The sequence below is a fragment of the Pseudomonas sp. 7SR1 genome, assembly GCF_900156465.1.
Classification (GTDB): Bacteria; Pseudomonadota; Gammaproteobacteria; order Pseudomonadales; family Pseudomonadaceae; genus Aquipseudomonas.
On record NZ_LT707064.1, the window covers coordinates 1 to 57,671 of the forward strand.

Sequence of the window (57,671 nt, forward strand, 5' to 3'; positions counted from 1 at the left end):
GGCGCAACCAGAAGGTCATCGAAGAAACCCCGGCGCCCAACCTGCCCGAGGGAATGGCCGAAGAACTCTGCGCGGCGGCGACCAAGCTGGCCCGGGCGGTGAACTACCGCAGCGCCGGCACTGTGGAGTTCGTGTTCGACAGTGACGCGGGGCGCTTTTATTTCCTGGAGGTCAATACCCGTCTGCAAGTGGAGCACGGCGTCACCGAGCAAGTATGGGGCGTGGACCTGGTGCGCTGGATGGTGGAACTGGCCGCCGGCGAGCTGCCGCCCTTGAGCGAACTGAGCCTGGGCTTGAAAGCCGAGGGGCATGCGATCCAGGCGCGCCTGTATGCCGAAGATCCAGGCCGGGATTTCCAGCCAAGCCCCGGTTTGCTGACGTCCGTGCAATTCCCGCCAACCGATGGCAAACGCCTGCGCATCGACACCTGGGTCGAGGCCGGTTGCCAGGTCCCGCCCTACTTCGACCCGATGATCGCCAAGGTCATTCATTGGGCGCCCACACGTGAACAGGCGCGCCTGGGCCTGCACCAGGCGCTGGGAGACAGCCTGCTGTACGGCGTCGAAACCAACCGCGAATACCTGCAACAGATTCTTCTCGACGCGCCCTTCGCCAACGGCCAGCCCTGGACCCGCTGCCTGGAAACCCTGGTCTATCGCGCCAACACGTTCGAAGTGCTCAGCCCAGGCACCCTGACCAGCGTCCAGGATTATCCAGGTCGCCTCGGCTATTGGGCGGTGGGGGTGCCGCCATCGGGACCGATGGACAGCCGCTCGCTGCGCCTGGGCAATCGCCTGCTGGGGAATGAAGAAGGCGCGGCTGCACTGGAAATCACCATGAGTGGCCCGCTGCTGCGCTTCAACTGCGATGCCCGGGTTGCCGTGACGGGCGCGACGATCGCGTTGAGCCTCAACGATGAACCTGTGCCGATGAACACCCCATTGGCCATCGCCGCCGGCTCCACCCTCGCCATCGGAACCCTTTGCGGCGCCGGGGCGCGCAGCTATCTGTGCCTGCAGGGCGGCCTGCAGGTACCGGACTACCTGGGCAGCAAAAGTACGTTCACCCTCGGCCAGTTCGGCGGCCACGCCGGGCGCGCATTGTGCACCGGCGATGTACTGCACCTGGCTGCGCTGGACGGGCGCCTCGAGTTGCCGTCGATCAGCGAAACGCCCATCGAGTTGCCGCCCGTGCGGCAGATCCGTGTGATCTACGGTCCGCACGGCGCGCCCGAATATTTCACCGAGCGCTACATCCAGACCTTCTTCGATACCTCATGGGAAGTGCATTTCAACTCCAGCCGAACCGGCATCCGACTGATCGGGCCGAAACCCGAATGGGTACGCGCCGATGGCGGCGAGGCCGGACTTCACCCCTCCAATATCCACGACAACCCCTACGCCATCGGCGCCGTGGATTTTACCGGCGACATGCCGGTTATCCTCGGCCCCGACGGACCGAGCCTGGGCGGCTTCGTTTGCCCGGTGACCGTGATCGAGGCGGACCTCTGGCAACTGGGGCAGCTCAAGGCAGGGGACCAGGTGCGCTTCGTGCCGGTGGACCTGAAGACCGCCCGCTCACTGGCCCTGAAATGGGCTTGCTGTGGAAGCGAGCTTGCTCGCGATAGCGATCTGTCAGTCCCCTCGATGTTGGATGTCCCGCCGCTGTCGCGAGCAAGCTCGCTCCCACAGGGGATCGCGTCGCCTGTGGTGTTGGATATCGGCCAGGACGATACCCACCTGGTGGCAAGATTGTCCGGCGATACCCACCTGCTGCTGGAAATCGGCGCGCCCGAACTGGACCTGGTGCTGCGCTTTCGCGCCCATGCCCTGATGCAGGCCCTGGAACAGAAACGACTGGATGGCGTGGTCGACCTGACGCCCGGCATCCGCTCGCTCCAGGTGCACTACCAGCCCGAGCGATTGCCCCTGGCCGATCTGCTGGCCATCGTCGCCGGAGAATGGGATGCGGTATGCGCCGCGCAAGACCTGCAGGTGCCGTCGCGCATCGTCCATCTGCCGCTGTCCTGGGACGACCCGGCCTGCCAGCTGGCGATTGAAAAATACATGACCACCGTGCGCAAGGACGCACCCTGGTGCCCGAGCAACCTGGAGTTCATCCGCCGGATCAACGACCTGCCCAACCTGGACGAAGTGCAACGCACGGTGTTCGAGGCCAGCTACCTGGTGATGGGGCTGGGCGATGTCTACCTCGGCGCGCCGGTCGCTACCCCGCTGGACCCGCGCCATCGGCTGGTGACCACGAAATACAACCCGGCCCGCACCTGGACCGCGGAAAACTCGGTGGGCATCGGCGGTGCCTATCTGTGCGTGTACGGCATGGAAGGGCCTGGCGGCTATCAGTTCGTCGGCCGCACGTTGCAGATGTGGAATCGCTATCGGGATGTCGCCGCGTTCGAAGGAAAGCCCTGGCTGCTGCGCTTTTTCGACCAGATCCGTTTCTACCCGGTCAGTGCCGATGAGCTGTTGCGCATCCGTCGGGATTTCCCCCTGGACCGCTTCGACCTTGCCATCGAACACAGCCAGCTCAACCTGGCCGACTACCAGCGTTTCCTGGCGCGGGAAGCCGACAGCATCGCCGCGTTTCGCCAGCAGCAACAACACGCGTTCAATGCCGAACGCGAGCGCTGGATCGCCAGCGGCCAGGCCCACTTCGACAGCGAGGAACCGACGCCCGCGCCCACTGAGGACGCAAGGCTGGACGCGGATCAAGTAAGCGTCGACAGCCATATCGCCGGCAACCTCTGGCAGGTCCAGGTGGCCGCCGGCGCACGGGTCGCCGCCGGAGACGTGCTGGTGATCCTGGAGTCGATGAAAATGGAGATCCCGGTACTGGCTCCGGTGGCCGGCGTGGTGCGCCAGGTGCATGTCCAGCCAGGCTCGGCGGTGCGTGCCGGACAGCGCGTCGTGGTGCTGCAACGTGACTGAACTCAATCGAAGGATCAATGCCATGAGCCCATCCCTACAGCTGGACGACCTGCGTAACGCCTACCGCAGCGGCGAACTGACGCCTCGCCAACTGATACTGGCCCTGCGGGAAAAAGCCGCCGCGCTCAACCCGGACTACCACCTGTTCATCCACCTGTTGTCGCCCGAAGAACTGGAACCCTACCTGGCGGCCCTGGAAAGCCAAGACCTGGAAAACCTGCCCTTGTATGGCGTACCGTTCGCCATCAAGGACAACATCGACCTGGCCGGCATTCCCACCACCGCCGCCTGCCCGGCGTTCGCCTACGTGCCGCACCGTTCAGCAAGCATCGTCGAACAGTTGCTGGCGCTGGGCGCGATTCCCCTTGGCAAGACCAACCTCGACCAGTTCGCCACCGGGCTCAACGGCACCCGCACGCCCTATGGTGCTTGCCGCAACAGTGTCCTGCCCGATTATCCGGCGGGTGGCTCCAGCGCCGGATCGCCGCTGGCGGTGGCACTGGGAGTCGCCAGCTTCGCCTTGGGCACCGACACTGCGGGCTCCGGCCGAGTACCCGCAGCGTTGAACAACCTGGTGGGGTTGAAAGCCACCAAGGGTTTGATTTCCACGGCAGGCGTGATCCCTGCCTGCCGTACGCTGGACTGCGTGACGACATTCACCGCAACGGCCCGGGAAGCCAGCCAGCTGCTGGCGCTGACGGCCCGTCTCGACCCGGGGGACGAATACAGCCGTTGCAATCGGCAATGGAACGACAGCTCGGCTTTCGGCGTGCCGCAACGCTTTCGCTTCGGCGTTGCGCGCCAGCAGGACCTGGAGTTTTTCGGCTGCGATGAAGGACCCAGCTTGTTTCAGGAGGCCATCGAGCGCCTCGAACGCCTGGGCGGCGAGGCGGTGGAGCTGGACCTGTCGCCCTTCCTCGAAGCTGCGCGCCTGCTTTATGAAGGCCCCTGGGTGGCCGAGCGCTACAGCGTGGTCGGTGAGTTGATGGAGCGTCAGCCCGATGCGGTCCTGCCGGTCATCCGCGCAGTACTGGCGAAAGCGCCCGGCGTGGATGGCGTGCAGACCTTCCGCGCCCAGTATCGCCTGCAAGCACTCAAGGCCCGATGCGACCGTGCCCTGCAAAGCCTCGACTGCGTACTCACCCCCACCATCGGTCGCCCGGTGACCCTCGCCGAGCTCGCCGCCGAACCGGTACTGCGCAATTCGGAGCTGGGTTACTACACCAACTTCATGAACCTGCTGGACTACGCCGCCGTGGCCGTCCCCAGCGCATTCATGGCCAATGGTCTGCCCTGGGGCGTGACGTTGTTCGGTCGGGCCTTCACCGATCAATACCTGCTGAGCGTCGCCGACGCCTTGCAGCGCCAGCAGATGCCGGCACTGCCAGTTCCTGTCAACCCGGCGCGTCATGATCGGGCACGGCTGGTGGTCTGTGGCGCGCATCTCGATGGGCTGGCCTTGAACTGGCAGCTCCAGCGACGCGGCGCCCGCCTGGTCGAAGCCACCCACAGCTCGCCGGATTACCGCCTCTACGCCCTGGCCGGCGGCCCGCCGCTGCGCCCTGGCATGCTGCGCGTCAATGAGGGCGGCGTGGCGATCGAAGTGGAGGTCTGGGAGTTGCCCAGCAGCGAACTGGGCTCGTTCCTGACCGGTATTCCCGCGCCGCTGGGGCTGGGCAAGGTGCAGCTCGCCGACGGCCGTTGGGAAAGCGGGTTCATTTGCGAGCCCTATGGCCTGGAAGGCGCGCGGGACATCAGCGAACTGGGTGGATGGCGGGCTTACCTTCGAAGCCTGCGATAGCGGTCAGTCGTGGCGAGGCTGCAACCTCGCCACGGTTCTGCAAATCCGGACACCTTTTCCTGCAAGGCCACTAAACTGATTCCATCGGGTCACGCCAAGGGAATCGCCATGTCGCTTCGTCCGTCGTTGTATTCCCAGCGCTCGCCGGTGCTGATGTTGGCCATCCTGGTCGGTGCCGGCTTCCTGGTGACCTCGCTGCTGGGGTATTACGCGGCCGGTACATCGCTGCGAGACAACGTCCTCAAGGCGCTGTACATCAACCTGCTGATCGGTCTGCTGGTCACAGTGGCCGTGGTTGTGGTGCTCTATCGGTTGATCGCCAGTTATCAACAAAGGATCGACGCTCAGTCCATCCTTGACGGCCTGACCGAGCTGCCCAATCGCCGGGGCTTCGACCTGTTGGCGGTGCAGGCCCTGCATGAAGCCCAGCGCGAGCCCAAGCCCTTGAGCGCGTTGTTGCTGGAAGTGGACAACTTCAGGCAACTCGACAGCACCCATGGCCACATCGCCAGCGATCAGTTGCTGACCGCCCTGGCCCGCGACCTGACCGACTCACTGCGGCACTCGGACATCGTATGCCGCTGGAGCGCCGACGCTTTCGTCCTGTTGCTCAAGGACACCGATGGGCAGAACGCTTTGAGGATCGCGGAGAAAACCCGCCAGCACATCCAGCAGCAGCGCTATTTCTGCAGCGGAAAGCAATTGCAGGCCACCATCAGCATCGGCCTGACCACCGTGCAGGACGAAGACACCTTGCATAGCCTGCTGTCCCGGGCCGATCATGCGCTGCAACGCGCCCGACAGACCGGAAGCAACCGAACCTGCGTGGAAATGCCCCATTCGAGCTATGAATAAACCTGACCTCTGCCCCGCCTGCGGCGCCACCAATGACTGCACCCTCGCCGACCCGAAGACCGCCGACCGGGCCTGCTGGTGCTACGGCGTGAGTATCGATCAGTCCGTGCTCGAAGCCTTGCCCGCCGAGCTGCGCGACAAGTCCTGCCTGTGCCCGCGATGCGCCCGGGTGGACGACCAGTTGCGCGCCAATGCCCGACCGATCGCGTAAGATGCCCGCCCTCCGCCTCCTTGCCTGAACTGCCCATGCGCGTCGACCGTTTCCTCAGCAACCTGCCACGTTTCAATCGCCAACAGGCCCGACTGTTGCTGGTCGAACGCCGGGTGCGGATCGATGGCCAGGTGGTCAATGACCCTCATGCCCAGGTTCGTGAGTTCAGCCGCGTCGAGGTGGACGACGAACTGTTGCAGGCCGGTCGACCGGCGCGCTATTTCATGCTGCACAAGCCCACCGGTTGCGTCAGCGCCACCCGTGATCCGCAACACCCCACCGTGCTGGACTGGCTGGACGAACCGGACAAGGACGACCTGCACATCGCCGGACGCCTGGACTTCAATACCACCGGGCTGATGCTGATCACCAATGACGGCAACTGGTCGCGGCGCCTGACCCAACCGCAGACCCGGTTGCCCAAGGTCTATTACGTCGAGACCGAGCGAACCATCACGGACGAGTACGCCACCACCTTCGCCCGTGGCCTGTACTTCGCCTTCGAAGGCCTCACCACCCAACCGGCGGAGCTGACGTTGCTGGGGCCTAATTCCGCGCGGCTGAGCATCGTGGAAGGCCGCTACCATCAGGTCAAACGCATGTTCGGCCACTTCGACAACAAAGTGTTGCGCCTGCACCGGGAACGCATGGGTCCATTGGTGCTGGACGCCGACCTGGAGCCGGGCCGATACCGCGCACTGCGCCCTGACGAGATCCGCCTGATCTGAACCGATGACCGTCGGGCAGAAAGTGTCGAACAATTTTTCGAAGGGTACTTGCGCAACGGTCGCCCCCCTGCTTGAATCAAACCGTCGGCCGAAATGTGACCGACGAGTCATATCATACTTCCAAGAAACTTTTTGCCGGCCGGGGTCCCCCAGCCCTCGCGTTATCCACCGGCAATCTGCCCGCCTATAACAACACCCGTCGACCAGTCCTGCCGGATCGACATGGGCCTTATCTTCCAGGCGTATGCCTACCTGTCACATTGCCCGTGCAATCTCATTGCGCGCATACCCGCTTGCCAGGAGTCTGATGACATGAGGCCAGAAATCGCTGTGCTGGATATACAAGGTCAGTATCGGGTTTACACGGAGTTCTATCGCGCAGACGCCGCGCAAAAGACCATCATCCTGGTCAACGGCTCGCTGGCCACCACCGCGTCGTTTGCCCAGACCGTCAAGAACCTGCATCCGCAATTCAACGTCGTCCTGTACGACCAGCCCTACGCAGGCAAGTCCAAACCCCACAACCGGCACGAAAAAATGCTGACGAAGGAGGATGAAGGGCAGATTCTCCTGGAACTGATCGACCACTTCGCCGCCGAGCATGTGCTGTCGTTTTCCTGGGGAGGAACCGCCGCGCTGAACGCCTTGGCCCAGCGCCCACGGCGCATCGAAAAGGCCGTGATCAGCTCGTTCTCTCCCGTGCTCAACGCACCGATGCGCGATTACCTGGAACGTGGCGTCGACTACCTCAGCCACCTGGACGGCGACCGTGTGGGCCATCTGGTGAACAACACCATCGGCAAGCATCTACCGCCATTGTTCAAGCGCTTCAACTATCGCCATGTCAGCAGCCTGGCCGAGCATGAATACACCCAGATGCATTTTCATATCAACGAAGTGCTCCACAGCGATCTGGCGTGCTACGTCGATGCGGCGAAGAAAATCAACGTGCCGGTGCTTTTTCTCAATGGAGAATGGGACGAATACACCACCGCCAACGACGCGAGGCTGTTCGCTCGACATGTGCAGGACAGCACCTTCAGCACGGTACAAGCCACGGGGCACTTCCTGGACATGGAACACAAGGCCGCCTGCCGCGACAGCCGCGACGCCTTGCTGAACTTCCTCCAGCCCAGCCGCTATGAAATCCGGTCGCGCTACAACTACGTGCAGGACCACCATGCGCTGGCCATTTGAAACCGAGTCTTGGCGGGCAAGCCCCTCGATAGCGGGGCCTGCTCGCCAACGACCGCACTGGCCGAAGGCCTGCGCAGGCAAGCGACGTCACCGCCGGTAAAGAAAAACTTCAAATCCACGCCCACTTCTGGTACAAAGTCAGCCGCTCTGAGCGGGTGTCGTATAATGGCATTACTCCAGCTTCCCAAGCTGATAACGAGGGTTCGATTCCCTTCACCCGCTCCAATCAGATTCCGATCTCACGTCATTCAATGACTGGAGATACAAAAAAACCGGCCTCCCAGGGCCGGTTTTTTTTTGTTCGATATTTGTACATCGATCATGTCTGCGAGCACATTCGTTATTTCTTCTCGGAACCGGACTCCTGCATCTGCACCGAAGACTTGGAGCCGTCGGTGTTGTCCTTGGTCTCGTTGTCCGAATTGTCGAAGCAGCCTTGCAAGGCAAGCAGGCAGCAGGCGAGGCAGAAAGTGCGTGCGAGGTTCATGGCTTACTCCAGGGGATGGGTTTAAACAATGACCCTTGAACATCGCGATGGTTGCGCCATTTTTCGCCCTGAGCGATGAACGTCCGCAGGCCGTCACGGGGAAGAATGTAAGTAGAATTTTCACCGTTTCGTTGCTGTCACACCAGACAGGTGAATCCTACAAGGAACACAGCAATGACCTTCGCAAAAATCGCTCAGAAACTGTCCCTGTGGGCGGGGAGCCCAAAGACATTCCTGGGAGCCCTCGTATTGTTGGCGCTCTGGGCTATCAGCGGGCCTTTCTTCAAGTTCAACGATACGTGGCAACTGATCATCAATACATCGACGACGATCATTACCTTCCTGATGGTATTCCTCATCCAGAACACGCAAAACCGCGATACCGACATCCTGCACCTGAAGGTCGACGAGTTACTGCGGGCGACCAAAGAGGCGCAGAACGCGATGCTTGGCCTCGAATCCCTGGACCTCAAGCAACTGGAGGCCCTGCGCAAGCACTACCAGGCCATGGGCCAGGGCGAGGCGAAAAACCTGGAGGGTCTTGAGGAGCAGAACAAGGTGGACCTGAATCAATGCTGAAGGCGTGACTGCGCGAGCGAGACAACCTCTCACCCGCGCAGCCTATCGTGCCTCAGGGCAGCGGATTACCGCCTGTCACACCGAACACTTCGCCGGTGATATAGCTCGACTCCTGGGAAGCCAGCAACACGTAGAGCGGCGCGCATTCGGCCGGCTGGCCGGGACGCTTCATCGGGACCTGGGAACCGAAGGTCGGTATTTTCTCCCGGGGCTGCCCGCCACTGGGCTGCAACACGGTCCAGATCGGCCCCGGTGCCACGGCGTTGACCCGGATGCCCTTGCCGATGACCTGGCCAGCCAGCGCCTTGGTGAACGCCACGATGGCCGCCTTGGTGGTGGCGTAATCCAGTAATGTCGCCGACGGATCGTAGGATTGGATCGACGCGGTATTAATGATGGTCGCTCCGGCCGGCATCAGCGGCACCGCGGTCTTGCAAAGCCAGAACATCGCATAGATGTTGGTTTTCATGGTGTCGTCGAACTGAGCGGTGGTGATGTCGGCGATGTCTTTCTGCGCTTCCTGTTTGCCGGCCACATTGACCAGGATGTCCAGTCCTCCCAGTTGCTCATGGGCGCTTTTCACCAGTTGGACGCAGAATGCCTCGTCCTTGAGATCGCCAGGAATCGCAATGGCCTTGCGGCCCTCGGCTTCGATCAGTTCGATGACTTGCCGGGCATCACGCTCTTCACTGGGCAGGTAATTGATCGCGACGTCGGCACCTTCTCGTGCATAGGCGATGGCCGCCGCACGACCGATACCTGAATCGGCGCCGGTAACCAGGGCTTTGCGGCCCTCCAGGCGGCCGAATCCTTGATAGCTTTTCTCACCATGATCCGGCTTGGGCACCATGTCCTGGTCGATACCCGGCGGTGATTGGGGCTGGTCAGGGAAAGGCGGGCGAGGATACTGGGTCAACGGGTTCTGCATCGCATATTGATTGGGTTCTCGGCGTGTGGACATCGAGGTTCTCCTTTCTGCGGGCAAGGTGAACCGGGACGTAATCGCCCCGGCCTTGAATATGAGTCAAGCCTTGGATCAGCGGCTGGCCTGGAGCGCCCTGGCCATTTCCAGATGGGTCTGCAACTTGGGCAAGGTCTCGTCGGCGAACGCCTTGATCTCCGGCACGTTGGTGGTCTGGGCCTCCTGTTGGATCTGCGCGATGGCTTCCTCGGTGGCCTTGACCTGGCTGGCGGCGTAGGCCGCCTCGAACGATTCGCCTTCCTGGACTTGCGGTATCAGGGTCTTGGCCTTCTCGGCCACCGCTTCCCTGGGCTCGACGGGCAGGTCGAGTTTTTTCGCAATCTTGGCCAGGTGCTGGTTGGCCGTGGTGCGGTCGTTGATCACCATGATGGTGTAATCCTTGACCTCCCTGGATTCGGCTTTCCCGTGGGCCATGCGGCTGGCCTCGATGTCGGCCATGCCTTTGGCTGAGGCATCGTTGATGAATTCGGTCGGCGATTGGGCCCAGGCACTGTTGGCACCCAGGCCCATCAGCACGACAAGACTGCTGGTGCGTAAAAAGGTGGCCATCCGGCTCATGGTCGCGCCCTCCTCGAAGTAAAAGTCCCGGCAGGTTTTCCTGCCTCTGAATCAGAACCACCGGTGACATTCAGCGAGACGTCTGACCCGGCTTGCGGCCGATTTCGACTTTTGACGGGTGCTTATCGACGCTCATGATGGTGGTTCTCCCACTTTTGCGACCCGCTTCAGACACCTTCGTTCGATCGTGAACGATGTTTCCCGGATAATTGCTTCGTGAACCTGGCATGGTCCGGCCCTCCAGATACATGGATGTCACGAGCACTGCTCGCCTGACATTCGAAAGGAAAACGGGCTGGAAGGTTTTGCCGAAGCCGACGGCGTCACGACGAACGGTGACACCGGGTCAGAGGCCGAGGGCCTTGTGATTGTGGCGCTTGGCAGCGTACATCGCCTCGTCGGCGTGGCGGAACAGGGCCACGTCTTCACTGCCATGGTCTGGAAAACAGGCCACGCCGATACTGGGCTCGATGCTCAGGCTGTGTCCGTCCAGGCGCAGCGGCTGGCTCAGTGCATGACGGATCTTTTCCTGGACACGGCGCGCATCGTCCAGGGCCTGGATGCTATGGAGCAGCACCACGAACTCGTCGCCGCCAATGCGCGCCACGGTATCGCTCTCACGGATGCAGCCCTGCAGTCGGCTGGCCACCGCTTGCAGCAGCAGATCGCCCACACCGTGGCCGAAAGTGTCATTGACCTGCTTGAACCGATCCAGGTCGATATACAGCAAGGCCATGCGTCCCGACACCGCACGGGCGCTGGCCAGCGCAGCCTTGAACCGCTCACGCAGCAATTCGCGGTTGGGTATCTGGGTCAACTGATCGTATTGCGCCATGCGCTGCAAGCGGGCATGCAGGCGCTGGCGTTCGATGGCGATGGTGAGCTGCGCACAGACATATTGCAGCAGCTCCTTGTCCTGCTCGGTATAGCGCTCGTCGTCCTGGGCGCTCTTGACGATCAGCGCCCCGATCGTGCCGTTCTGGGCATTGAGCGGCACTCCCAGCCAACAGGGTGCGCCCGGCTGTGTCGCCAGGTCACGCAAACCCGATGGCAGCGAGTCGCGATCAGAGGTCAGCAGGATCGGCTGGCCGCTGCGAATCACTTCTGCGCACAACCGCCCGGTCACCGTATCCGGCAACTCGGGCTGCCCTTCCCGGCCGTCGACGTGATAAGCGAAATCCAGCTGGGCACATTGCTCGTCGTACAGCGCTACCGAGAAATTCAGCGCCGGCAGCCACTCACCGATGATCAGGTGAATGCGCTTGAACAACCCCAGCAGATCCGCCGCGGCATGGGCCGCTTCGGAGATCGCATACAGCGCCGCCTGCCGGGACTCGGCCTGCTTGCGCTCGGTGATGTCCCGCGCCACGGCGATCCGCAGTTGGTCCTGTGACGACCAGCGTGCCGACCAGAGAATGTGCGCCACCCGACCGTCCTTGCGCAGGTAACGGTTCTCGAAGTTGAACTTGGGGTCTCCCCCCATGATTTCCCGCGCGGCGTCGAGGGTTCGCTGGCGGTCGTCGGGGTGTACCAGCTCGATCATGGACCGACCGATCAGTTCCCGGGGTGTATAGCCGAAAATGCGCTCACAGGCGGCACTGACGAACACGAACCGACCATGGGCGTCTACGGCGCACACAGCGTCCAGCAGGAGGTCGAGGTAACTGGCCAGCGGCGTGGCATTAGGGGTATCCATGGAGCTGAACGCCATCCGGAGAATGCAGTCATGTGCGAATCCGATGATCCGGCGCGCAATATATGATGAGGATAGCGCAGTCATTCAGGCCCTCCGGAAAAATGATTGCGTTAAGCCATCTTTCCCCGACAGAAGGCCTTGTCACGGCACCGTGAAGAACTCCATGCCGGCGTAAGGCGCCTGCCGACAGGCCTTCAGACGCGACGCCAGGTCGCCCACATGAAGTTCGAGCTTGTGCCCGTCCGGGTCCAGGAAATAGAACGAATCGCCTTCGCTGCGATTGTCCCGCCACGATGCGACCCCGGCCGCCTTGAGCCGCGCCACCAGACGCGGGAAACCCTCGGCCGCCAGGCTGAACGCGTAATGGGTGTAATCCGCCGCCGGCCCGGTCGTGCGTAATGGGTCGAGGGACAGGCACAACCACAAGCCCGGCAAAGACAGATAGGCCCCGCTGTCCCAGCGCGCCTCGAGACGAAACTGCAACAGGTCGCGATAAAAGCCCACGCTTCGGTCCAGCTCGGTGACCGCGAGGGTCAGATGGTTGAGGCCTGAAAGCATCGACAGGAACCTTGCGAAAGAAATGGACAAGAGAGGACGCTGTACACACCCCCCAACGCAGCGGCTCCGGGGCATCGACAAACATTGTAACGAGCTCCCACTCCACCAGGGAATTCCTCGTCCACGTTCATAGGCAACGTCCTACACAGAACTCTCCAGCCCCCCTCAAAGACGCCGGAAACGGCCGATTCAAAGCCTTGGGCAGTGGTCTGTAAAGTCCGGAAACACACAGATATCGAAACACCCCACGGACAGAACCCCTCAACCAAGGAATGTAATCGCGCCATGAACCAGACCACGCAGCCGACCCATCGTTTCACCAACTACCGCAAGGTCATTGCCCTGGCGGACCAGGATTGGCAGAACGCCGAAATCGGGAAGATCTCGGGACTCAACGTCGAGGTCAAGACACCCAACGTCCTGGTCGACCAGTACGGTCGCACCTTTCATCATTTCTGCACGACCTCCTACCTGGGCCTGGATTACCACCCCGCATTGCTTGACGGCGCCATGACCGCGTTGTGGGAAACCGGCACCCTGCGGGTCGCCAACTCGAAGAACCGCTGCAAGCTGGCGATCCTGGCCCGATACGAGGCCCAGTTGTCGGAGCTGTTCGGTGCCAGTTGCCTGAGTGCCCTGTCCTGCAGCGCGGCCAGTGCGGGAATCCTGCCATTGCTGGCCAGTGGCGTGCTCACCGACAACAGGCCGCCGGTCATGATATTCGACAAGCATGCCCACTATTCGATGAACCACTTCAAGACTGCTTGCGCCGATGAAACCCAGGTCCTCACCTGCCCCCATAACGACATGGATTTCATCGAGGACCTGTGCAAGCGCCAACGCAACGTGGCCTATGTGACCGACGGTGCCTACAGCATGGGCGGGATGGCGGACCTCGATAGCCTGTTATATCTCAAGCAGCGCTACGGCCTGTTCCTGTACCTGGACGACTCCCACGCGCTGTCCACCGTGGGCCAATGCGGCGCCGGCCTGGTCCGCTCGCGCCTTCCCACCGTGGACGAACGCACCCTGATCGTCGCTTCCCTGGCCAAATCCTTCGGGGCCAGCGGGGGCCTGGCGATGTTCGGCAGTGAAAGGCACAAGGCGCTGGTGCAGCGCTACGGTGGCCCCAGCAACTGGTCGCAGAGCCTGAACGCAGCGGCCATCGGCGCCGGCATGGCCTCGATCCGCCTGCATCGCAGCCGAGAGCTGGGCTCCTTGCAGGAGCGCTTGCAGGCTAATATCCGACTGTTCGACAGCCTTATCCGCACCGAACAGTACGGCAATCCCATGGCGATCCGCCTGATACCGTGCGGCGAAGCAGCCCTGGCCAATCGGCTGGCGGTGGAACTGGCCGAGCTTGGGTATTTCACCTCGGCGGTGTTCTTCCCTGTCGTGCCGCAGAACAAGGCCGCGATACGTATCACCCTGCGGGCCGACATGGAACCAGGGGTGATCCGGTCGTTCTGCGAACAGATGACCGACCTGCTGAAAGCTCACGGGCGTGAAATCCGCCCCTGAACGAAAACGGGTAGCCTGTGCGGCTCATTCGTGCACTCAAATCAACCGTACAGGCCACTGATGAAGAACCGTACAACCCTGATCGTCACCTGCACCACGGTTTTCCTGGCCCAACTGGGCATGAGCATCTACTTGCCGGCCTTGCCTGACATGGCCCGGGACCTGGGCGACGATGCTTCACGGGTGTCCTGGGGACTGCCGGTGTACCTGATCGGCATGGCACTGCCCATGCTGGCCTGGGGCAGCCTGAGCCAGGGGTTGGGGCGCAAGCCGGTGTTGCTGGCGGCGTTGGCGCTATACGGGCTGGCCAACCTGGCCCTGCCCCTGGGAACTGGCGTGGAAGCGTTCCTGGCCTTCAGGCTGATCCAGGGCATCGGGGCCAGCGGCATTTCGGTGATGGCGAGGGTGTTGATCCGGGACAGCTTCAGCGGCGACCTGCTGGCCAAATCCCTGGCGTGGTTGTCCATCGCCTTTGTGATCGCCCTCGGTATCGGCCAATACCTCGGCTCCCTGATCCAGGCCGCTTTCGGCTGGGCGGCGATCTTCCAGGGGCTCGGCGCTGCCAGCCTGGTAATGGCCGCAGCCGTGTCCCGGGCCAGGTTCCCGAGGCTGACGGAGGAGAAAAACGGTCAACCGGCGTGGCGCGTGTATGGGCAGATCCTGAAGCACCCTGGCTTTCTCCTGCCCGCCCTGGCGGGTGGGTTGGGTTACGGTGTGATCATTGCCTTCAACACTGCCGCGCCGCTGATCCTGCGTGACAGCTTTCACTGGTCGGCGATCGAGTACGGCCTGCTGGGCTGGCCCATCAGCGCGGCGTACTTGCTCGGCGCATTGGTGGTCAATGCCTGCGTATTGCGCATCGGCCAGCGACGGCTGATGGGCTGGGGTATCGCCCTGGTACTGGGCGGCAGCGCGACCATGCTGGCGGCCAGCCTCAGCCTGGGCAGCGTGGCGGTGCTCTTCTGGCTGCCGTACTGCTTCGCCGTGTTCGGCCAGTCGCTGAACTACCCCATCAGCCTGTCCCTGGCCAATGAGGGTTCACCGATACCGGGCGCCTATGCCATGGCGTTGAGCGGCTTTCTGCATCAATGGATGGCATCGTTGATCGGCGCCATGGCCAGCCTGCTGTTGAGCGAGCAGGCCTGGCCGTTGGCAGCGTTGTGTACGTTGCTGGCGATGGCGGCAATGCTGTGTGCCAGATCCTTGCCGCCCCAACCCCGTCAGGCCCTGTAAGAAAAGCCTTGATACTCGTTCATGCTGCGTTGAAAACGGCCTCGCCTGACCTTCGTCTCAAGACTTTTCAGACACAGCCTAGAACGCGGTGCGGAAAATTTCCTCGATTTGCCGCTGGTCCGCTGCTCGCGGATTGGTCAAGCCGCAGGCGTCCTTCAGGGCGTTGGCGGCCAGCACCGGCACATCATTGAGGCGTACACCCAACTCCCGCAGGCCTGCGGGAATGTCCACGTCGCTGGCCAAGGCACGAATCGCCGCAATGGCGGCCTGCGCGCCCTCCTCCGGGCTGGATCCAGGCAGATCGACGCCCATGGCGCGGCCCACATCGGCCAGCCTGTCGGCGCACACCGAGGCGTTGAATGCCTGCACGTGTGGCAACAGCACGGCGTTGCATACCCCGTGCGGCAAGTCATAGAAGCCGCCCAACTGATGCGCCATCGCATGCACGAACCCCAGCGATGCATTGTTGAAGGCCATCCCGGCGAGGAACTGTGCGTAAGCCATGTTCTCCCGTGCCGCCAGGTCATTGCCGTCGCGCACCGCCAGGCGCAGGTTGTTGCTGATCAGGGTGACGGCTTTCAGGGCGCAGGCATCGGTAATCGGGGTCGCGGCGGTGGACACGTAGGCCTCCACGGCATGGGTCAACGCATCCATGCCCGTGGCGGCAGTCAGGCCCTTGGGCATCGCCACCATCAACGCCGGGTCGTTGACCGACATGAGCGGTGTCACGTTGCGATCGACAATCGCCATTTTCACATGGCGCGATTCGTCCGTAATGATGCAGAAGCGCGTCATCTCACTGGCGGTGCCGGCAGTGGTATTGATGGCGATCAGCGGCAATTGCGGCTTGCTCGAACGGTCGACGCCTTCGTAGTCACCGATCTGCCCGCCGTTGGTGGCACACAGGGCGATGCCCTTGGCGCAGTCGTGAGGCGAACCACCGCCCAGCGAAACCACGAAATCGCACCGGGTTTCTTTCAGCAGGCCCAACCCCTGCACGACGTTGGCGATGCTCGGGTTGGGTTTTGCGCCATCGAAAACGACCGAATCGATGTCCTGTGCGGCCAGTAGTCCCGCCAGCTTGTCGGCAACGCCGGCCTTGGCAAGCCCGGCATCGGTGACGATCAACGCCTTGCGAAAACCATAGTTGCGGATGGCGGTCATGGCCTCGTCGAGGCAGCCCAGCCCCATGACATTCACGGCTGGGATGAAGAAAGTGCTGCTCATGGGAACATGCTCCTGGGGAAGCCGGATCGGCGTGCCTACAGGATTGACCGAGCGGTCACGGCATTCCTTGATCTGGCTCAAGAGTCTGTCGTGATAAAGTCGCGCCCTGCCTTTGCCACGTTTTGGATGAGCTTCGCAATGACCGATTTCCAGGAATATGACGCCCGGCTCGAAGATTGGGAGGCCTTGCGCGCCAACACCGCTTTCAGCGGCCTGTTGGTGGGTAACGGTGCCAGCCGCGCCATATGGGACGACTTTGGCTATGACTCGCTGTTCGAGAACGCCCGCACGGTCGAGGAAAAGCCCCTGAGCCCGTCGGAACTGAGCGTGTTCGACGCAATGCAGACGCGCAGCTTCGAGCAGGTGCTCGGTGCGCTGAAAACCACCAGCCGGATCAACAAGGCCCTGGCCGTCAGCTCCGCCGCCCCGCGTAATCGCTACTACGCGATCAAGGAAGCGCTGATCAACACCGTGCACGCCGTGCACATTCCCTGGCGACTGGTGCAGCCGGCAACCCTGGCAACGTTGAACCGGGAGCTGAGTCGCTACCGCACGGTATTCACCACCAACTATGACCTGCTCAACCACTGGGCGCTGCAGCATGAACCAGGCACCCTCACCGATCTGTTCAGCGGCGACGATCAACGTTTCGACCTGAACCACGCCTGCTCGGACAAGACGCGCCTGCTCTACCTGCACGGCGGCCTGCACCTGGTGCGCAACCAGGACGGCACCGCGCGCAGGCTCACCTCCACCGAGGGCACACTGCTGGGCAACTTCGCCATCAACAACACCCTCAAGACCCTCGACGACGTACCGCTGTTCGTCAATGAAGGGCCCAGCGAGGACAAGCTCAGGACGATCCGCAGTTCCGACTACCTGTCGTTCGGCTATGACCAGTTGCTGCACCACGGCGACAACCTGTGCCTGTTCGGCCATGCCCTGGGCGAGCAGGACCGGCACATCGTCCAGGCCTTGCGCCAGGCCAGCCCCAGGACCATGGCCATTTCGATCTATCCCCGCAGCCAGGCGTTCATCCAGCACCAGAAGCGTCACTACGCCAAGTTGTTCCAGGGACTGGAAGTGGCGTTGCGGTTCTTCGACGCCAAGAGCCATCCGCTGGGCGATCCGAAACTGTCGGTGCCGGTGGAGATTTAGACAGTCGGCATTGGACAGGACTCTTTTGGGATCGGATACATGATGGGCTGTGGCGAGGGGATTTGCCCCCGTTGGGGTGCGCAGCGCCCCCAAAAGCCAAACAAACGGTTCTCCTGACAGACCAGGTTGTCATGTTTGAGGGCTGCTGCGCGCCCCAACGGGGGCAGATCCCCTCGCCACGGGGCCGGCACCCATGGGTTTGCTGTCAAAGCGCCGCCAGCGTCTTGTCCTTGATGACGGTGGTGGGGCCGTTGGCCTTGACGCTGGCGATGCCTTTGTCCCGGGCGGCGTCCGATGAATAAGCCTCGCTGCTGCCGATCACTTCATGGTTGGCAGCCTTGAGATTGAAGTACGGATGACCGTCCTTCGTGTTCTTGAGCTCATAGCGTTCGGCCAGCGGGCTGTTTTTCTGCACCGCGGCGATACCGCCATCGGCACCGCTGCGAGAAGCATACAGCTCGCTGGTCAGGATGGTCTCGGCGTTGGCTGCCTTGAGCACAAAGCGAAACTGGCCACTGCTGGTCTTGCTGATTTCGTACCATCCGGACATGTTCGTTCCCCTTGGGCTGGGTTGATTGCCCAGACAGTAAAGACCCGCTGCGCTTGTTCCGCCAGGCCGGGTACGTAACGCCCTACAGCGTAATGGCCGTGCCCAGCAGCGTCAGGAATCCCGCCAGCCAGTTCGGATGAGCCGGCCAGGCCGGCGCGGTGGCGAGATTGCCCTGTACGTGACCTTCCGTCACCGGAATATCGATATAGGTCCCTCCCGCCAGGCGTACTTCTGGAGCACAGGCCGGGTAGGCGCTGCATTCCCGCCCTTCGAGGATCCCCGCCGCCGCCAGCAGTTGCGCCCCGTGGCAGACCGCCGCGATCGGCTTGCCCGCCAGGTCGAAATCTCGCACCAGCTGCAAGACTTTCTCGTTCAGACGCAGGTATTCCGGCGCGCGACCGCCAGGGATCAGCAGGGCATCGTAGTCAGCCGCCTCAACACCAGCGAAATCATGGTTCAAGGCGAACCGGTGGCCGGGCTTTTCGCTATAGGTCTGGTCGCCTTCGAAGTCATGGATAGCCGTGCGCACGGTCTGGCCCGCGGTTTTGTCCGGACACACCGCGTGCACGGTGTGGCCGACCATCTGCAAGGCCTGGAACGGCACCATCACTTCATAATCTTCGACGTAGTCGCCGACCAGTATCAGGATTTTCTTCGCGGCCATGATTGGGCTCCTTGGGAAATGCGTGGATGGGCACGCATTAAAGGTAGTCCGCCGTACCGGAATGGGAGGAAAACTCGGATCATTGACTGACGGGTTGCACGCCAGGCGGACCCACTGTGGGAGCTCGCCCCCACAGCAACAGCCGATGGCCGGTCAGGCGAGGTAGCCGTCGGCCCGCAGCAGGGTTTCGAGGCAATGCTCGGTGATGCGATAGAACGCCTTGAGTTCTTCGATCTTGGCCAACAGCTCCTTGGGCTCCACCGGCCCGGGGCGCTTGACCGCCAGGATCATCTTGTTCTTGTTGGTATGTTCCAGGGAGATGAACTCGAACACCTTGGTCTCGTAGCCACAGGCTTCCAGCAACAGCGCCCGCAAGCTGTCGGTGACCATCTCCGCCTGCTGGCCGAGGTGCAAGCCATATTGCAGCATCGGTTTGAGCAACGCCGGGCTCTGGATCTGCAAGCGAATCTGCTTGTGGCAGCACGGCGAGCACATGATGATCGAAGCGCCCGAGCGAATGCCCATGTGGATCGCGTAATCGGTGGCGATGTCGCAGGCGTGCAAGGCGATCATCACGTCCACTGCACTGGGGGCCACGCTGCGCACGTCGCCGTGCTGGAAGGTCAGGCCCGGATGCTCCAAGCGCGCGGCAGCTTCGTTGCACAGCCGAACCATGTCCTCGCGCAGCTCGACTCCGGTCACCAGGCCTTCGGCCTGCAGAGTGTTGCGCAGGTAGTCATGAATGGCGAAGGTCAGGTAGCCCTTGCCCGAACCGAAGTCCGAAACCCGTACCGGCTTGTCCAGGGCCAGCGGCGAGGACGTCAGCGCGTGGCTGAAGACTTCGATGAACTTGTTGATCTGCTTCCACTTGCGCGACATCGCCGGAATCAGCTCGTGCTTGTGGTTGGTCACACCCAGGTCAGCCAGGAATGGCCGGCTCAGATCGAGAAAACGGTTCTTCTCGCGGTTGTGCTCCACCGAGGGCACTTCCCGCAATTGCTGGGGCTTGCTCCTGAACAACGAAGGCTTGCCCTTTTTGCTGTACTCCAGCTGCGCCTCGTCGGTCACCGCCAGCAGATGGGCATTGCGGAACGACGCCGGCAACAGCCCGGCGATGGTCGCCACGCCTTCGGCCAGCGGGAAGTTCTTGGTGATGTCACGGGTCTTGTAGCGATAGACGAACGACAGGCAAGGCTGCTCCTTGACGGTCGTTTGCTTGATGATCAGCCGCTGAAGGTCTGCTTCGTCGCCGACATACCGGGCCAGCACCAGCTTGATGAAAGCGTTCTGTTCGAGGCTGGCCTGCAGCAACTCGATGAACTGGGCGTGGTGATCCGCGGCGGGACGGGCGGGAGTTGCGGTGACAGACATGGAAAAGCGGCCTCGGGGCGGGGCGGATCGGGAATGGCGGGTATTTTAGGGGGGATGGGGTGCGAGGGCACGAGGAATTTCCCCAGCGGTGCGAAATCCATCGGTGCCCTTGGCGTTGGCCGGCCAGCCGTCATGGCCGGGAAACTCCCCGCGACGAGGGTGCTCGCCGCAGCGGCGATGCCAAAAGCCTCAGCCCAGGACCACCAGGCGGTTGGGCAATTCATTGCGTTCGTGAGTCACCGGCACGTGCTCCTTGAGCAATTCGCCGCAGGCCTGGATGCAGGTTATGAAGCCCTGCAGGGTTTGTCCCTGGCGAACCTGCTGGGTGAAGGCCGCGACAATCGACTCCCAGTGCTTGTTGTCGAGACGGCTGGAAATGCCCTCGTCCACCAGGATCTCCACGTACCGCTCGGCCTCGCAGACGAAGATCAGCATCCCCGTGCTTCCCACGGTGTGGTGCAGGTTCTGTTCGAGGAACTGCCGGCGAGCCAGGTTGGAGGCGCGCCAATGGCGCACCGAGCGGGGAATCAGGTGGGTGGTGATCCTGGGAATACGAAACAGCAGGCACAGCACGATGAAGCTGGCCCATTGCACCAGCAACAGGCTGTGCATGGTCAACCAGCCCGAAAGATAATGCACCACCCCAGGCACCACCAACGCCAGCAGACTGGCCCATAGCAGCGGGATATAGGCGTAGTCGTCGGCACGGGCGGCGAGCACCGTGACCAGCTCGGCATCGGTGTCGCGCTCGACCCGGGCGATGGCCTCGGCCACCTTGCGTTGTTCGTGTTCAGTCAGTAATGCCATGGTTAGAAATGCCTGCTCATTTTTATTGTCACCAGCCGCCCGACGAACCGCCGCCACCGAAACTGCCACCGCCGCCGCTGAAGCCGCCACCGCCTCCACCGCCGAAACTACCGCCGCCGCGGCTGGAACCGCTGGAGCCGCCACCGCTGGCGGGCAGGATACCCAGTACCTGGCAGACCATGACCGTGATGATGAACAGCATCACCAGCAATACGAACAACCCGGGATGGCGCTGGACGAAATCACCCTCCTGCGCCCCTGCGTCATACGCCGCTGCCGGCTCATCCAAGGGGTTGCCGCCCAGTACCACCAGCATCGCCGCCACGCCGTCACTGATGCCTTTGTTGAAATTGCCGGTCTTGAAGGCCGGTGTGATCACCTGGTTGATGATCACCGAACTCTGGGCATCGGTCAGCCGATCTTCCAGGCCGTAGCCCACTTCGATCCGCAGTTTACGGTCATCCCGGGCGACGATCAGCAGTGCGCCGTTATTCTTGTCCTTTTGCCCGATGCCCCAGTGGCGACCCAATTGATAGCCGAAGTCTTCGATGCTGGCGCCTTGCAGGTTCGCCAGCGTGACCACCACTACCTGCTCGCCGGTGGCCTGCTCGTGCGCCTTGAGCTGCGCCTCCAGTTGCTGGCGTACCGCAGGCTCGAGCAGCCCGGCGGTATCCACTACCCGGCCGGTCAACTGCGGAAACTTCAATTCGGCCTGGGCCGTGACTGCGAACACCCAGAGCAACAGCACAAAGGCGCAGCTGCGAGCGGCCAGCTTCAAGCCATGGGCAAGCGCGGTGCCCAGGACCGATGTTTGCAGCTTGCAGCTCGAGGCCTGTAGCGGCTTCATTAAAATTTCACTTGCGGCGCTTTCTCGGCACCGGGGCTGGTGGCTTCGAAGGTTTCACGCACCGGCAGGTCGCTGTACAGCACGCTGTGCCACAGGCGACCCGGGAAGGTCCGGATCTCGGTGTTGTACTTCTGCACCGCCAGGATGAAGTCACGGCGGGCCACGGCGATGCGGTTCTCGGTCCCTTCGAGTTGCGATTGCAGCGCCAGGAAGTTCTGGTTGGCCTTGAGGTCCGGGTAGCGTTCGGAGACCACCATCAAGCGGCTCAACGCCCCGCTCAACTGGTCCTGGGCCTGCTGGAACTGCTTGAGTTTTTCCGGGTTGTCCAGGGTGCTGGCATCCACCTGGATCGAGGTGGCCTTGGCGCGCGCCTCGATCACCGCCGTCAGGGTTTCCTGCTCATGCTGGGCATAGCCCTTGACGGTCTCCACCAGGTTGGGAATCAGGTCCGCACGGCGCTGGTACTGGTTCTGCACCTGGCCCCAGGCCGCCTTGGCCTGCTCGTCCAGGGTCGGGATATTGTTGATGCCGCAACCGGCCAGCAGCAGGGTGCACAGCATCAGGGCGAGCATCTGCAGGCCGCCGCGGTGGTTCAGTCTTGGATTCATCGGATGAAGCTCTCCCTTGCTTGATTGCATTGGTAAAAACACGGCCACCTATCCCATCGGCGCTGGGGCATAATCTGCCGCCGCACTGGATTGAAACGGATCGATGGGCTAAAAGATGCGCGGTGCGAAACTAAGTTCAGCCCCCCGGGCTCGAAAGTGTGCTGCATTTGACCGAACAACAATAGCCGCTCCTCACATTTTGGCTGACCGGCGTGTACTGATCCGCCCTTTAGGCTTGCGAGAAAACTATTCATGAAGAAGCTGTGTTTGCTGGGCCTGTTTGTCAGTCTGGCCAGTCAATCCGTATGGGCCGACAACCTGCCAGTCCCCATGGAGAACAAGGATGCCTTCATCAGCGACCTGATGAAGCAGATGACCCTCGAGGAAAAGATCGGCCAATTGCGCCTGATCAGCATCGGCCCGGAAATGCCCCGGGAGATGATCCGCAAGGAAATCGCCGCCGGTAACATCGGCGGCACGTTCAACTCCATCACTCGCGATGAGAACCGTCCGATGCAGGACGCGGCCATGCGCAGCCGGCTGAAGATCCCGATGTTCTTCGCCTACGATGTGATCCACGGCCACCGCACCATTTTCCCGATTCCCCTGGCCCTGGCCTCGAGCTGGGACATGGACGCCATCTACCGCTCCGGCCGCATCGCCGCCAAGGAAGCAGCGGCCGACAGCCTGGACATCACTTTCGCGCCGATGGTGGACATTTCCCGCGACCCGCGCTGGGGCCGCACCTCCGAAGGCTTCGGCGAGGACACCTACCTGGTGTCGCGCATTGCCGCCGTGATGGTCAAGGCCTTCCAGGGCAAGGGCGCCAACGCCGCCGACGCCATCATGGCCAGCGTCAAGCACTTTGCCTTGTACGGCGCGGTGGAAGGTGGCCGTGACTACAACACCGTGGACATGAGCCCGGTGAAGATGTACCAGGACTATCTGCCTCCCTACCGCGCCGCCATCGATGCCGGCGCCGGCGGCGTGATGGTCGCGCTGAACTCCATCAACGGCATACCGGCCACGGCCAACACCTGGCTGATGCACGACCTGCTGCGCAAGGAATGGGGCTTCAAGGGCCTGGCGGTCAGTGACCATGGCGCCATCTTCGAGCTGATCAAGCATGGTGTCGCCAAGGACGGTCGCGAGGCAGCGAAGCTGGCGATCAAGGCCGGCATCGACATGAGCATGAACGACTCGCTCTATGGCAAGGAACTGCCGGGGCTGCTCAAGGCCGGCGAGATCGAGCAGAGCGACATCGACAACGCCGTGCGCGAAGTGCTCGCCGCCAAGTACGACATGGGCTTGTTCAAGGACCCGTACCTGCGCATCGGCAAGGCCGAGGATGACCCGGCCGACACCTATGCCGAAAGCCGCATGCACCGCGCCGATGCCCGTGACGTGGCGCGCCGCAGCCTGGTGCTGCTGGAAAACCGCAACCAGACCTTGCCCCTGAAGAAGACGGCGAAGATCGCCCTGGTCGGCCCGCTGGCCAAGGCGCCGATCGACATGATGGGCAGTTGGGCCGCCGCCGGCCGGCCGGCGCAGTCGGTCACGGTGTTCGACGGCATGGCCCGTGCCTTGGGCGGTGAATCGAAGTTGATCTATGCCCGTGGCGCCAACATCACTGGCGACAAGAAGGTCCTCGATTACCTGAACTTCCTCAACTTCGACGCCCCGGAAGTGGTGGACGACCCGCGTCCGGCCCAGGTGCTGATCGACGAAGCGGTGAAAGCCGCCAGGCAGGCCGACGTGGTGGTGGCCGCCGTGGGCGAGTCCCGTGGCATGTCCCACGAATCGTCGAGCCGTACCGAACTGAACATCCCCGCCAGCCAGCGCGAGCTGATCAAGGCCCTGAAGGCCACCGGCAAGCCGCTGGTACTGGTGTTGATGAATGGCCGTCCGCTGTCGCTGCTGGAAGAGAAGCAACAGGCCGATGCGATCCTGGAAACCTGGTTCAGCGGCACCGAAGGCGGCAACGCCATCGCCGACGTACTGTTCGGCGACTACAACCCGTCGGGCAAGCTGCCGATCACCTTCCCACGCTCGGTAGGCCAGATTCCGACCTACTACAACCATCTGAGCATCGGCCGGCCGTTCACGCCGGGCAAGCCAGGCAACTACACCTCGCAATACTTCGACGACACCACCGGTCCGCTGTACCCCTTCGGCTACGGTTTGAGCTACACCGAATTCAGCCTGTCGGACATGGCCCTGTCCTCCACCACGCTGAACAAGACCGGCAAGCTGGACGCCAGCGTGACCGTGGAGAACACCGGCAAGCGTGACGGCGAAACCGTGGTGCAGCTGTATATCCAGGACGTGACGGGCTCGATCATCCGTCCGGCGAAGGAACTGAAGAACTTCCAGAAGGTGATGCTCAAGGCCGGTGAGAAAAAGGTCATCCACTTCACCATCACCGAAGACGACCTGAAGTTCTACAATGCCCAGCTCAAATACGCGGCGGAGCCGGGCAAGTTCAATGTGCAGATCGGCCTGGATTCCCAGGACGTGAAGCAGCAGAGTTTCGAGTTGCTCTGACCTTCGGAACAACTTGATTTCCCGTGGGAGCGAGCTTGCTCGCCATGGCGTCAGATCAGCCGCATCGACATTGGCTGACACTGCGCCATCGCGAGCAAGCCCGCTCCCACAGTTGTATCTGGGTGTTCGGGCTAGCCGCGTCGATCCAGCAGGTTGACCACCAACCGATCCACCAGCCCCCATAACCGTTGCTTGAAGCGCTTCCACAACGGCCGACGCTGCCAGGCGTCCAGGTTGACCTGCTGGCTCTGGGCGAAGTCTCGCTCGAAACTGGCCGCCACCGCAGCGCTGAGTCGCGAATCGAGGGCCTCGAGGTTGGCCTCCAGATTGAAGCGCAGGTTCCAGTGATCGAAATTGCAGGAACCGATGCTGACCCAGTCATCCACCAGCACCATTTTCAGGTGCAGGAAACAGGGCTGGTATTCGAAGATCTTCACCCCGGCCTTGAGCAGGCGCGGGTAATAGCGATGCCCGGCGTAACGCACCGAGGGATGATCGGTGCGTGGGCCTGTAAGCAACAGCCGCACGTCGATGCCCCGGGCCGCGGCTTTGCGCAGGGAACGGCGCACGTTCCAGGTCGGCAGGAAATAAGGCGTCGCCATCCAGATCCGTTTCTGCCCGCTGTTCAACGCCCGGGACAGGGACTGCAGGATATCCCGGTGCTGGCGGGCGTCGGCATAGGCCACCCGGCCCATGCCCTCGCCCACCGGCGGTACACGAGGCAGTCGCGGCAGGCCGAAGTTGGAGGCCGGCTTCCAGGCACGACGGTGACGGTTGGCGAGCCACTGGCGGTCGAACAGCAACTGCCAGTCCAGCACCAGCGGGCCGATGATCTCCACCATGACTTCGTGCCATTGGCTGCGGTCGTCGAGGGGGTTCCAGAATTCATCGGTCACCCCGGTTCCGCCCACCACCGCCAGACGCTGGTCCACCAGCAGGAGCTTGCGATGATCGCGATAGAGGTTGCGCACCCAGCGGCGCCAGCTCAGGCGATTGTAGAAACGCAGCTCCACCCCCGCCTCCAGCAGGCGGTTGCGCAGGCCCAGGGTAAACGCCAGGCTGCCATAGTCATCGAACAGGCACCGCACGCGCACGCCCCGCTCGGCTGCCTGGACAAGGGCCTGGACCATCGCCTCGGCGCAAGCCCCCGCCTCCACCAGGTACAACTCCAGCTCGACCTGTTCCTGGGCCCGGGCGATTTCCACCAGCATGCGCGGAAAAAACTGCGGACCGTCGATCAACAGCTCGAACCTGTTGCCCTCACGCCAGGGAAATACCGGGCCGCTCACGTCAACGCGCCGTGAAAATCAGCACCGCATTCACCGGCACCGACAGGCTGATGGCTGACAGACCGGCCAGGTTGCGCAGCTTTTCCAGGCCCGGCGCCAAGTCGAAGTCCGCCGCGTTGAGCACCAGCGGCTCCAGGGTCACCACCTGGAAACGTCGTTCATCCAGGCGCGTCGCCAGCAGTTCGACGATGTATTCATGCTGCTTGCCATGCAGGTCCACTGTCAGCGGCAGGCGCAATTCCAACTGCGCGCCATTGGCCAGGTCCTGGATAGGGACCAGGTCGATCCGCGCCGTAACGGTGGCTTCGGCAAATTGCTTGATCTCGAACAGCTCGGCCCGCATGCGTTCGTCTCGCAGGGGAATGCCGCTGTTGATGGACTCCAGTTCCACCTCCAGGCGAGCCAGGCCATCGGGCTGGACCTGACCGTGGAGAACCAGGAAACGCTGGACCTCGGAAACGTTGCCGTTCTTGCTGCTGATGAACGACAGCCGCGACGATTCGCCGTCCAGGTACCAGTCGGCCTGGGCCGGCAGCGCGGCGCAGGCCAGCAGCAAGGTCGCGACAGCGTGAGAGAAAGACCGCTTGAACATACACACTCGGAGGGCAGATAAACCTGTGGCGAACCTTAACCGGGCCAAGGGCCGTTGCAAACAGTCTGTTTCAACAACTGCCAGAAACACCGATGATCCAGGGGATTTATCGAGTCACTCCAGGCGGCACCCCTGTCGCGCGCCCATCCACCGCGCGCTATTGCTGCGTCCCAGCCCGGCGACCACGACGCGTTTGTCCTCGGGCGTGTCGAGAAAGTCGCTGATGGGCACCGACTGTTTCACATAGCCACGGCAGTAATCCGCCGGTTGCTCCATCACATAGCGGCATGAGCAGTATTGCTTGGCGGTGTAGGCGCTGATGATGTCGGGAAAGGCCCGCAGCGCCACCCGCTCGAGCCAGATCCAGCCCATCAGGGCAACCAGAAACACCGACACCAGCGTGAACAGCCACTTGCGCCTCATGGCCGCACCCCTTCGGCGAATGCCGCCATGGCTCGCTTGAGCAATTCGTTGTGGCGATAGCTGCCATCGCGATCATCGCCATAGCGCACGATGACCAGCCGGGCGCTGGGAATGATGTACAAGGCCTGCCCCCAATGCCCCAGTGCGGCGTAAGTGTCCGGTGGCGCGTCGGGCCAGGGATGGAGGGAGCGGTCGGCGGCGCGATTGAGCCACCAGTGGCCACCGGGCACGGCTTCGTCCTGGCCAGCCTGGAACCGGGTGAAAGGTTCGCGATTGAACGCAACCCACTCCTTGGGAATCAATTGCCGCTCGCCCCAGCGGCCGTCCCGTTGCATCAACAACCCGACACGCGCCAGGTCCCGCGCCGTGAGGTAGGCATAGGACGAACCGACGAAGGTGCCGCTGGCATCGGTTTCCCAGGTTGCCTGGCGGATACCCAACGGTTCGAACAGCGCCGTCCAGGGGTAATCGGCGTATCGCGTCGGCCCGACAATGTTTTTCAACGCCGCCGCCAGCAGGTTGCTGTCGCCGCTGGAATAACGGAATACCTGCCCCGGCGGACTGAAACTTTCATGCTGCGCAGTGAACGCCGCCATGTCGTGGCGTCCGCGGGTGTAGAGCATCGCCACCACGGAGGACTTGAGTGGCGCGTATTCGTAGTCTTCCTGCCAATCCAGGCCCGAGGCCCAGTGAAAAAGATCGGCCAGGGTCACGCCCGGGTGCTTGCCCAACGCCGGGTAGTACCGGGCGACCGGCTCTTGCAGGCCAAACAGTTTTTCACCGTAGGCCACGCCGAACACCGTCGCCAGCAGGCTTTTACTGATGGACCAGGTCAGGTGCGGGGTCTGGGCAGTGTTCGGTCCGGCGTAGCGTTCGTAGACCAGCCGACCGTCCTGGATCACCAGCAGCGCATCGGTGCGGATGCCCTCACGGTTTGCATCGTCCCGGGGTGGGAAGGCGTATTGTTCCAAGGCTTCGATGGCCGGCCCGCTCGGGGTCGGGCCACTTGGCCATTGCTCGCCGGGCCAGTCTTCGGCCTGGACGCTCAGGTTGAGTATCAGCAACGGAATCAGGAACCAGCCTTTGGACATGCTTGGGGCTCGCAGGATTGAACCTTCAGAGCCTATGCAGACTTGATGACAATTTGAGTGTGTGTGCCCCCTTGTGGGAGCGAACTTGCTCGCTCCCACAAGGAGTGGTCGTCTGGAGGACTATCCCAACGCCTTGGCCAACCGCTTGGCCCGCGCGCCCGCCGCCATCTCCATCACCGCTTTATCCCGCGTCCACATCTCGCGCCACGGCGCAGGCCCGGCGGCCAGTGCGGTATTCAGTTCGCCATCAAGCCCGTCGAACTGCGCGAACAACCCGCCCAGCAGCACGTGCCCGGACGCGCTGGACGGATTGTGAAGGCTCACCTGCGCGCAACCGGCCAGCAGCGCGAGCAGGCGCAATTGCAACGCCTGGGGCCAGGCGCATTCCTGCCCCACGCCATACAGCCAGGCGGTCATGGCACTGAGCACGTAAAGATCTTCCAAGGTGCGAAACGGCTTGACGTACGCGTCCCAACCGTCCCCCGCCAACAATTCGCACAGCGCGTCGTCGAGCAGGACGCGGCCATGGCTGACGTCTGGCATCAAGGTAATGGCCGGGAGTTTTTCCAGGGTTACGCCAGGCTCGCCGGGATAGACCACGGCCAGGTTCAGTCGTGGCGTTTCACCCGGCGCTTCGCAGCGAGCGGCAATCAGCAGCCATTCGGCGGCATCCCCGGCGGTGACGAAATCCTTGCGTCCAGTCAGGCGCAGATCCGCCAGGCGGGTCTGCATGTCCGCCGGGCGCAGGCTGCGCTGCTCAGTGGCGCACAACGCGCCGAGGCTGTGGGGCGCGCTGGGCCAGAGCGCGCGCAACGCTGCCTGGTAGCCCACCAGGAAGGCCAGTCCCGGTGTCGCCATCAATCGCGCGCCGGCCACCGCCAACTCGAACGGCGTGACCGGCCCCAGGCGTTGCAACAACGCCGCGTACCCCTCGGCCAGGTCCGAATGGGCAGTCAGCCGTTCGCCACGTGCGATCAGGGTTTGCCAAAGCATGGGAGGTTCCTCGAGGGCTGTCATATAAGCATCACCAAAGCTTCATGGTGATGACACCGGGGCTACATAGCCTGACTTTGCACAACATGGCTGCATAAAGAAAGTCGACTGGCTGCAACTGAACAGCCCGCACGGAGATTCGCTATGACTCAGATCGCCCGCATCAGCGACACCGGCAATGAACGCCGCCTGCAAGCCGAACGCCTGGTCGGCGCCCAGGCCTTGCAAGAAGCCCAGGCCCTGCGCTTCAACGTCTTCAGCGGCGAGTTCAACGCCAAGCTCAAGGGCGCGGAAATGGGTCTGGACATGGATGACTATGATGTTCATTGCGCCCACATCGGCGTACGCGACCTGAACACCGGCCGCCTCGTGGCGACCACTCGCCTGCTCGACCACCAGGCCGCCAGTAGCCTGGGACGCTTCTACAGCGAAGAAGAATTCAGCCTCCACGGCCTGGTCCATCTCAAGGGCCCGATCCTGGAGATCGGCCGGACCTGCGTCGACCCGGCCTACCGTAACGGCGGCACCATCGCGGTGCTCTGGGGGGAACTGGCCGAAGTCCTGAACGAGGGCGGCTACAGCTACCTGATGGGTTGCGCCAGCATTGCGATGCAGGACGGCGGCATCCAGGCCCAGGCGATCATGCAACGCCTGCGCGAGCGCTACCTGTGCAACGAACACCTGCAAGCCGTACCGAAAAAACCGTTGCCGACCCTGGACGTGCCGTCCAATGTCATCGCCGAAATGCCGCCGTTGCTCAAGGCCTACATGCGCCTGGGTGCGAAGATCTGCGGCGAGCCGTGCTGGGACGAGGAATTCCAGGTGGCCGATGTGTTCATCCTGCTCAAGCGCGATGACCTTTGCCCACGCTACGCCCGCCACTTCAAGGCAGCGGTTTGATGAGCCGCTCAAGGGTGTACGCGCGGATCGCGCGCGTCCTGCTGGTGGTGGCGCTGGGTCTGGGCATGGCCAGCGTGTTCGGTGTTTTCGAGCGCCTGGGGCTTGCCCACTCCATGGTACGTCGTCAGCGCTGGTCGCGGTTCTTCATGGCACGGCTGAGCAATGCCCTGCCCTTTTCCGTGACCGTCCATGGGCAATTGCCGCGACAGCCGATGCTGTGGGTCAGCAACCACGTGTCCTGGACCGACATCCCGCTGCTGGGCATGCTCACTCCGATGTCATTCCTGTCCAAGGCTGAAGTGCGCACCTGGCCGGTGGCCGGCTGGCTGGCGGCGAAGGCCGGTAGCCTGTTCATTCGCCGTGGCTCGGGCGACAGCCAGTTGATCCGCAAGCAGATGACCCGTCACCTGCAACAGACCCACCCATTGCTGATGTTCCCGGAAGGGACCACCACCGACGGGCGGTCCCTGCGCACCTTCCACGGTCGCCTGTTATCGGCCGCCATCGATGCCGAGGTGGCGCTGCAGCCTGTGGCGATCCGTTACCTGCGCAACGGCGAGCCCGATTCCCTGGCCCCTTTCATTGGCGATGACGACCTGCTGTCGCACCTGATGCGCTTGTTTGCCAACGATCGGGGCGACGTTCACATTTACCTGCTGCAACCCATCGCCTGCCAAGGCCAGGAACGCGCGGCCCTGGCTTTCCAGGCGCAACAGGCGGTACACAAGGCATTGTTCGGAACGATTCCCGAGAAACAGCAAGCGCCGACACGGCCTGCGGCAATTGCGGCCTGACCCGGATCTCTGCGCGGCCCCCCTGTGGGAGCAAGCTGGCTGACGATAGCGGCTTAACATTCAGCAGACGAGCTGCCTGATGCACCGCTATCGCCAGCCAGCTCGCTCCCACAATCAGATCCGGGGCGCGGCCTGGTTTTGTACAAAGTCCTGCAACTGCGGGTAAAACAACTGGAAGTCCTCGCTCAGCGGCTCATAGAGCTCGATCAATTCCTTCATCGCCCCGGCCAGTTCCTCGGGCCGGGACAGGCGGCGGGAAATGCCACGCAGTACCTGCCCCAGCACTTCGAATTCCTGATAGGACCCCAGCCAGTCATCCGCCGCCATATACGGCGCGATCTGTGCCAGGCGCCCTGGCAATTGCGGTTCGGTGCTCAGTACCTGGTAGACACGGGACGTGAAATCCACCAGCGGCCCTTCGCCGTACAACGCCCAGTCCCGGGCCAGGCAGTGGTCGAAAAACACATCCAGCACGATCCCGGCATAGCGCCGTCGCACCGTGGAAAACCGCGACAGGGCGATGTCCACCAAAGGGTGGCGGTCGGTGTAATGGTCGATGCGTCGATGCAAGGCGATCCCTGCTTCGATCCGCGGGTCATACAGCCCTTGCAGCGGTCCCTTGACGAAGTCGCCGTAGAGACTTCCGAGCAGTTGTTCCCGGCCGGGGCCGCCGAGGTGCAGGTGCGCGAGATAGTTCATGGGGGCCAGCTTAGCATCGCCAAGCTCATATCGTTATAACCCGATATAGCGATTTGTTCGCTGCTCAGATCGAATCCATATTGGTATATCGCGAAGCAACGATTTAAGGTTCGCCTTATCGCGATATAGCGTTTTACTCACTACGGCTGCCTCCATGACCCTCGACCTCGACGAAATAATAAAAGCCCTGGCACACCCAGTACGGCGAGACATCCTCAACTGGCTCAAGGACCCCAAGGTCCAGTTCCCCGAACAGTTGCACAACCATGAATTCGGCATCTGCGCCGGACAGATCGACCAGCGTTGCGGCCTGTCGCAGTCCACGGTGTCGGCTCATCTGGCGGTGTTGCAACGGGCGGGGCTGATCACTAGCCAGAAGGTCGGTCAATGGCACTTCTTCAAACGCAACGAGGAAGTGATCCAGCAGTTCCTCAAGCAAATGAGCCAAGAGCTCTGATTCGACAAGGACCCGCCATGCCCCTCTCGCTACTCATCCTGGCCCTGAGCGCCTTCGCCATCGGCACCACTGAGTTCGTCATCATGGGCCTGCTGCCCGATGTGGCGGCCGACCTGGGAGTCTCGATCCCGGGTGCCGGCTGGCTGGTGACTGGCTACGCCCTGGGCGTGGCCATCGGTGCGCCGTTCATGGCCCTGGCTACCGCCAGTCTGCCGCGCAAGGCCGCACTGGTGGTGCTGATGGGGATCTTCATCGTCGGCAACCTGCTCTGCGCCATCGCCAGCGACTACAACGTGCTGATGTTCGCCCGGGTGGTCACCGCCCTGTGCCATGGCGCGTTCTTCGGCATCGGCTCGGTGGTGGCCGCCGGCCTGGTGGCGCCCAACAAGCGTGCCTCGGCCGTGGCCCTGATGTTCACCGGCCTGACCCTGGCCAACGTGCTCGGCGTGCCGCTGGGCACCGCACTGGGCCAGGAAGCCGGCTGGCGCTCGACCTTCTGGGCCGTGACCGTCATCGGCGTGGTGGCGCTGATTGGCCTGATCCGCTTCCTGCCGGCCAAGCGCGATGAAGAAAAACTCGACATGCGCTCGGAACTGGTGGCGCTCAAGGGCGCCGGCCTGTGGCTGTCCCTGACCATGACGGCCCTGTTTTCCGCTTCGGTATTCGCCCTGTTCACCTACGTCGCTCCCTTGCTGGGCGAGGTCACCGGCGTATCGCCCCGTGGCGTGACCTGGACCCTGGTGCTGATCGGCCTGGGCCTGACCCTGGGCAACATCATCGGTGGCAAGCTGGCGGACAGGAGCCTGTCGAACACCCTGATGGGCGTGTTCATCGCCATGGCCGTGGTGTCCACCATGCTGAGCTGGACCAGCGTGGCGCTGATCCCCAGCGAAATCACCCTGTTCCTGTGGGCCACCGCCTGCTTTGCCGCCGTGCCGGCCCTGCAGGTAAACGTGGTGACCTTCGGCAAGTCCGCGCCGAACCTGGTTTCCACCCTGAATATCGGCGCCTTCAATATCGGCAACGCCCTGGGTGCCTGGGTCGGCGGCAGCGTCATCGACCACGGCCTGGGCCTGACCGCCGTGCCCCTGGCCGCCGGCGCCCTCGCGGTACTGGCGCTGCTGGTCACCCTGATCACTTTCCGCCGGGGCGGCAATGCCGACCTGGCACCGGCCACCCCTTGACTCTCAACAATCCCTGACACTGACGAGGCAGTCATTCATGACCACCATTTTCGACCCGATCAAACTCGGCGACATCGAACTGAAAAACCGCATCATCATGGCACCGCTCACCCGTTGCCGCGCCGACGCAGGCCGTGTGCCGAATGCGCTGATGGCCGAGTACTACGTGCAACGCGCCTCCGCCGGCCTGATCCTCAGCGAGGCGACCTCCGTCACGCCGATGGGCGTGGGCTATCCGGATACCCCGGGTATCTGGTCCAACGACCAGGTGCGCGGCTGGGCCAACATCACCAAGGCGGTACACGGTGCCGGCGGCAAGATTTTCCTGCAGCTGTGGCATGTGGGCCGCATCTCCCATCCGTCCTACCTGAACGGTGAAACACCGGTTGCCCCCAGCGCCATCCAACCCAAGGGCCATGTCAGCCTGGTTCGTCCACTGGCCGACTATCCAACGCCACGCGCGCTGGAAACCGCTGAGATCGCCGACATCGTCGATGCCTACCGCGTAGGCGCCGAAAATGCCAAGGCCGCCGGCTTCGACGGTGTGGAAATCCACGGTGCCAACGGCTACCTGCTCGATCAGTTCCTGCAAAGCAGCACCAACCAGCGCACCGACAATTACGGCGGCTCCCTGGAAAACCGAGCCCGCCTGCTACTGGAAGTGACCGACGCAGCCATCGAAGTCTGGGGAGCCGGCCGGGTCGGCGTGCACCTGGCGCCACGGGCCGACTCCCATGACATGGGCGACGAGAATCGCCTGGAAACCTTCAGCTACGTGGCCCGGGAACTGGGCAAGCGCGGCATTGCCTTCATCTGCTCGCGCGAGAAGGAAGGCGACGACAGCATTGGCCCGCAACTCAAGCAAGCGTTCGGCGGCCCGTACATCGCCAACGAACGTTTCACCAAGGACCGCGCCAATGCCTGGCTGGCCGAAGGCAAAGCCGATGCCGTGGCCTTCGGCGTGCCGTTCATTGCCAACCCGGACCTGCCGGCCCGACTGAAAGCCGATGCACCGCTGAACGAACCGCACCCGGAAACCTTCTATGGCAAAGGTCCGGTGGGTTATATCGACTACCCGGTGATGTAAGTCAGAAAACCAGGCCTTACCCAAAGCCCCGACTCGAAAGAGCCGGGGCTTTTTTATACCTGCAGTTTTTAGAATCCAACGGACCAGCAACAACCGAAATATCAAATAACAAGACAACAAGCAGCTGCTGTGGATTCAAGCATTCAACAACGCTAATAATAAAGCCCGAACCAATTACTACTCAGCCAATGGATTACCACTTATAAGCTCACAGCCATCAATCAATTAAATCCCGATAAATAGTTCATCACGCAACCCCTTTGAATCAAACCAAACAACACACTATCAATACCTATGTGGGCTTTAGCGAGCCTGTAAAAAGAGATACCTTACTATGAACATTCTGAAAAGTTTCACCCTTGCCCTGCTATTCGGACCGGCGATGGTTGCCAGCAGCCTGGCCAATACCGGGGTCACCGTGGAGATCACCAATCACACCCCGCGCACCCTGAACATGATCAACATGGTCACAAACCCGGCACAGCCGGCGGACTTGTCCCTGAGCGGTTACGATGTTGCCTCCAAGTCCACTCGAAACATCTATTTCGTCAATAAAAGAAAATACACTTATCCCACTTCCGACTGGCAACCCAGCCTGAGAAAAGTCAAGCCGATCGAAATTCTGCTCTCGTATCAAATGGACGGGTCCGAATTCGGCTGCCAAGTACAAACCCGATTCGAAGCCCCTATCGGTTTTGGTGTTCTCGAACCTCGTTATCGACCCGACTGGAAAAGCAGGACCGCCTACACCGGCAATGGCGAATATACCTGCCGCTCGGAAATTTCCCAGAAGATGCTGGAGCCGCCTTTCAGCTACACCGTCCGCCTTATTGTCGAGTAATTTAATGGACAGTTGCGGATCGCCCCGCACAGGCGCCGCAATGCCACCCCATACATGAAGCTGCCATGGTGATCCGGCATGATCGAGCGATAGCGCGTTGTCGCCGGACCTGGCAACTGCTCCATGAACGACCCGCCGGGATCCATGCCCGGCGGGTTTTGCCGATCCGCTATTGACACAAACCGATGCAATTACTCATTTTGTTTCATTTGCGCAGGCTGGGGCTCAGGTGCAGCATGTCCAGCCCGATGTCTACCCAGCGCTCGGCCTCACCCGCCAGCGCGAAGCTGTCGGGTGCCAGCAGCCACTGGTACAGAATGCCGTCTATATAGGCGTGAAGAGCGATCGCCGCCCTGTCGGTATCCAGGTCATCCGGCAGTTGGCCGCGATTCATCGCATTGCGCAGCGACAGCGCGATCCGCACGTTGCAGTCGAGATTGACCTGGCGCCGCTGCTGGCGCAAATCGCACATTTCGTCGGTGAACTCGCACTTATGGAAAAGAATCTCATTGATGCGTCGGGTTTTCGGGTCCAGGGCCACCTGTTGGAACAGGCGAACCAGCAGCTTGCGCACACACCCCAGGGGGTCGAGTTCCTCTTCATTTTCACTGGCGCGCGCCAGGTCATCGAGCGGCTCGTGCAAGGTATCGAGCATGGCCTGGAGCAGATCCGCCTTGTTGCTGAAATGCCAGTAGATGGCACCGCGCGTCACACCGGCCAGCGTCGCGATGTCAGCCAGCGTCGTGCGCGCCACGCCCCGCTCGAAAAAAGCCTTTTCGGCCGCTTCGAGTATCTGGCTGCGAGTCTCCAGGGCTTCCTCTTTGGTACGACGGACCATGGCAGTAACCACCTCAATCAGGATGCGTCAGCAATGCGTAAAGGTCAGCTGAACGAATGGGAGGCGATCGTCCATGGAACGCGCTCCCGGTCTGTACGAGCCTTTGTCAGGCTTTTGTAAACCGGATGGTACGCAATTTGGCTGTTTACAAACAACCATGTACGTAAGTATATTTCTTAGCAACCTACTAGTTGAAAATGCGCCTTTGTAACCTTCCAACCTTTCGAGTGCGCCCGTTGCGTGCCTGACCCGAGGATTTCCATGCACTTCAAGCCAGCTGTTACCGCTCTGGTTACCGCCATCGCCCTGGCATCGCTGCTCAGCGGATGTAAGAAGGAAGAAGCGGCCCCTGCCGCACCACCTCCTCAGGTCGGCGTCGTCACCCTCAAGACCCAACCTTTCACCCTGACGTCCGAATTGCCGGGGCGCAGCAGCGCGTTCCGCGTGGCGGAGGTTCGCCCGCAGGTCAACGGCATCATCCTCAAGCGCCTGTTCAAGGAAGGCGCCGACGTCAAGGCCGGCCAGCAGCTGTACCAGATCGACCCGGCCGTATACGAAGCCACGCTCAAGAGCGCCGAGGCCAACCTGCGTTCCACCAAGTCCATTGCCGACCGCTACAAGCAACTGGTGGATGAACAGGCCGTCAGTCGCCAGGAATACGACACCGCCGTGGCCAATCGCCTCGAGTCGGAAGCCAACCTGCAAACCGCCCAGATCAACGTGCGCTACACCAAGGTCTACGCGCCGATCTCCGGGCGTATCGGGCGCTCCTCGGTAACCGAAGGCGCCCTGGTCAGCAACGGCCAGACAGAAGCGATGGCAACCATCCAGCAACTGGACCCGATCTATGTCGACGTGACCCAGAGCTCGGTGGAACTGCTGCAACTGCGCCGCGAGCTGGAAAGTGGCCGGTTGCAGAAGGCCGGCGACAATGCCGCCACGGTCAAGCTGATCCTGGAAGACGGCAGCCAGTACGCCCACGAGGGCAAGCTGGAATTCTCCGAAGTGTCGGTTGACCAGACCACCGGCTCCGTCACCTTGCGCGCCGTGTTCCCCAACCCGGACCACACCCTGCTGCCGGGCATGTTCGTCCATGCGCAATTGCAGGCGGGTGTGAACAGCGCGGCGATCCTCGCTCCACAACAAGGCGTGACCCGCGACCTCAAAGGCATGCCGACCGCCCTGGTGGTGGGCCCGGACAACAAGGTCGAGCTGCGTCAGCTCAAGGCCAGCCGCACCGTCGGCAGCCAGTGGCTGATCGAAGACGGGCTCAAGGCCGGCGATCGCGTGATTACCGAAGGGTTGCAGTACGTACGGCCAGGGGTGGAAGTCAAGGCCACCGAAGCCACCAATGTGGGCACCAAGAACCCGGCCCCCGCCCAGGCAGCTGACAAAGCAGCCGGCGGCAAAGGGGAGTAAACCATGTCGAAATTCTTTATCGACCGTCCGATCTTCGCCTGGGTGATCGCCCTGGTGATCATGCTGGTCGGGGCTCTATCGATCCTCAAGTTGCCGATCAACCAGTACCCGAGCATCGCGCCACCGGCCATCGCGATCCAGGTGACCTACCCGGGCGCGTCCGCGCAGACCGTGCAGGACACCGTGGTGCAGGTCATCGAACAGCAGCTCAACGGTATCGACAACCTGCGCTACGTCTCCTCGGAAAGTAACTCCGACGGCAGCATGACCATCACCGCGACCTTCGAGCAGGGCACCAACTCCGACACCGCGCAGGTCCAGGTCCAGAACAAGCTGAACCTGGCCACCCCGCTGCTGCCGCAAGAAGTGCAGCAACAGGGTATCCGCGTGACCAAGTCGGTGAGGAACTTCCTGATGGTGATCGGCGTGGTGTCGCGCGACGGCACCATGACCCGGGAAGACCTTTCCAACTACATCGTGTCGAACATGCAGGACCCGATCTCGCGCACCTCGGGTGTCGGCGACTTCCAGGTCTTCGGTGCCCAGTACGCGATGCGGATCTGGCTCGACCCGGCCAAGCTGAACAATTACAACCTGACACCGTCGGACGTGAGTACCGCCATCTCCGCACAGAACGTCCAGGTCTCGTCCGGCCAGCTCGGTGGCCTGCCCGCCGTGCCCGGCCAGCAACTGAACGCCACCATCATCGGCAAGACCCGCCTGCAGACCGCCGACCAGTTCAAGGCGATCCTGCTCAAGGTCAACCCGGATGGCTCCCAAGTACGCCTTGGCGATGTCGCCGAGGTGGGCCTGGGCGGCGAGAACTACAGCATCAACGCCCAGTTCAACGGTGCCCCGGCCTCGGGCCTGGCAGTGCGCCTGGCCACCGGTGCCAACGCCCTCGACACGGCCAAGGCCCTGCGCAAGACCGTGGACGACCTCAAGCCGTTCTTCCCGCCAGGCATGGAAGTGGTGTTCCCCTATGACACCACGCCGGTGGTGAGCGAGTCGATCAAGGGCGTGGTGGAAACCTTGGTCGAAGCGGTCGTGCTGGTGTTCCTGGTGATGTTCCTGTTCCTGCAGAACTTCCGCGCCACCATCATCACCACGATGACCGTGCCGGTGGTATTGCTGGGCACCTTCGGGGTCCTCGCGGCGTTCGGTTTCAGTATCAACACCCTGACCATGTTCGGCATGGTGCTTGCCATCGGCTTGCTGGTGGACGACGCCATCGTCGTGGTGGAAAACGTCGAGCGGGTGATGAGCGAAGAAGGCCTGTCCCCCAAGGAAGCCACCAGGAAATCCATGGGCCAGATCCAGGGGGCCCTGGTGGGTATCGCCCTGGTACTGTCGGCGGTGCTGTTGCCGATGGCGTTCTTCGGCGGCTCCACCGGGGTGATCTACAAGCAGTTCTCCATCACCATCGTCTCGGCCATGGCCCTGTCGGTGCTGGTTGCGCTGATTTTCACCCCCGCCCTGTGCGCCACCATGCTCAAGGCTATCCCGAAAGGGGAACATGGCACGCACAAACGCGGCTTCTTCGGGTGGTTCAACAGAAACTTCGACCGCAGCGTGCAAAGCTACGAACGGGGAGTCGGCAACATCCTGCGGCATAAAGCGCCGTATCTGCTGGCCTACCTGATTATCTTCGTCGGTATGATCTGGTTGTTCATGCGTATCCCATCCTCGTTCCTCCCGGAAGAAGACCAGGGCGTGCTGTTTGCCCAGGTGCAGACACCGGCCGGCTCCAGCGCCGAGCGCACCCAGGTGGTGGTGGACAAGATGCGTGAGTTCCTGCTGCGCCCGGGCAAGGACGGCGGCGAAGGCGATGGCGTGGCCTCGGTGTTCACCGTGACCGGCTTCAACTTCGCCGGTCGTGGCCAGAGCTCGGGCATGGCGTTCATCATGCTCAAGCCATGGGAAGAGCGTAACGCCGACAACACAGTGTTCAAGATCTCGGCCCGCGCCCAGCAGCACTTCTTTACCTTCCGCGATGCGATGGTGTTCGCCTTCGCCCCGCCGGCGGTGATGGAGCTGGGTAACGCCACCGGTTTCGACGTGTTCCTGCAGGACCGTGCCGGCATCGGCCACGAAAAGCTGATGGAAGCACGCAACCAGTTCCTGGGCATGGCGTCCCAGAGCAAGGTCCTGGCCCAGGTTCGCCCGAACGGCCTGAATGACGAGCCGCAATACCAGCTGGAAATCGATGACGAAAAAGCCAGCGCCCTGGGCGTGACCATTTCGGACATCAACAGCACCCTGTCGATTGCCCTGGGCAGTAGCTACGTCAACGACTTCATCGACCGCGGCCGGGTGAAGAAGGTGTACGTACAGGGGCAACCGAATGCTCGCATGAGCCCCGAAGACCTGCAGAAATGGTACGTACGCAACAGCTCTGGAACCATGGTACCGTTCAGCGCGTTCGCCAAGGGCGAATGGATCTACGGTTCGCCGAAACTGGCCCGCTACAACGGGGTGGAAGCGATGGAAATCCTGGGCGTCCCGGCACCGGGCTACTCCACCGGCGAAGCCATGGCCGAAGTCGAGGCCATCGCCAAGAAGCTGCCTGCCGGTGTTGGTATTTCCTGGACAGGTCTGTCGTATGAAGAACGACTCGCGGGGTCCCAGGCGCCAGCGCTGTTCGCGCTGTCGATCCTGATGGTCTTCCTGTGTCTGGCGGCGTTGTATGAAAGCTGGTCGATTCCGATAGCGATCGTACTTGTGGTACCGCTGGGGATCATCGGTGCGTTGATGGCGACCAGTTTGCGCGGTCTGTCCAACGACGTGTACTTCTTGGTAGGGCTGTTGACTACCATAGGCCTGGTAGCCAAAAACGCGATTCTGATCGTCGAATTCGCCAAGGAACTGCATGAACAAGGCAAGGGCTTGCAGGAAGCTGCCATTGAAGCTTGCCGTATGCGCCTGCGGCCGATCATCATGACCTCGCTGGCGTTCATTCTCGGTGTTGTACCCCTGGCAATCTCCACAGGCGCAGGCTCAGGTAGCCAACACGCCATTGGCACAGTGGTGATCGGCGGCATGCTGACCGCCACCGTCCTGGCGATTTTCTGGGTGCCGTTGTTCTTCGTGACCGTGTCGTCGATAGGCCGTCGCAAAAATGCCGACCAGGACGACGCTCCTGAAACTTCCAAAGAGGCTGGGCAATGAGCAAGTCGCTACTCTCTCTGACCATCGCCGCCGTCGTGCTCAGCGGCTGCTCGCTGATTCCCGATTATCAGCGGCCCGAAGCACCGGTCGCGGCGCAATACCCGCAAGGTCCGGCCTACGAACCGGCCAAGGCAGCCAGCCAGGCTGCCGCGGAACAGGGCTGGAAACAGTTCTTCCATGACCCGGCGCTGCAGCAGTTGATCCAGGTGGCCCTGGAAAACAACCGCGACCTGCGGGTCGCCGCGCTGAACATCGACGCCTATGCCGCGCAATACCGCATCCAGCGGGCGGATCTGTTCCCGGCAGTCTCGGCCACCGGTTCCGGCAGCCGCCAGCGCCTGCCGGCCCGGGCCTCGCAGACCGGCGAAGCGGCCATCAGCAGTTCCTACTCGGCCACCCTGGGCATCAGTGCCTATGAGCTGGATCTGTTCGGCCGGGTCCGCAGCCTGAGCGAACAAGCGCTGCAAAGCTACTTCGCCACCGAGGAAGCGCGCCGCAGCACCCAGATCAGCCTGGTGGCCAACGTGGCCAACGCCTACCTGACCTGGCAAGCCGACAAGGAACTGCTCAAGCTGACCCAGGACACCCTGGCGACCTACGAGCAAAGCCTCCAGCTGACCACCCGTAGCGCCGACGTCGGCGTAGCCTCGGCACTCGACCTGAGCCAGGCGCGCACGGCAGTGGAAAACGCCCGGGTCCAGCTGGCGCGCTACACCCGCCAGGTAGCCCAGGATGAAAACAACCTGACCCTGCTGCTGGGCACCAGCCTGCCGGCCAACCTGAACACGCAACCGCTCAGCGATGACCTGCTCAGTGAAGTGCCGGCCGGGTTGCCGTCGGACCTGCTGCAACGTCGTCCCGATATTCTCCAGGCCGAACGCAACCTGCTGGCCGCCAACGCCAACATCGGCGCCGCGCGGGCCGCGTTCTTCCCGAGTATCAGCCTGACGGCCAACGCCGGCACATTGAGCCCGGACCTGTCCGGGTTGTTCAAGGGCGGCTCGGGCACCTGGACGTTCGCGCCACAGATCAACCTGCCGATCTTCAACGCCGGCAGCCTGCGGGCGAGCCTGGATTACGCCAAGATCCAGAAGGACATCAACGTCGCCAACTACGAGAAGGCGATCCAGACGGCGTTCCAGGAAGTCTCCGACGGCCTGGCCGCGCGTCGTACCTACAACGAACAGTTGCAGGCCCAGACGGCCTATGTTGCCTCCAACCAGGACTACTACCGCCTGGCCGAGCGGCGCTACCGCATTGGGGTCGACAGCAACCTGACCTTCCTCGACGCCCAACGCCAGCTGTTCAGCGCCCAGCAATCGCTGATCACCGACCGCCTCGCGCAGTTGACCAGCGAGGTCAACCTGTACAAGGCTCTGGGCGGTGGCTGGAACGCCGAGACCGGCAAGAACGAGCCGGTGGCAGAGAAAGCGCCGCCGATGAAACTGTTCTGATTTGATGCCTGGCCACTGAAACACGAAGCCCACCGAAAGGTGGGCTTTTTTGTTCATCGATTCCGAACTCAACACATCAACCTGTGGGAGCGAGCTTGCTCGCGATGGCGGTGGATCAGCCTGCATCAGTGCTGGATGTGCAGCCTTTGTGAGCCACCACCCACAGGACTCCCATCCGCCAAAGCATTTTTTGCTGTTCGATAATCGCCCAAAACCCGTCATCGGCGATTGAACCGATCCCGGCGCGCGCTTCACCATCGCTCGCACAAAACCAATAACAACAGGTTCGACGCCATGTCCACACGCCCTGCTTCTCCTGGCTGATCCTCAGCCGTTCAACCGACCCGCTCCACCGTACCGTCTGCAATCGCACGATTGCGGCATCGACTCGCTTCGTCCATAAAAACCAGAGATAAGCCCATGAAGCCCACACAGCATCTGTTTCCCATCGCCGTCGCACTCGCGGGTGCCGCCCTGCCCGCCCTGGCCGCAGAGTCGGGGTTCGTCGAGGATGCCAAGGCCACGCTGAACCTGCGCAACGCTTACTTCAACCGCAACTTCACCAACCCGAACAATGCCCAGGGCAAGGCCGAGGAATGGACCCAGAGTTTCATCCTCGACGCCAAGTCCGGTTTCACCCAGGGCACGGTGGGGTTCGGCGTGGACGTGCTGGGCCTGTACTCGGTCAAGCTCGATGGTGGCCGTGGCACGGCAGGAACGCAGTTGCTGCCGGTGCACGACGACGGTCGCCCCGCCGATGACTTCGGCCGCCTGGGCGTCGCGCTCAAGGCCAAGGTCTCCAAGACCGAGCTGAAGGTCGGCGAATGGATGCCGGTGCTGCCGATCCTGCGTTCCGACGACGGTCGCTCCCTGCCGCAGACCTTCCGCGGCGGCCAGGTCACTTCCACCGAGATCGCCGGCCTGAGCCTCTATGGCGGCCAGTTCCGCGGCAACAGCCCGCGCAACGATGCGAGCATGGAAGACATGTTCATGAACGGCCGCCCCGCCGCCACTTCCGACCGCTTCAACTTCGGCGGCGGCGAATACGCCTTCAACGAAAAACGCACCCAGGTGGGCGTGTGGTACGCGGAACTGTCCGACATCTACCAGCAGCAATATTTCAACCTGACCCACAGCCAGCCCATGGGCGACTGGACCCTGGGCGCCAACCTCGGCTATTTCATCGGCAAGGAAAACGGCAGCGCCCTGGCCGGTGACCTGGACAACAAGACCGCCTTCGCCATGCTCTCGGCCAAATATGGCGGCAACACCTTCTATGTCGGCCTGCAGAAAGTCGGCGGCGACGATGCCTGGATGCGGGTCAACGGCACCAGCGGCGGCACCCTGGCCAACGACAGCTACAACTCCAGCTACGACAACGCCAAGGAAAAGTCCTGGCAAGTACGCCACGACTTCAATTTCGCCGCCGTCGGCGTGCCGGGCCTGACCCTGATGAACCGCTACATCAGCGGCGACAACGTGCACACCGCCACGGTGGACGATGGCAAGGAATGGGGTCGCGAAAGCGAGCTGGCCTATACCGTACAGAGCGGCGCGCTGAAGAACCTCAACGTGAAATGGCGCAACTCGTCGCTGCGTCGGGACTTCAGCACCAACGAGTTCGATGAGAACCGCATTTTCATCAGCTACCCGATCAGTTTGTTGTAAAACCTGGATGCGGTGAGCCTGCCGAGATGCTCGATACGGTGCCACCGCCCTCGCGAGCAGGCTCGCTCCCACAGGGAATCAGTGCCGCGCACAAAATTTGTGCTCACTGAAGATCCAATGTGGGAGCGAGCTTGCTCGCGAGGGCGTCATCACATTCGACATCCTCCATCAATTGAACCACCGCTATCGCGAGCAAGCTGGCTCCTACAGGGGATGAAGCCCACTTAAGCCCGCGACTCGACGCCCAACTCATCCCACACCGACTCGGCCAGGTGGAAGGTGGCATTGGCCGCCGGGATGCCGCAGTAGATGGCGCTCTGCATGATCACTTCCTTGATCTCGCCACGGCTCACGCCGTTGTTGGCGGCAGCGCGCAGGTGCAACTTGAGTTCTTCGTTGCGGTTCATGCCGATCAGCATGGCGATGGTGATCAGGCTGCGGGTGTGGCGCGGCAGGCCCGGACGGGTCCAGATGTCACCCCAGGCATGGCGAGTGATCATTTCCTGGAATTCGCTGTTGAACTCGTTCAAGGCATTGAGGCTGCGGTCCACATGGGCGTCGCCCAATACCGCGCGGCGCACTTGCATGCCTTCGTCGTAACGTTGTTTTTCGTCCACGGGATACTCCTCAGCCACGGCTGGAATCAAGCAGGAAATCCAGCACCCGCTCGCTGAATGCAGCGCCGGCCTGGACGTTGGACAGATGCGCGGCGTAGAACTCGGCATACTCGGCCCCGCTGACCCGCTCCTGGATGAAATGCCCACCCGACGGCGGTGTCACTGCGTCTTCGGTACCGGCAACCACCAGCAGCGGCACCCGAATCAACGACAGTTGCTCACGAAAATCGGCATCGCGCACGGCCGCACAGTTGGCTGCGTAGCCCTGGGGCGAAGTGGCAGCGAGCATGTCGGTGATTTTCTTTACCTGCGCAGGATGAGCTTCGGCGAAATCCGGGGTGAACCAGCGGGCAACGGAAGCATCGCGCAACGCCACCATCGCTGCCTGGCCGTCACGCAACACGGTTTCGATGCGCGGGTTCCATACCGTCTCGTCAGCGATCTTGGCGGCGGTGTTGCAGACCACCAGCCTGTGCAGGCGCTCGCCGGCGTTGATCCCCAGCCACTGGCCGATCAACCCGCCCATGGACAACCCACAGAAATGCACTTTATCGATGCTCAACTGATCGAGCATCGCCAGCACGTCGTGGCCCAGTTGCTCGATGCTGTAGGGGGCCTCGGTGACCAATGACCGGCCGTGGCCGCGCGTATCGAAACGCAACACGCGAAAGTGCTGGCTGAACGCCGGGACCTGTTCATCCCACATATGCAGGTGGGTGCCCAGGGAGTTGGACAGCACCAGTACCGGGGCATCCTGCGGTCCGTCGAAGCAATAATTCAGTTCGCCGTCGGCGAGTTTGACCAATCCCACAACAGTCTCCTTTCAGGCATTCAAGGCAAGGTGTTCGGCCACGGCCCGGGTGACCCAGGTCCGAGCCTGGCCGAGGTAATGGGCCGGGTCGAGCAGATAATCGAGTTCAGCGGTGGACAGTTGCGCAGTGACCTTGGGCTCGTCCCCCAGCACGTCGCGCAAGTGGCGCTGTTCGCTCACCGCGCGTTTGCAGCATTGCTCCAGCAGATGGTGCGCAGTGTCGCGCCCGACACGCTGGGCCAGGACGATGCTCACGGCTTCGGCCAGCACCAACCCCTGGGTCAGCTCGAGGTTGCGGGCCATGCGTGCCGCGTCCACTTCCAGCCCGTCGGCCAGCAGCCGCGCCTGCTGCAAGGCGCCGGATACCAGGCAGCAGATCTCCGGCAGGGTCTCCCACTCGGCGTGCCACAGGCCCAGGCTGCGTTCGTGCTCCTGGGGCATGGCGCTGAACAGCGTCGACACCAGACCAGGCACCCGCGTCGCCGCGCCGATCAACACCGCCGCCCCCACCGGATTGCGCTTGTGAGGCATGGTGGACGAACCGCCCTTGCCCGGCGCCGAAGGCTCGAACACCTCGGCGGCCTCGGTCTGCATCAAGAGGCTGACGTCACGACCCAACTTGCCCAGGCTGCCGGCGATCAGGCCCAGCACCGAGCCGAACTCCACGAGACGATCACGCTGGGTGTGCCACGGCTGTTCCGGCAGGTTCAGTTGCAGTTCGGCGGCCAGGGCTTCGGCAATGGACAGCGCATGCTCGCCCAGCGCGGCCAGTGTTCCGGAGGCACCGCCGAACTGCAGCACCAGCAAGCGTGGCTTGAGGGCCTGCAAGCGCTGGCGACTGCGGGTGGTCGCCCCCAGCCAACCGGCGATTTTCATGCCCAGGGTGACCGGCGTCGCATGCTGCAGCCAGGTACGCCCGGCCAGCGGCGTGGCGGCATGGCGCTCGGCTTGCCGGGCCAGGGTGTCGCCCAGCTGCGCCAGCTCATCCTCGATCAGCTCGAGGGCGCGACGCAGTTGCAGCACCAGCCCACTGTCCATCACGTCCTGGCTGGTGGCGCCCAGATGCACGTAGCGTTCAGCCTCGGGGTCGGCGGCGGCAACCCGCTTGCCCAGTGCCTTGACCAGCGGAATCGCCGAATTGCCGGCACTGGCAATCGCCTCGCCCAGCGCCGCGAAATCGTACAACCGTGCCTGGCAGGCGTTCTCGATCGGCGCGACGGCGCCTTGCGGAATCAGCCCCACCCGTGCCTCGGCCCGGGCCAGAGCCGCCTCGACATCGAGCATGGCCTGCACTCGGCCCGCATCACAGAACACTTCGCGCATGTCGCGGGTGGTGAAGTAGGCATCGAACAGCTGATTGCCCGGTCGTTCGTTCATAAACAGTCCTTCGGAAGGTGAATGCCTTTGTGGCCAGAGAAATTGCCGTGGCGAGGGTATTTGTCCCCTCGCCACGGCATCTGTGGCCACAATGAATCAAACAAGCCTCGAGTGAACAGGTGGGTCAAAGGTCGTGATGCAAGTAGGCCGGTTGCCTGGGCAGGCGCAGGCTGAACAGGAACGCTACCACCATCATCACGGTGACATACCAGTAAAAGACGTTTTCCATGCCCTGGGCTTTCAGGCTCAAGGCGACATACTCGGCCGAGCCGCCAAACACCGCGTTGGCCACTGCATAGGCCAACCCTACCCCCAGGGCGCGCACTTCAGGCGGAAACATTTCCGCCTTCACCAGGCCGCTGATGGAGGTGTAGAAACTGACGATCGCCAGCGCCAAGGTGATGAGGACGAACGCCAGCAACGGGCTGCCGACGCTTTTGAGGGTCAACAGGATCGGCACCGTGCACAACGCCCCCAGGCCACCGAACCAGAGCATGGAATTGCGCCGGCCAATCCTGTCCGCCAACATGCCGAACAACGGCTGCATGCACATGTACAGGAACAGTGCGCCGGTCATGATGTAGCTGGCGGTCTTGGCGTGCAGGCCGGCGGTGTTCACCAGGTATTTCTGCATGTAAGTGGTGAACGTGTAGAAGATCAGCGAACCACCAGCGGTGTAGCCCAGCACGGTGATGAAGGCGGCCTTGTGGTCGCGAAACAGTGCGGCGATGCTGCCGGCATCCTTGTTTTCCCGCATTTCCTTGCTGCTGGTTTCCTTCAGGGAGCGGCGCAGGAACAGGGAAATCAGCGCCGCCAGGGCCCCCACCACGAACGGGATTCGCCAACCGTAGGCACGCAGTTGGTCCTCATCGAGAAACTGCTGCAGGATCACCACCAGCGACACCGCCAGCAGTTGCCCGCCGATCAGCGTCACATACTGGAACGAGGCAAAGAAACCACGCTGGCCCTTGAGCGCGACTTCGCTCATGTAGGTAGCGGTGGTGCCGTACTCGCCGCCTACCGACAGGCCTTGCAACAGGCGCGCGAACAACAGCAGCAGCGGCGCCCAGACGCCGATGTCCTTGTAGGTGGGCAGGCAAGCGATGAGCAACGAGCCGAAGCACATCATCAGCACCGAAATCATCATCGAATTCTTGCGCCCGTGACGATCGGCCACCCGGCCGAAAATCCAGCCGCCAATGGGTCGCATCAGGAACCCGGCGGCGAACACCCCCGCCGTGTTGACCAGTTGTACCGTAGGGTTGTCCGAGGGGAAGAATGCCGGCGCGAAATAGATCGCGCAGAACGCATACACGTAGAAGTCGAACCATTCGACCAGGTTGCCGGACGAAGCACCGACGATGGCGAAAATCCGCTTGCTACGCTCTTCGCCTGTGTAGTGACTGATTGGGATGGTCATGGATTGATTCACTCGCTGGGGACTTTTCGTACAAATCGTAGACACACTTCGTAACAGTCCCGTTCCGCAAACAACTTCCGCAGCAATAGCGGCTCGCGTGGGAACGCCTCAACGCACGCTCTGCGTTCGGCTCTGGATGTGACGCGAAGCGTCACCGGCAACATTCCCACGCAGAGCGCGGGAATGCCCCTTCGCCCGACAACACTCAGTAATCGAAGAACACCGTCTCGGCATCCGTTCCTTGCAGGACCACGTTCCACTGGTACACACCGGACGCATCGGGCCTGGTCACGAGGGTGGCGCGACGCTCGGCGGGCACGCTGGCCAGCAGCGGGTCGGTTTCGTTGGCCTGTTCGCCATCGAAGTAGATGCGGGTCAGCAGATGCTTGACCAGGCCACGGGCGAACACCAGCACCACCAGGTGCGGCGCCTGGGTCGTGCCACCCAGCCCCGGTACGGTGCCGGGCTTGATGGTGGTGAAGCGAAAACGCCCCTCGGCGTCCACCGGCACCCGGCCGAAGCCTTCGAAGTGCGGGTCCAGGGGTTTGTCCTGGTCGTCTTCCGGATGGGCGTATTTACCCGCCGCGTTGGCCTGCCAGACCTCCAGCATGGCGTCATTGACGAACTCGCCATTGCCGTCGATGACCTGTCCAGTGATCGCCACGCGCTGGCCGAGGGTTTCGGCGACGGTCAGGTCTTCGCGATTCAACCAGGTCAGGCCGATGTGATAGTAAGGTCCGACGGTATGGGACGTAGTAGCGGTGAGCGTCATCTTATTTCTCCATCGGCGTGGCATCGCGGCCGCGCAATACGATGTCCCAACGATAACCGAGGGCGTAGTGGGGAACGGTTTTTTCCAGGTCGAAACGGGCGATCAGGCGCTCCTTGGCGCTGGTATCCGGCACGCAGTTGTAGATCGGGTCGTAGGCCAGCAACGGGTCGCCGGGAAAATACATCTGCGTCACCAGGCGCGTCAGGATGCTCGGACCGAACAATGAGAAATGGATATGCGCCGGACGCCAGGCGTTGTGGTGGTTGCCCCAGGGATAGGCACCGGGCTTGATCGTCTGGAACTGGTACCAGCCATCGGCATCGGTGACGGTACGGCCGGTGCCGGTGAAGTTGGGGTCCAGGGGGGCGTCGTGCTTGTCGCGGTCATGGTGATAGCGCCCGGCGGCGTTGGCCTGCCAGATCTCCACCAGGATGCCCGGCACGGGTTGGCCATGTTCATCGAGCACGCGCCCGTGAATGATGATCCGCTCTCCCAACGGCTCGCCGGCATGCTGGGCGGTCAGGTCGTTGTCCTTCTCTTTCAGGCGCTCGGCGCCGATGGTCGGACCGGTGATTTCCGACAGCGAATGAGGCAGGTGCACCAACGGCTTGGAGGGTGAGCGCAGGTTGGTGGACTGGTATGGCGGGTGCAGGTATTGCGGCTGGGTGCCCGCTTGAGGGCGACGGTAACCAGGCTTGTCAGTCATGAAGCATTCCTCGGTTTCTTATTGGTAGACGACGTATCAGACGCGTTCGATGGCCAACGCCAGCCCCTGGCCGACACCGACGCACATGGTTGCCAGTCCTTTCTTGCCGCCGGTCTTTTCCAGCTGATGCAATGCGGTCAATACCAGTCGCGCCCCGCTCATGCCCAGCGGATGACCCAGGGCGATGGCGCCGCCGTTCGGGTTGACCTGCGGCGCATCGTCCGCCAGGCCCAATTCGCGCAGCACCGCCAGGCCCTGGCTGGCAAAGGCTTCGTTGAGCTCGATAACATCGAAATCCGCCACCGCCAGGCCCAGCCGTTCGGTGAGCTTGCGCACCGCCGGGACCGGGCCGATGCCCATTACCCGTGGGGCCACTGCGGCACTGGCCATGCCCAGCACTTTGCCTCGCGGGGTAAGGCCGTGTTTCTTCACGGCCTCGGCCGACGCCAGGATCATGGCCGCCGCGCCATCGTTCACCCCCGACGCGTTGCCGGCGGTGACGGTCTTGTCCGGGCCGTTGACCGGCTTGAGTCTGCTCAAGGCCTCAAGCGTGGTGTCGGCGCGTGGATGCTCATCCTGCTCGACCACGGTTTCGCCCTTCTTGTGGGCGATGCGCACCGGAACGATTTCTTCCGCGAAAAAACCCGCCGCCTGGGCCACGGCCGTGCGCTGTTGGCTGCGCAGGGCGAAAGCGTCCTGGTCGGCCCGGGACACGGCGTAATCGTCTGCCACGTTGTCCGCGGTCTGCGGCATCGCGTCCACGCCGTACTGGGCTTTCATCAACGGGTTGATGAAGCGCCAGCCGATGGTGGTGTCTTCCAGTTTCAGGTTGCGCGAAAACGCCGCGTCGGCCTTGCCCATCACAAAAGGCGCCCGGGACATCGATTCCACGCCGCCAGCGATGGCCAGCTCCATTTCTCCGCTGGCGATGGCGCGGAAGGCCGTACCGACAGCGTCCATGCCTGAAGCACAGAGGCGATTGAGAGTCACGCCGGGAATGCTCTGGGGCAGGCCCGCCAGCAACAGCGCCATGCGCGCCACGTTGCGGTTGTCTTCGCCGGCCTGGTTGGCACAACCAAGGAACACCTCGTCCACCGCGTTCCAGTCCACCGAGGGATTTCGCTCCATCAATGCCCTGAGGGGCACCGCTGCCAGGTCATCGGCCCGCACGGCGGACAATGCGCCGCCAAAGCGGCCGATGGGGGTTCGAATCGCATCACAGATATAGACGTCGCGCATCAGGCTTCTCCCGGTGCCTGGCCGTGGGCCGCCGCGGTACGCGCTTCCAGGTCGCGCAGTGCGCGCAGCTCTGCCTCGGTCGGCTCGGCGGTGGTGTATACCTGGTCGGCGAAACGGATCGCCCACCCGGTGGCGGCAATGACCTGCTCGCGGGTCACGCCTGGGTGCAATGAGGTGACCACAAACTCATGGCTGCCGGCTTCCGGCTCCATGATGCACAGGTCGGTGATGATCCCCACGGGGCCGGCCCCCGGCAGGCCCAGGCGCTGGCGGGAATCGCCCCCCTCGCCGTGCCCCACGGAAGTGATGAAATCCAGCTTGTCGACAAACGACCGCGCCGACTGCTTGAGGATGATCAGCACGCTCTTGGCGGAACCGGCGATTTCCGGCGCACCCCCGGCCCCTGGCAGACGGACTTTCGGTTGGTGGTAGTCGCCCACCACCGTGGTGTTGATGTTACCGAAGCGGTCGACCTGCGCCGCGCCCAGGAAGCCGACGTCGATACGCCCGCCCTGCAGCCAATAGCGAAAAATCTCACCGGTCGGTACGACGGTGTCAGCGGTTTCCGCCAGCTCGCCGTCGCCGATGGACAGCGGCAGGACGCTGGGCTTGGCCCCGATCGGACCGGACTCGTAGATCAGCACCACATCCGGCGATGAGGTCAACCGCGCCAGGTTGGCCGCTTTCGACGGCAGGCCGATGCCAACGAAGCACACGGCATTGTTCTGCAACCGGCGGGCCGCGGCGACGGTCATCATTTCGTTGGTGGAGTAGGTCATGGTTTCACCTGCGAAGCGGCTGCCAGTCTGGCCTGGAATTCATTGAAATCACGGGTACCGTGGATGTATTCGTCGATCCAGGCGGTAAACGTCCCACGATCCCGAGCAATAGGATCCCACGCCTGATAAAAACGATTGTCACGTTCGGTGTAGCCGTGGGCATAGGACGGATGGGCACCACCCGGCACATGGCACACCGCACTCAACGCCCACGTCGGCAACACACAGGCGTTCATCGGCGCGTTCAAGTCGTCGACGATTTCTTCCACCGTGACGATGCAACGCTTGGCCGCCAGGGCAGCTTCCTTCTGCACACCCAGGATGCCCCAGAGCAGCACGTTACCCTTGCGGTCGGCTTTCTGGGCATGGATCACCGTGACGTCGGGACGCACGGAGGGCACGGCGGCCAGGACTTCCCCGGTGAAGGGGCAGGTCACGCTTTTGATCAGCGGGTTGACCTTGGGCAAGTCGGAGCCGGCGTAGGCCCGCAAGACGGCGAACGGCAGGCCCGAGGCCCCGGCGACGTAGGCATTGGCCAGGTCGGCGTGGCTGTGTTCCTCGATTTCCATCGGGTGCGGCCACTGCTTCTCCACCGCGTCACGCAGGCGGTGCAGCGAGCCCACGCCTGGGTTACCGCCCCAGGAGAAAATCAGCTTGCGGGCACAGCCGGCGCCGATCAACTGGTCATAGATCAGGTCGGGGGTCATCCGTACCAGGGTCAGGTCTTTCTTGCCCTGGCGAATGATTTCATGACCCGCCGCCGTCGGAATCAGGTGAGTGAAGCCTTCCAGTGCGACGGTATCGCCGTCGTTCACGAATTGCTTCACCGCGTCGTGCAGCGAAAGGATTTCAGCCATGGGGCAGGCTCCGTTTTCCAGTGGACCGACATGAAGAAAAAGGCGCGAGGTCAAGCGCCGGAATGGCTGAAGATTAAGCTGCGTAAAAAAGCCAAACAATCCGATAATCGACTGAGTGTTCGTTTATCGAACAGATTGTTGTTTGGCTATCGATTGATCCAGATACACAGAGAAACCTGTGGGGGCGGCTCGCTCCCCAGGGTTCATCTCAGCGCCTCAGGTTGCATCCGCATGGCTGACGAGGCCTTTGATCACCACCGCCGTGGTCGCCAGGGCGGCCGGAATGACCAGGGCGGTCAGGACCTGCTCGAAGTTCCAGCCCAGGCCCAGCAGGGTCGCCCCCATCCAGGCGCCGAGGATGGCGCCGAAACGACCGATGCCCAGCATCCAGGACACGCCGGTGGCACGGCCTTGGGTCGGATAGAAGCGCGCCGCCAGGGACGGCATGGCCGATTGCGCACCGTTGACACACATACCGGCCACCAGCACCAGGGTGGCGAGCAAGGTGATGTGTCCCAGGCTCTGCCCCACCGCGTAGGCAAACACCCCGGCCAACAGGTAGAACAGGCCAATGACCTTGTGCGGATTGAACCGGTCCATGGCCCAGCCCACGCCGACCGCGCTCAGTACGCCACCGAACTGGAACAGAGCCCCGATGAACGCGGCCTGCTCCATGCTCGCGCCGCTGTCGCGCATCAAGGTCGGCAGCCAACTGGTCAACAGGTAGACGATCACCAGGCCCATGAAGTAGGTCAGCCACAACAGCAGCGTCCCGGCGCTGTAGATACCGGAGAAAATCACCGCCAGCACGTTGCGGGCCTTGACGGTTTTCTGCTCCGGCACGCTGAAACTGGCCGCCTGGGCAATCGTGGCCGGCTCGATCGGCGCCAACGCCTGGCGGACCTTTTCGGTGCCACGGTTGCGCACCAACAGGTAGCGAGCCGACTCCGGCAGCCAGAACACCAGCACCAGCGCGAGAATCAGCGGCAGGATCCCGCCGATCAGCAGCAAGCTGTGCCAGCCGAACGCCGGTATCAACTTGGCCGAGATGAACCCACCGCCAGCCATGCCCAGGTTGAAACCGCAGAACATGCTGGTCACCAGCAGGGATTTCTTGCGTTCCGGGGTGTACTCCGACAGCAGGGTGGTCGCGTTGGGCATCCCGGCCCCCAACCCCAGGCCAGTGAGGAAGCGCAGCACCAGCAGTTGATCCACATTGGTGCTATAGGCCGACGCCAGGCTGAATGCGCCGAACAGCACGACCGCGCCTACCAACACCACTTTTCGCCCGAAGCGGTCGGCCAGGGGGCCGGAACCCAACGCGCCAAATACCATGCCGATCAAGGCCGCACTCATCACCGGTCCGAGGCTGGCGCGGTCGATGCCCCAGTCCTGGGACAGCGCCGGAGCGATAAAGCCCATGGCCGCCGTATCCAGGCCATCGAGGAAGACAATCAGAAAGCAGAGGATCACCACCCGCCACTGGTAGCGAGAAATGGGCTGGGCATTGATGAAGGACTGAACGTCGAGGCAATTGCCTACGCGAATCTGAGGCTGGTTCATGGTGGCTCTCATTATTATTGTGTCGGGTCACCCCTGCTCCTGCCGTGAGAATCACGGCGCCGGATGACGCTGTCGCGACATTAATGAGGCCACCCAAATACCGTCAATTCGCTGGAGGCGACTGTGGGCGTTTATCGAACAGCTTAAGCTCTGTACGAAACGTCTTGAGACGAAGGTCAGGCAATGCGGTTTTCAACGCAGCATGAACGAGCATCGAGGCTTTTCGCCCAGGCGTCGCCTGCGCGGCCTAGGCGAACAGCTGCGCACTCAGGTCGCGACTGGCCCCCAGCAACCCCGGCAGGAAACGTTGTTCCAGTTCCGTACGACTGACCCGCCCGGCATGGGTACTGACATTCAGCGCCGCCACCACCTGGCCGGACGCGTCGTATACCGGCACGGCAATGGAACGCAGGCCTTGCTCCAGCTCCTGGTCGACGATGCACCAGCCCTGCTGGCGTACCTGTTGCAGGCATTCGAGCAATGCTTCGGGTGTGTGCAGGGTGCGGCTGGTCTTGGCCTGCAGGTCGGCATGGTCGAGGTAGTCACGCAGCGATGCGTCATCCAGGGCGGCCAGCAGAATCCTGCCCATCGAGGTGCAATAGGCTGGCAGTCGGCCACCGACGGACAAATCCACGGAGATCAGTCGCTGAGTAGTGGCCGAGCGGGCGATATAGAGAATATCGTCCCCTTCAAGCGTCGCCATGTTGCAGGCCTCGTGCAGCTGTTCGCTCATGCGGTCCAGGTACGGCTGGGCGGAAACGGCCAGCGGCGTCGAGGACAGGTAGGCATGGCCGAGGGTCAGCACTTTGGGCAGCAGCGAATAGGTGCGCCCATCCGTGGTGGCGTAGCCGAGCTTGATCAAGGTGTGCAGGCAACGCCTGACCGCCGCGCGGGGAATTTCCGTGCGATGGCTGATCTGGGCGATGGTCAGGTGGCGTTTGCGCTCCTGGAACGCCTGGACCACGGCCAGGCCACGGGCCAGGGAGGTCATGAAGTCCGGATCGCCGGTCAGGGCCTGGATCCGTTTGGCCGGCGAGGCGACGATCGGTGGCGCTACAGAAGAGAAGGCGCTGCGCAATTGGTCGTTCATGTCTGGTGCTTCCCCGGGAATGGCGACTATTACAAACGGCTACGCGGCGGACAGACAAGGCCCGACCGGGCAACATCGTTCGATTATCGAACCGGCGACCGATAATCGCAATTGGCAAATGGACGCTTGCCTCGTCGGCGAAATGCCGACGAGGGTCATAAAACAACGTGTCGACGATTTGATTCGGACAACAGGCAGTGGATATTGAACTTGTCGTCCTGGATGGCGTCAGGATACTGTCGTGGAATGTCCCATCGTTTGAAATCTAATTGCCATAACTTGCACATACAAATATTGATTCACACAACAACCGCCGCTTTATTTTTTTCCCGATAGTGTTATCCGAGCGGGTCGCTATAATGCACTTCAGGACGGCACGGACAATCGACCGCTACTGTCCGAAGGTACCAGGGCTCATGGAAATCCTGGTACCGACAGCAGGTACCTGAAGCACCTCCATGGCCGCTTCCCCCTGTATTGGCAACAACACGAAGCCCTGATGCTACGTCAGCTGTCAGCTCTGGTGCCGTGGCCGTCTGCGTCTGCGTACGCAGTGCGTATCACCAGATTCATTTCACTTTATTAGGTAATACTGTGACGAAAGACGAACTGCGCGCGGAACTTGAGCGCCAGGAACAACGTTACAAGGAAGTTTACGGCGGGGAAGTCACCACCTACGCCGCACAACCTGAACCGGAACGCAAACCCTGGCGCAAACGTGCCACTGTTCAGGACCAGGCTTTCAACCAGGAACTTCAGAAAATGGAAAAGGAACTCCGGGCCGAAGAACGATGACACGCCTGGCCTGATGTTCCCGTGCAACGGTATCCGGCCGACACCCGGGTCGGATGCCGATACGCAAGCCCGTCATGAGCGGGCCGCCTCCTGTCAGGTTCTGGCAAGCCCACCATTGGCCGGCTCTCACCTTTCAGATATTTCATACACTTCTTGAAAGCCCCCCTGAGCAGCTGGAAACGCCCAGCCCGCCTTGCTTTTCGCCCCTGAATCAAGGGGTTGCGCAGCCCAGGGAAAACCTTGTCGGAAAAGGTTTCCTACAAATTATTTCGTAGAAGAATGCTACCGATGAGCAGGGAAGGCATCGATTGACGCGGTTTTCTGGCATAATCGCGCCCCCTTACGACCGGGTCAGAAAACCTTCATGATCGATTTATTCAGCGGACTGGATGCTTGGGTGCTTGTGAGCCTCTTGCTCGCCCTGGCTTTTGTCCTCGCCTTCGAGTTCATCAACGGCTTTCATGACACCGCTAACGCGGTTGCCACTGTTATCTACACCAAGGCCATGCCGCCTCACCTGGCGGTGTTCTTCTCCGGTGTGTTCAATTTCCTCGGCGTGCTGCTCGGAGGCGTGGGCGTAGCCTACGCCATCGTGCACCTGTTGCCGGTGGAACTGCTGATCAATGTGAACACCGGGCACGGGTTGGCCATGGTGTTCTCGCTGCTTGCAGCGGCCATCACCTGGAACCTGGGCACCTGGTACTTCGGTATCCCGGCTTCCAGCTCCCACACGCTGATCGGCTCGATCCTCGGCGTGGGCCTGGCCAACGCGTTGATCAACGACATCCCCCTGGCCGACGGCGTGAACTGGCAGAAAGCGATCGATATCGGCGCGTCCCTGGTGTTCTCGCCCATGGCCGGCTTCCTGATTGCCGCCCTGGTATTGATCGGCCTGAAATGGTGGCGTCCGCTGTCGAAGATGCACAAGACGCCGGAGCAGCGTCGCAAGATCGACGACAAGAAGCATCCGCCGTTCTGGAACCGCCTGGTCCTGGTGATTTCAGCCATGGCCGTCAGCTTCGTCCACGGCTCCAACGATGGCCAGAAAGGTATCGGCCTGATCATGCTGGTGCTGATCGGTATCGTGCCGGCGCAGTTCGTCCTCGACCTGAACAGCACCACCTACCAGATCGAACGCACCCGCGACGCCACGCTGCACCTGAGCCAGTTCTACCAGCGCAACAACGAATCCCTGGGCGAATACCTGGCGCTGGGCAAGAGCGTGAACGGCGACCTGCCCGAGAAATTCCGCTGCAACCCGCAGCAGACCGAACCGACCATCAATGCCTTGCTCGACACCCTCAAGGGTGTGGCCGACTATCACTCGCTGCCATCGGAAAAGCGCATCGAGGTGCGTCGCTACCTGCTCTGCCTGGACGACACGGCGAAGAAAGTGGGCAAGCTGCCTGGCCTGGCCGCCCGCGAGAAGGATGACCTGAACAAGCTGCGCAAGGACCTGACCGCCACCACCGAGTACGCTCCGTTCTGGGTGATCCTGGCCGTCGCCCTGGCCCTGGGCCTGGGGACCATGGTCGGTTGGAAACGCGTGGTGCTGACCATCGGCGAGAAGATCGGCAAGCAGGGCATGACCTATGCCCAGGGTATGTCCGCACAGATC

Annotated in this window: 52 protein-coding genes, 1 tRNA gene and 1 pseudogene (1 of these 54 running past the window's edge); 24 read left to right on the top strand and 30 right to left on the bottom strand. The window is 62.3% G+C overall.

Annotated elements, in window-relative coordinates; genetic code table 11:
* The 7 genes and pseudogenes from uca to BW992_RS00035 form a co-directional block, all read left to right on the top strand.
* Window positions 1–2,948, top strand: a 2,948-nt coding sequence (gene uca / locus BW992_RS00005; protein WP_076405230.1) for an urea carboxylase, incomplete at its 5' end; no start/stop codon positions are given.
* A gap of 22 nt (window positions 2,949–2,970) precedes the next feature.
* Window positions 2,971–4,749 (top strand): allophanate hydrolase, encoded by a 1,779-nt coding sequence (gene atzF / locus BW992_RS00010; RefSeq protein WP_076405232.1) that lies wholly within the window; start codon window positions 2,971–2,973, stop codon window positions 4,747–4,749.
* A gap of 237 nt (window positions 4,750–4,986) precedes the next feature.
* A pseudogene (locus BW992_RS00015) lies at window positions 4,987–5,604 on the top strand (GGDEF domain-containing protein); the annotation flags it as partial.
* Complete coding sequence (locus BW992_RS00020; protein WP_076405234.1) at window positions 5,597–5,815, top strand: cysteine-rich CWC family protein; 219 nt, start codon at window positions 5,597–5,599, stop codon at window positions 5,813–5,815. The pseudogene BW992_RS00015 and the gene BW992_RS00020, both read left to right, overlap by 8 nt.
* A gap of 35 nt (window positions 5,816–5,850) precedes the next feature.
* A complete protein-coding gene (locus BW992_RS00025; RefSeq protein ID WP_072431911.1) occupies window positions 5,851–6,543 on the top strand; it encodes a pseudouridine synthase in 693 nt (230 codons plus the stop codon).
* A gap of 312 nt (window positions 6,544–6,855) precedes the next feature.
* Window positions 6,856–7,740 carry an alpha/beta fold hydrolase gene (locus tag BW992_RS00030; RefSeq protein ID WP_072431910.1) on the top strand — a complete coding sequence of 295 codons (885 nt, stop codon included), beginning with the start codon at window positions 6,856–6,858 and terminating at the stop codon, window positions 7,738–7,740.
* A 151-nt stretch (window positions 7,741–7,891) separates the two neighbouring features.
* Window positions 7,892–7,965: transfer RNA gene (locus tag BW992_RS00035), tRNA-Gly, on the top strand.
* A gap of 115 nt (window positions 7,966–8,080) precedes the next feature.
* On the opposite strand, the gene BW992_RS27030 is transcribed toward BW992_RS00035, so the two are convergent.
* Window positions 8,081–8,227, bottom strand: coding sequence for a hypothetical protein (locus tag BW992_RS27030; RefSeq protein WP_165887740.1), 147 nt, complete (start codon window positions 8,225–8,227; stop codon window positions 8,081–8,083).
* Window positions 8,228–8,401: 174 nt separating this feature from the next.
* Between BW992_RS27030 and BW992_RS00040 the strand changes: the two genes are divergently transcribed.
* Window positions 8,402–8,806: a low affinity iron permease family protein gene (locus BW992_RS00040; RefSeq protein WP_072399197.1), complete on the top strand. Its 405-nt coding sequence runs from the start codon at window positions 8,402–8,404 to the stop codon at window positions 8,804–8,806.
* 52 nt (window positions 8,807–8,858) lie between these two features.
* On the opposite strand, the gene BW992_RS00045 is transcribed toward BW992_RS00040, so the two are convergent.
* From BW992_RS00045 to fos, 4 genes are all read right to left on the bottom strand, one after another.
* Window positions 8,859–9,767, bottom strand: coding sequence for an SDR family oxidoreductase (locus BW992_RS00045; RefSeq protein ID WP_072459291.1), 909 nt, complete (start codon window positions 9,765–9,767; stop codon window positions 8,859–8,861).
* 75 nt (window positions 9,768–9,842) lie between these two features.
* Window positions 9,843–10,346: a DUF4142 domain-containing protein gene (locus BW992_RS00050; protein ID WP_072431909.1), complete on the bottom strand. Its 504-nt coding sequence runs from the start codon at window positions 10,344–10,346 to the stop codon at window positions 9,843–9,845.
* 346 nt (window positions 10,347–10,692) lie between these two features.
* A complete protein-coding gene (locus tag BW992_RS00060; protein WP_072431932.1) occupies window positions 10,693–12,042 on the bottom strand; it encodes a sensor domain-containing protein in 1,350 nt (449 codons plus the stop codon).
* A gap of 141 nt (window positions 12,043–12,183) precedes the next feature.
* On the bottom strand, window positions 12,184–12,600 hold the full coding sequence (fos, locus tag BW992_RS00065) for a fosfomycin resistance glutathione transferase (protein WP_072399205.1): 417 nt from the start codon (window positions 12,598–12,600) through the stop codon (window positions 12,184–12,186).
* Between the two features lie 285 nt (window positions 12,601–12,885).
* Between fos and BW992_RS00070 the strand changes: the two genes are divergently transcribed.
* Together BW992_RS00070 and BW992_RS00075 are read left to right on the top strand one after the other, a co-directional pair.
* The gene (locus BW992_RS00070) at window positions 12,886–14,121 is read left to right on the top strand and encodes an aminotransferase class I/II-fold pyridoxal phosphate-dependent enzyme (RefSeq protein ID WP_072399207.1); all 1,236 of its coding nucleotides are present in this window, start codon (window positions 12,886–12,888) and stop codon (window positions 14,119–14,121) included.
* Window positions 14,122–14,181: 60 nt separating this feature from the next.
* The gene (locus tag BW992_RS00075) at window positions 14,182–15,354 is read left to right on the top strand and encodes an MFS transporter (RefSeq protein WP_076405237.1); all 1,173 of its coding nucleotides are present in this window, start codon (window positions 14,182–14,184) and stop codon (window positions 15,352–15,354) included.
* Between the two features lie 78 nt (window positions 15,355–15,432).
* Here the strand turns inward: BW992_RS00075 and yiaY are convergent, their stop codons facing one another.
* A complete protein-coding gene (gene yiaY / locus BW992_RS00080) occupies window positions 15,433–16,581 on the bottom strand; it encodes an L-threonine dehydrogenase (protein ID WP_072431906.1) in 1,149 nt (382 codons plus the stop codon).
* A 138-nt stretch (window positions 16,582–16,719) separates the two neighbouring features.
* Between yiaY and BW992_RS00085 the strand changes: the two genes are divergently transcribed.
* Complete coding sequence (locus BW992_RS00085) at window positions 16,720–17,739, top strand: DUF4917 family protein (RefSeq protein WP_072399212.1); 1,020 nt, start codon at window positions 16,720–16,722, stop codon at window positions 17,737–17,739.
* 205 nt (window positions 17,740–17,944) lie between these two features.
* Here the strand turns inward: BW992_RS00085 and BW992_RS00090 are convergent, their stop codons facing one another.
* The 6 genes from BW992_RS00090 to BW992_RS00115 form a co-directional block, all read right to left on the bottom strand.
* Window positions 17,945–18,289, bottom strand: coding sequence for a YegP family protein (locus tag BW992_RS00090; RefSeq protein WP_072399214.1), 345 nt, complete (start codon window positions 18,287–18,289; stop codon window positions 17,945–17,947).
* An 82-nt stretch (window positions 18,290–18,371) separates the two neighbouring features.
* A complete protein-coding gene (locus tag BW992_RS00095) occupies window positions 18,372–18,956 on the bottom strand; it encodes a DJ-1/PfpI family protein (protein WP_172834645.1) in 585 nt (194 codons plus the stop codon).
* 150 nt (window positions 18,957–19,106) lie between these two features.
* Complete coding sequence (locus BW992_RS00100; RefSeq protein WP_072399217.1) at window positions 19,107–20,324, bottom strand: class I SAM-dependent methyltransferase; 1,218 nt, start codon at window positions 20,322–20,324, stop codon at window positions 19,107–19,109.
* Window positions 20,325–20,513: 189 nt separating this feature from the next.
* The gene (locus BW992_RS00105; RefSeq protein ID WP_072399219.1) at window positions 20,514–21,131 is read right to left on the bottom strand and encodes a TPM domain-containing protein; all 618 of its coding nucleotides are present in this window, start codon (window positions 21,129–21,131) and stop codon (window positions 20,514–20,516) included.
* Between the two features lie 28 nt (window positions 21,132–21,159).
* Entirely contained in the window at window positions 21,160–21,978 is an 819-nt protein-coding gene (locus BW992_RS00110) for a TPM domain-containing protein (RefSeq protein WP_083714520.1), read from the bottom strand.
* Window positions 21,978–22,586, bottom strand: a complete 609-nt coding sequence (locus BW992_RS00115; RefSeq protein WP_072399221.1) for a LemA family protein — start codon at window positions 22,584–22,586, stop codon at window positions 21,978–21,980. Before BW992_RS00115 ends, BW992_RS00110 begins: the two co-directional genes overlap by 1 nt.
* A gap of 252 nt (window positions 22,587–22,838) precedes the next feature.
* Between BW992_RS00115 and bglX the strand changes: the two genes are divergently transcribed.
* Complete coding sequence (gene bglX / locus BW992_RS00120; protein ID WP_076405239.1) at window positions 22,839–25,130, top strand: beta-glucosidase BglX; 2,292 nt, start codon at window positions 22,839–22,841, stop codon at window positions 25,128–25,130.
* A gap of 131 nt (window positions 25,131–25,261) precedes the next feature.
* Here the strand turns inward: bglX and BW992_RS00125 are convergent, their stop codons facing one another.
* The 5 genes from BW992_RS00125 to BW992_RS00145 form a co-directional block, all read right to left on the bottom strand.
* Window positions 25,262–26,419 (bottom strand): phospholipase D-like domain-containing protein, encoded by a 1,158-nt coding sequence (locus BW992_RS00125; RefSeq protein WP_076405242.1) that lies wholly within the window; start codon window positions 26,417–26,419, stop codon window positions 25,262–25,264.
* A 1-nt stretch (window position 26,420) separates the two neighbouring features.
* Window positions 26,421–27,011: a YceI family protein gene (locus tag BW992_RS00130; RefSeq protein ID WP_072399226.1), complete on the bottom strand. Its 591-nt coding sequence runs from the start codon at window positions 27,009–27,011 to the stop codon at window positions 26,421–26,423.
* A gap of 114 nt (window positions 27,012–27,125) precedes the next feature.
* Entirely contained in the window at window positions 27,126–27,434 is a 309-nt protein-coding gene (locus BW992_RS00135; protein ID WP_072399228.1) for an amidase, read from the bottom strand.
* A complete protein-coding gene (locus tag BW992_RS00140) occupies window positions 27,431–28,525 on the bottom strand; it encodes a serine hydrolase domain-containing protein (RefSeq protein ID WP_072431902.1) in 1,095 nt (364 codons plus the stop codon). The genes BW992_RS00135 and BW992_RS00140 overlap by 4 nt, the downstream gene beginning before the upstream one ends.
* Window positions 28,526–28,645: 120 nt before the next feature.
* Complete coding sequence (locus tag BW992_RS00145) at window positions 28,646–29,518, bottom strand: acyl-CoA dehydrogenase (RefSeq protein WP_072399232.1); 873 nt, start codon at window positions 29,516–29,518, stop codon at window positions 28,646–28,648.
* 144 nt (window positions 29,519–29,662) lie between these two features.
* On the opposite strand from BW992_RS00145, the gene olsB reads away from it, so the two are divergent.
* Entirely contained in the window at window positions 29,663–30,418 is a 756-nt protein-coding gene (olsB, locus tag BW992_RS00150; protein WP_072399234.1) for an L-ornithine N(alpha)-acyltransferase, read from the top strand.
* Complete coding sequence (locus BW992_RS00155) at window positions 30,418–31,212, top strand: lysophospholipid acyltransferase family protein (protein WP_072399236.1); 795 nt, start codon at window positions 30,418–30,420, stop codon at window positions 31,210–31,212. The genes olsB and BW992_RS00155 overlap by 1 nt, the downstream gene beginning before the upstream one ends.
* Before the next feature lie 114 nt (window positions 31,213–31,326).
* Here BW992_RS00155 and BW992_RS00160 read toward each other — a convergent pair whose 3' ends face one another.
* A complete protein-coding gene (locus BW992_RS00160) occupies window positions 31,327–31,911 on the bottom strand; it encodes an acyl carrier protein phosphodiesterase (RefSeq protein ID WP_072459300.1) in 585 nt (194 codons plus the stop codon).
* A gap of 154 nt (window positions 31,912–32,065) precedes the next feature.
* On the opposite strand from BW992_RS00160, the gene BW992_RS00165 reads away from it, so the two are divergent.
* The 4 genes from BW992_RS00165 to BW992_RS00180 all read left to right on the top strand — a co-directional run bounded on the left by BW992_RS00165 (window position 32,066) and on the right by BW992_RS00180 (window position 35,480).
* Window positions 32,066–32,368, top strand: coding sequence for an ArsR/SmtB family transcription factor (locus BW992_RS00165; protein WP_003198672.1), 303 nt, complete (start codon window positions 32,066–32,068; stop codon window positions 32,366–32,368).
* 17 nt (window positions 32,369–32,385) lie between these two features.
* Complete coding sequence (locus BW992_RS00170; RefSeq protein WP_076405244.1) at window positions 32,386–33,552, top strand: MFS transporter; 1,167 nt, start codon at window positions 32,386–32,388, stop codon at window positions 33,550–33,552.
* Window positions 33,553–33,589: 37 nt separating this feature from the next.
* Entirely contained in the window at window positions 33,590–34,639 is a 1,050-nt protein-coding gene (locus BW992_RS00175) for an alkene reductase (RefSeq protein WP_072399242.1), read from the top strand.
* Window positions 34,640–34,973: 334 nt separating this feature from the next.
* The gene (locus BW992_RS00180) at window positions 34,974–35,480 is read left to right on the top strand and encodes a hypothetical protein (protein ID WP_076405245.1); all 507 of its coding nucleotides are present in this window, start codon (window positions 34,974–34,976) and stop codon (window positions 35,478–35,480) included.
* Window positions 35,481–35,685: 205 nt separating this feature from the next.
* Here the strand turns inward: BW992_RS00180 and BW992_RS00185 are convergent, their stop codons facing one another.
* Complete coding sequence (locus tag BW992_RS00185) at window positions 35,686–36,318, bottom strand: TetR family transcriptional regulator (RefSeq protein WP_072399246.1); 633 nt, start codon at window positions 36,316–36,318, stop codon at window positions 35,686–35,688.
* 261 nt (window positions 36,319–36,579) lie between these two features.
* On the opposite strand from BW992_RS00185, the gene BW992_RS00190 reads away from it, so the two are divergent.
* From BW992_RS00190 to BW992_RS00205, 4 genes are all read left to right on the top strand, one after another.
* Complete coding sequence (locus BW992_RS00190) at window positions 36,580–37,737, top strand: efflux RND transporter periplasmic adaptor subunit (protein WP_076405247.1); 1,158 nt, start codon at window positions 36,580–36,582, stop codon at window positions 37,735–37,737.
* 3 nt (window positions 37,738–37,740) lie between these two features.
* Window positions 37,741–40,905, top strand: coding sequence for an efflux RND transporter permease subunit EmhB (emhB, locus tag BW992_RS00195; protein ID WP_072431897.1), 3,165 nt, complete (start codon window positions 37,741–37,743; stop codon window positions 40,903–40,905).
* The gene (locus BW992_RS00200; RefSeq protein ID WP_072399252.1) at window positions 40,902–42,359 is read left to right on the top strand and encodes an AdeC/AdeK/OprM family multidrug efflux complex outer membrane factor; all 1,458 of its coding nucleotides are present in this window, start codon (window positions 40,902–40,904) and stop codon (window positions 42,357–42,359) included. Before emhB ends, BW992_RS00200 begins: the two co-directional genes overlap by 4 nt.
* Before the next feature lie 420 nt (window positions 42,360–42,779).
* Entirely contained in the window at window positions 42,780–44,027 is a 1,248-nt protein-coding gene (locus tag BW992_RS00205; protein ID WP_076405249.1) for an OprD family porin, read from the top strand.
* 224 nt (window positions 44,028–44,251) lie between these two features.
* On the opposite strand, the gene pcaC is transcribed toward BW992_RS00205, so the two are convergent.
* The 11 genes from pcaC to pcaR form a co-directional block, all read right to left on the bottom strand.
* Entirely contained in the window at window positions 44,252–44,644 is a 393-nt protein-coding gene (pcaC, locus tag BW992_RS00210; RefSeq protein WP_072398826.1) for a 4-carboxymuconolactone decarboxylase, read from the bottom strand.
* A gap of 10 nt (window positions 44,645–44,654) precedes the next feature.
* Window positions 44,655–45,455: a 3-oxoadipate enol-lactonase gene (gene pcaD, locus BW992_RS00215; protein WP_072432157.1), complete on the bottom strand. Its 801-nt coding sequence runs from the start codon at window positions 45,453–45,455 to the stop codon at window positions 44,655–44,657.
* 12 nt (window positions 45,456–45,467) lie between these two features.
* Window positions 45,468–46,832 carry a 3-carboxy-cis,cis-muconate cycloisomerase gene (locus BW992_RS00220; RefSeq protein WP_072459480.1) on the bottom strand — a complete coding sequence of 455 codons (1,365 nt, stop codon included), beginning with the start codon at window positions 46,830–46,832 and terminating at the stop codon, window positions 45,468–45,470.
* 124 nt (window positions 46,833–46,956) lie between these two features.
* Window positions 46,957–48,252 carry an MFS family transporter gene (locus BW992_RS00225; protein ID WP_076405251.1) on the bottom strand — a complete coding sequence of 432 codons (1,296 nt, stop codon included), beginning with the start codon at window positions 48,250–48,252 and terminating at the stop codon, window positions 46,957–46,959.
* 205 nt (window positions 48,253–48,457) lie between these two features.
* Window positions 48,458–49,024, bottom strand: a complete 567-nt coding sequence (gene pcaG, locus BW992_RS00230; protein WP_072398830.1) for a protocatechuate 3,4-dioxygenase subunit alpha — start codon at window positions 49,022–49,024, stop codon at window positions 48,458–48,460.
* A 1-nt stretch (window position 49,025) separates the two neighbouring features.
* A complete protein-coding gene (gene pcaH / locus BW992_RS00235) occupies window positions 49,026–49,730 on the bottom strand; it encodes a protocatechuate 3,4-dioxygenase subunit beta (RefSeq protein ID WP_072432154.1) in 705 nt (234 codons plus the stop codon).
* 36 nt (window positions 49,731–49,766) lie between these two features.
* Window positions 49,767–50,972, bottom strand: coding sequence for a 3-oxoadipyl-CoA thiolase (gene pcaF, locus BW992_RS00240; protein ID WP_172834646.1), 1,206 nt, complete (start codon window positions 50,970–50,972; stop codon window positions 49,767–49,769).
* Window positions 50,969–51,748 carry a CoA-transferase subunit beta gene (locus BW992_RS00245; protein ID WP_072459482.1) on the bottom strand — a complete coding sequence of 260 codons (780 nt, stop codon included), beginning with the start codon at window positions 51,746–51,748 and terminating at the stop codon, window positions 50,969–50,971. The genes pcaF and BW992_RS00245 overlap by 4 nt, the downstream gene beginning before the upstream one ends.
* Window positions 51,745–52,605 carry a CoA transferase subunit A gene (locus BW992_RS00250; RefSeq protein ID WP_072398834.1) on the bottom strand — a complete coding sequence of 287 codons (861 nt, stop codon included), beginning with the start codon at window positions 52,603–52,605 and terminating at the stop codon, window positions 51,745–51,747. The genes BW992_RS00245 and BW992_RS00250 overlap by 4 nt, the downstream gene beginning before the upstream one ends.
* A gap of 216 nt (window positions 52,606–52,821) precedes the next feature.
* Window positions 52,822–54,168, bottom strand: coding sequence for an MFS transporter (locus BW992_RS00255; protein ID WP_076405253.1), 1,347 nt, complete (start codon window positions 54,166–54,168; stop codon window positions 52,822–52,824).
* 247 nt (window positions 54,169–54,415) lie between these two features.
* A complete protein-coding gene (gene pcaR / locus BW992_RS00260) occupies window positions 54,416–55,258 on the bottom strand; it encodes a pca regulon transcriptional regulator PcaR (protein WP_072398836.1) in 843 nt (280 codons plus the stop codon).
* A gap of 594 nt (window positions 55,259–55,852) precedes the next feature.
* Between pcaR and BW992_RS00265 the strand changes: the two genes are divergently transcribed.
* Window positions 55,853–56,053, top strand: a complete 201-nt coding sequence (locus BW992_RS00265; protein WP_072432151.1) for a hypothetical protein — start codon at window positions 55,853–55,855, stop codon at window positions 56,051–56,053.
* Window positions 56,054–56,417: 364 nt separating this feature from the next.
* Window positions 56,418–57,671, top strand: partial view of an inorganic phosphate transporter gene (locus tag BW992_RS00270; protein WP_072398838.1) — the 5' portion only. Its footprint extends 222 nt past the window's final position; the window shows 1,254 of its 1,476 coding nt (coding positions 1–1,254); the start codon lies at window positions 56,418–56,420; its stop codon lies beyond the right edge, outside the window.

Excerpts from the sequence above, each read along its gene's own strand:
- atzF (WP_076405232.1), top strand. The coding sequence starts at position 2,971 with ATGAGCCCATCCCTACAGCTGGACGACCTGCGTAACGCCTACCGCAGC.
- BW992_RS00020 (WP_076405234.1), top strand. The coding sequence starts at position 5,597 with ATGAATAAACCTGACCTCTGCCCCGCCTGCGGCGCCACCAATGACTGC.
- BW992_RS00025 (WP_072431911.1), top strand. The coding sequence starts at position 5,851 with ATGCGCGTCGACCGTTTCCTCAGCAACCTGCCACGTTTCAATCGCCAA.
- BW992_RS00030 (WP_072431910.1), top strand. The coding sequence starts at position 6,856 with ATGAGGCCAGAAATCGCTGTGCTGGATATACAAGGTCAGTATCGGGTT.
- BW992_RS27030 (WP_165887740.1), bottom strand. The coding sequence starts at position 8,227 with ATGAACCTCGCACGCACTTTCTGCCTCGCCTGCTGCCTGCTTGCCTTG.
- BW992_RS00040 (WP_072399197.1), top strand. The coding sequence starts at position 8,402 with ATGACCTTCGCAAAAATCGCTCAGAAACTGTCCCTGTGGGCGGGGAGC.
- BW992_RS00045 (WP_072459291.1), bottom strand. The coding sequence starts at position 9,767 with ATGTCCACACGCCGAGAACCCAATCAATATGCGATGCAGAACCCGTTG.
- BW992_RS00050 (WP_072431909.1), bottom strand. The coding sequence starts at position 10,346 with ATGAGCCGGATGGCCACCTTTTTACGCACCAGCAGTCTTGTCGTGCTG.
- BW992_RS00060 (WP_072431932.1), bottom strand. The coding sequence starts at position 12,042 with ATGGATACCCCTAATGCCACGCCGCTGGCCAGTTACCTCGACCTCCTG.
- fos (WP_072399205.1), bottom strand. The coding sequence starts at position 12,600 with ATGCTTTCAGGCCTCAACCATCTGACCCTCGCGGTCACCGAGCTGGAC.
- BW992_RS00070 (WP_072399207.1), top strand. The coding sequence starts at position 12,886 with ATGAACCAGACCACGCAGCCGACCCATCGTTTCACCAACTACCGCAAG.
- BW992_RS00075 (WP_076405237.1), top strand. The coding sequence starts at position 14,182 with ATGAAGAACCGTACAACCCTGATCGTCACCTGCACCACGGTTTTCCTG.
- yiaY (WP_072431906.1), bottom strand. The coding sequence starts at position 16,581 with ATGAGCAGCACTTTCTTCATCCCAGCCGTGAATGTCATGGGGCTGGGC.
- BW992_RS00085 (WP_072399212.1), top strand. The coding sequence starts at position 16,720 with ATGACCGATTTCCAGGAATATGACGCCCGGCTCGAAGATTGGGAGGCC.
- BW992_RS00090 (WP_072399214.1), bottom strand. The coding sequence starts at position 18,289 with ATGTCCGGATGGTACGAAATCAGCAAGACCAGCAGTGGCCAGTTTCGC.
- BW992_RS00100 (WP_072399217.1), bottom strand. The coding sequence starts at position 20,324 with ATGTCTGTCACCGCAACTCCCGCCCGTCCCGCCGCGGATCACCACGCC.
- BW992_RS00105 (WP_072399219.1), bottom strand. The coding sequence starts at position 21,131 with ATGGCATTACTGACTGAACACGAACAACGCAAGGTGGCCGAGGCCATC.
- BW992_RS00110 (WP_083714520.1), bottom strand. The coding sequence starts at position 21,978 with ATGAAGCCGCTACAGGCCTCGAGCTGCAAGCTGCAAACATCGGTCCTG.
- BW992_RS00115 (WP_072399221.1), bottom strand. The coding sequence starts at position 22,586 with ATGAATCCAAGACTGAACCACCGCGGCGGCCTGCAGATGCTCGCCCTG.
- bglX (WP_076405239.1), top strand. The coding sequence starts at position 22,839 with ATGAAGAAGCTGTGTTTGCTGGGCCTGTTTGTCAGTCTGGCCAGTCAA.
- BW992_RS00130 (WP_072399226.1), bottom strand. The coding sequence starts at position 27,011 with ATGTTCAAGCGGTCTTTCTCTCACGCTGTCGCGACCTTGCTGCTGGCC.
- BW992_RS00135 (WP_072399228.1), bottom strand. The coding sequence starts at position 27,434 with ATGAGGCGCAAGTGGCTGTTCACGCTGGTGTCGGTGTTTCTGGTTGCC.
- BW992_RS00140 (WP_072431902.1), bottom strand. The coding sequence starts at position 28,525 with ATGTCCAAAGGCTGGTTCCTGATTCCGTTGCTGATACTCAACCTGAGC.
- BW992_RS00145 (WP_072399232.1), bottom strand. The coding sequence starts at position 29,518 with ATGCTTTGGCAAACCCTGATCGCACGTGGCGAACGGCTGACTGCCCAT.
- olsB (WP_072399234.1), top strand. The coding sequence starts at position 29,663 with ATGACTCAGATCGCCCGCATCAGCGACACCGGCAATGAACGCCGCCTG.
- BW992_RS00155 (WP_072399236.1), top strand. The coding sequence starts at position 30,418 with ATGAGCCGCTCAAGGGTGTACGCGCGGATCGCGCGCGTCCTGCTGGTG.
- BW992_RS00160 (WP_072459300.1), bottom strand. The coding sequence starts at position 31,911 with ATGAACTATCTCGCGCACCTGCACCTCGGCGGCCCCGGCCGGGAACAA.
- BW992_RS00165 (WP_003198672.1), top strand. The coding sequence starts at position 32,066 with ATGACCCTCGACCTCGACGAAATAATAAAAGCCCTGGCACACCCAGTA.
- BW992_RS00170 (WP_076405244.1), top strand. The coding sequence starts at position 32,386 with ATGCCCCTCTCGCTACTCATCCTGGCCCTGAGCGCCTTCGCCATCGGC.
- BW992_RS00175 (WP_072399242.1), top strand. The coding sequence starts at position 33,590 with ATGACCACCATTTTCGACCCGATCAAACTCGGCGACATCGAACTGAAA.
- BW992_RS00180 (WP_076405245.1), top strand. The coding sequence starts at position 34,974 with ATGAACATTCTGAAAAGTTTCACCCTTGCCCTGCTATTCGGACCGGCG.
- BW992_RS00185 (WP_072399246.1), bottom strand. The coding sequence starts at position 36,318 with ATGGTCCGTCGTACCAAAGAGGAAGCCCTGGAGACTCGCAGCCAGATA.
- BW992_RS00190 (WP_076405247.1), top strand. The coding sequence starts at position 36,580 with ATGCACTTCAAGCCAGCTGTTACCGCTCTGGTTACCGCCATCGCCCTG.
- emhB (WP_072431897.1), top strand. The coding sequence starts at position 37,741 with ATGTCGAAATTCTTTATCGACCGTCCGATCTTCGCCTGGGTGATCGCC.
- BW992_RS00200 (WP_072399252.1), top strand. The coding sequence starts at position 40,902 with ATGAGCAAGTCGCTACTCTCTCTGACCATCGCCGCCGTCGTGCTCAGC.
- BW992_RS00205 (WP_076405249.1), top strand. The coding sequence starts at position 42,780 with ATGAAGCCCACACAGCATCTGTTTCCCATCGCCGTCGCACTCGCGGGT.
- BW992_RS00220 (WP_072459480.1), bottom strand. The coding sequence starts at position 46,832 with ATGAACGAACGACCGGGCAATCAGCTGTTCGATGCCTACTTCACCACC.
- BW992_RS00225 (WP_076405251.1), bottom strand. The coding sequence starts at position 48,252 with ATGACCATCCCAATCAGTCACTACACAGGCGAAGAGCGTAGCAAGCGG.
- pcaG (WP_072398830.1), bottom strand. The coding sequence starts at position 49,024 with ATGACGCTCACCGCTACTACGTCCCATACCGTCGGACCTTACTATCAC.
- pcaH (WP_072432154.1), bottom strand. The coding sequence starts at position 49,730 with ATGACTGACAAGCCTGGTTACCGTCGCCCTCAAGCGGGCACCCAGCCG.
- BW992_RS00245 (WP_072459482.1), bottom strand. The coding sequence starts at position 51,748 with ATGACCTACTCCACCAACGAAATGATGACCGTCGCCGCGGCCCGCCGG.
- BW992_RS00250 (WP_072398834.1), bottom strand. The coding sequence starts at position 52,605 with ATGGCTGAAATCCTTTCGCTGCACGACGCGGTGAAGCAATTCGTGAAC.
- BW992_RS00255 (WP_076405253.1), bottom strand. The coding sequence starts at position 54,168 with ATGAACCAGCCTCAGATTCGCGTAGGCAATTGCCTCGACGTTCAGTCC.
- pcaR (WP_072398836.1), bottom strand. The coding sequence starts at position 55,258 with ATGAACGACCAATTGCGCAGCGCCTTCTCTTCTGTAGCGCCACCGATC.